Origin of the sequence: Goekera deserti (genome assembly GCF_010685995.1) — a bacterium.
In the GTDB taxonomy this organism is placed as follows: Bacteria; Actinomycetota; Actinomycetes; order Mycobacteriales; family Geodermatophilaceae; genus Goekera; species Goekera deserti.
In genome coordinates this window covers 1-57,671 of record NZ_JAAGWK010000037.1, presented here as the reverse complement: position 1 = coordinate 57,671, position 57,671 = coordinate 1, and the positions used below count along the sequence as shown (strand labels likewise).

Here is a 57,671-nt window from a genome sequence, read left to right as displayed (position 1 = left end):
GACGACCGCGCTGCGCAGCTCGGGCTCGGTGCCGGTCAGGTCGCGCAGGAAGTAGCCGGTCACGGCCGGGTCGTCCACCCACGGCCCCAGCGCCGGGTGCGCCGCCCACCACGCCCGGACGGCGTCCCGGTCGGGGAAGGTGCGGCCGATCCGGTTCAGTGTCGGGCCCAGGCTGGCGGCGAGCACCGCGTCCAGGTCGGCGCCCGGCGGCGTCGGGAAGGCCAGCCCGCCGTCGACCAGCACCAGACCGTGCAGCAGGTCCCGGCCCGGGCCGGCTGCGGTCATCGTGGCCACGAAGCCGCCCATCGAGTGACCGACCAGCACGGTGGCCTGCGCCCCGGCGTCCCGGACGGCGCCGAAGTGCCGCAGCAGCGCGGTCACGTCGTCGGCGTGCGCCTCGATGCCGTAGGGCCCGGGCAGGTCCGCGCTCAGCCCACGGCCGCGCAGGTCGGGTGCGACCACCTCGAAGTCCCCGGCCAGCGCCCGGGCCACCGGCTCCCAGACCATCGCGTTCCCGGTGATCCCGTGCACCAGGACGGCGATCGGCGCGCCCGGTGCGTCGGCCGCCCAGTACAGCGCGGCCAGTTCCCCGCCGTGCACCGGCACCCGGATCTCCTCGGGGGTGCGGTCGGGGGCGTCGTCCGGGCGGTCGGGGCTCGTCACCCGCCCAGCCTGCCCGACCCGGCCCCGCCCGGCACCCGGGGCGGGCGGTTCCACGTGGAACCGCCCGCGCTCGGGCGAGCTCGACGGCGCAGGCGGGCCTGGCGCCGGGTCGGGCATGCCCCGGCGACGCCGGTACGACCGGAGCGCGGGGATGTGGTCAGTCGCCGGGCGCCTGCTGCACCCACGCGGTGGTCTCGCCGGGCAGCAGGTCGCCCTCGACCGGCGAGCTGGCGATGACCAGCCGGCCCGGCGGCAGCGGCACCGGGGTGTCGCCGAAGTTGGTCACCGAGGTCCAGCCGCCCGGCCGGGTGAACCGGACGACGTCGGCGGGGCCGTCGTCGTCCCAGGTCAGCGTCTCGGTGCCCTGCAGCCGGCGACGCTGCGCCAGCGCCTGCCGGTAGAAGGCCAGCGTGGAGTCGTCCCGGGCGGCCTGCACGTCGGTGGCGAACTCGGCGAACCAGGCGGGCTGGGGCAGGTGCGCGCCGGCGCTGCCGAAGCCGAACGACGGGCCGGTCGACGTCCACGGCAGCGGCACCCGGCAGCCGTCCCGGCCCTTCTCGGTGTGCTGCGAGCGGGCCCACACCGGGTCCTGCAGCGCGTCGACCGGCAGGTCGGCCACCTCGGGCAGGCCCAGCTCCTCGCCCTGGTAGAGGTACATCGAGCCGGGCAGTGCCAGTGCCAGCAGGGTGACCGCTCGGGCCCGGCGCAGGCCGCGCTCGGCGTCCGCGGCGGGCTCCCGGCCGTCCGACAGCAGCCAGGCCTTGAGGTCGGTGCCGGTGGGCAGCGCGTAGCGCGAGGCGTGCCGGACCACGTCGTGGTTGGAGAACACCCAGGTCGAGGAGGTGCCCGACTCCCCCGCCAGGTCCAGGTTGGCCTGGATCAGGGTGCGGAACCGGGCGCCGTCCCAGCCGGCCTCGAGCAGGTCGAAGTTGAAGGCCTGGCCCAGGCCCTCGGGCGAGGCGTACCGCGCGCGCCGGTGTGCCGGCACCCACGCCTCGGCGACGGCGGTGCGCGGCGGGTCGTAGGAGTCGAACACCTCACGCCACTCGCGGTACACGTCGTGCACCTCGTCGCGGTCCTCCCAGCGGTGCTGGCCCTCGGCGTGCGTGCCCGACTCCAGCTCGGCCTGGGTGGGCAGCGGGTGGCTCATGTCCTTGGTCAGCGCGTGCGCCACGTCGATCCGGAAGCCGTCGACCCCGCGGTCGGACCAGAAGCGCAGCGTGCGCCGGAAGTCGGCCCGGACCTCCTCGTTGGCCCAGTTCAGGTCGGGCTGCTCGGGGGTGAACAGGTGCAGGTACCACTCGCCGCCGCCGACCGGCTCCCACGCCGAGCCGCCGAAGATCGCCGTCCAGTCGCTGGGTGGGCGCTCCCCGTCGGGGCCCTCGCCGCGCATGAACACGTACCGGTCGCGTGCGGGTGACCCGGGTGCGGCGGTGAGCGCCTCGGTGAACCAGGCGTGCCGGTTGGACGTGTGGTTGGGCACGATGTCGACCACGACGCGGATGCCGGCGGCGTGCAGCGTGGCCACCATCTCGTCGAACTGCTCCAGCGTGCCGATCTTCGGGTCGACGTCCCGGTAGTCGTCGACGTCGTAGCCGCCGTCGGCGAGGGCCGAGGGGTAGAACGGGCTCAGCCAGACGGCGTCCACGCCCAGGTCGCGCAGGTGGCCCACCCGGCTGGTGATGCCGGGCAGGTCGCCGATGCCGTCGCCGTTGGAGTCGGCGAAGCTGCGCGGGTAGATCTGGTAGACGACGGCCTGCCGCCACCACGACGCGTCCGGGTGCGCCGCCGGTGCCTCGTCGACCTGCTGCGGGCCGGTCCGCTCCGGGTCGAGCAGGGGCGGGTCGATCGGTCCGTGGTCGCTCAGCTGGGTCACGCCGCTCCTGTCGTGTCCGGCGGCGCGCGGGTGCGCCGGCGGGGGGTGGGCAGGCTCCGAATCTAGTCGGGCGGGGTGTGGCCCGGCGCCCGGGCCGAGATGCGTCACGTGACGGAGGTGCTGGACGACGGGTGCCGCATCGCCGCGCCGGACCGCACTGCGATGCGCCCTCCAGCGGGGACCGGACCGGCTGGGCAGGGTCGAGAGCGAGCCCGGCGAGGTCAGCGGAGTCGGCCGGTCCGGGCGGGTCAGCCGGTTCGGCAAGGTCGGCCGGTTCGGCGGGGTCAGCCCGCGCGACCGGGCGCGCCGGTGCGCACGGTGCCGGCCAGTCGCAGCCCGGCGACGGCGACCGCCACGCCGACGGCGGTGCCCAGCGTGTTGAGCAGGACGTCGTCGACGTCGGCGCTGCGGCCGGTGACGTACTGCGACAGCTCGATGGCCACCGACAGCCCTCCCCCGGCGGCGACCACGGTGCCGGGCCGGCAGCGGGTGCCCAGCACGCCGAGCAGCCCGATCGGCACGAAGACCAGCACGTTGCCGGCCAGGTTGCCCAGCGCCAGGGACCCGTTGCTGCTGGCCAGCTGGGCGGCGATCGTTGTACCGGGCACCAGGTTGTAGGAGCCGGCGCCCCAGGCGGAGCCGGCCACCAGGGTCATCACCAGGACGGTCGCCACCGCCCCGGCCAGCAGCACCCGCACGCAGGTGCGGGCCGCCCCGCGCCGGTCCCCCCGCCGCAGCGCCGGGACGCCGGCCAGCGCGGTGACCAGCACGACGACCGCGACGGCGCCCAGGACCAGCGGCACGTCCAGGTACCGGAGGATGTCCACCCCGGCAGCCTGGCACGCCGGCCGGGCCCGCGGCGGCATCGCGGCCCTGGTAGCTGCACGGGGTGCGGTCGAGGAGTTCCACTCGTGCCCGCGGCCGCCCGCCCCGCCGATGCTCGGGTCAGGACGGCCCACCCGGCGCCGCGACGAACCCGGAGGCTCCCGTGACCCCCAAGACGACCGCCTCGACCACCAGCGCCTTCTTCCTGCAGGCGGTGATCGCGTTCGCGGTGAGCAGCATCGGCCTGCTGGTGGGCGTGGCCTGGCTGCCGCTGGATCTGTGGCAGCGCTCGTTCCTCGGCATGGGGAAGGACCCCCCTGCCCCCCACGCTTCGCAGGCTCAGCGCGGGCCCCTGCAGCGGGGCCGTGATCACCTCGGCGTTCACCCTGGCCACGGTGATCCGCGACCAGCAGGAGGGCAGCTCGGTGATCAGCCGCATCGACGAGGCCCGGGTGCAGGAGATGCTGGCCGACTACGACCCCTTCACCCCCGCCAAGCTCTGACCCCCGCCCCCGGGGCCCTTCAGCAGGCGGGCTGGCGGAGGAGGTAGCGGCCGAAGTGCGGCACGGTGAAGGCGATCTGCCCGCGCTCGGCCGAGTACACCAGCCCCTTCTTGATCAGCGAGTCGCGCGCCGGGGACAGTGACGCCGGCTTGCGGCCCAGCGCGCCGGCGACGTCCGCCGTGCCGACCGCCGAGCCGGCGGCGCCGCCGAGCTCGGCCATGGCGTGCATGTACTCGCGCTCGGCGGGGGTGGCCCGGTCGTAGCGGGAGCCGAAGAAGCCCACGGCCAGCTCGGCCTCGGCGGCGGGGGCGGCCATGGCGACGTCGGCGGCCGTGATCGGTGAGGACGCCGCGACGTCCCAGGTGACCTTGCCGTAGGCCTGCACGAAGTACGGGTAGCCGTCGGCGGCGGCGTACAGCGCGTCCAGGGCGGCCGGCTCGAAGTCGACGTCCTCCCGGGCGGCGGGTGCCAGCAGGGCGCGGTCGGCGGCCTCGCGGTCCAGCCGGTCGATGCGCAGGTACCGGAACAGCCGCTCGGAGTAGCTCTTGGACGCCGACAGCACCGCCGGCAGGTGCGGCAGTCCGGCCCCGACGACGATCAGCGGCGCTCCCTGCTGGGACAGCTCGTGGCAGGCGGCGCATATCGCGGACACGTCGTCGGTCTGCACGTCCTGCATCTCGTCGATGAACAGCGCGATGCCGCTGCCGACGTCGGCGGCCACCCCGGCGGCGTCGCTGAGCAGCTCCACCAGGTCGATCTCCATGTCCCCGGAGTCGGCCCGCCCGACCGCGGCCGGCACGTCGATGCCGGGCTGCCAGCGGTCGCGCATCCTGGCGTCGGCCGACGGGCGGGCTCCGGGGGCAGGGCGGGGTGCCGAGCGCAGGGCGAAGGCCTTGACGACGCCGAGCACCGACTCCATCGTCTCGACGTCCCGGTGCCGGGGGCCGAGTTCGCGCAGCGCCATGTGCAGGGCGGCCGACACGGGCCGGCGCAGCGACTGGTCGGGCCGGGCCTCGAGTTTGCCGGTGCCCCAGCCGCGCGAGATCGCCGCCGACCGGAGCTGGTTGAGCAGCACGGTCTTGCCCACCCCGCGCAGCCCGGTGAGCACCAGCGAGCGCTCGGGGCGGCCGTGTGCGATCCGCTCGAGCACCACGTCGAAGGCGGACAGCTCGCTGTCCCGGCCGGCCAGCTCGGGTGGGCGCTGGCCGGCGCCGGGGGCGTAGGGGTTCCGGACGGGGTCCATGTCGAGCACCGTATGCCCTCGTCTAGGGCTCGGGCTAGATGTCCGTAGAAGCCACTGTCCGGGTCCGGGTGCGCCGCCGGGCCAGCACCAGCGCGGCCACCGCGGCGCCCAGCAGCACGGCCGACACCGCGACGACGCCGCCGGTGCCACCCGCCACCGGGCCGCCGCCCACGCTGGCGCCGAGGGCGACCTGCAGCACGGTGCCGGGCACCAGGCCGATCGCGGTGCCGAGCAGGTAGCTGCGCAGCGGGGTGCCGGAGAGCCCGGCGGCGTAGTTGACCAGGGTGAACGGGGTGACCGGCACCAGCCGGCCGAGGGCCACGGCCAGCACGCCGTGGGCGGCGATCGCCGCGTCCGCCCGGGCCAGCCGGGGCCCGGCGAGGCGGGTGACCGCGTCCCGCCCCAGCGCGCGGGCCAGCAGGAAGCCGGCGAGCGCTCCGAGCATGCCGCTGACCAGGGCGATCACCAGACCGCCGCCGAAGCCGGCGAGCACCCCGGCGAGAAGCGACAGGGCGCTGCGCGGCACCGGCGCCAGGGTGACCAGCGCGGCGGCCAGGGTGAGCCCCACCCAGCCGAGCGGTCCGGCGCCGGCGAGCCACCCGCGCAGCTCGGACACCGCGGGGAGGTCGACCGACAGGGCGAGGGCGACACCGGCCAGGACGACCACCACCAGTGCCACCGCCCGGCGTCGGGTGCCCGGCGGCACCCGGCGGCCGGTCGCGGTCCCGGTCGCGACGTCCATCGGTCCAGTCTGCGGCACCGGCGGCGGGATCCGGGGAGGGGGCGGGAGGGACGACGCCGCGCCGCGGACCCGGGGGGACGGGGCGCGGCGCGGCTGGTCGGGCGGGGTGGGTGCGGGGGCTGCCCGGCACCGTGCGGTCACCAGCGGAACTGGCTGACCAGGCCCTGCAGCTCGCCGGACATCCGGGCCATGTCGTCGGCGGCCTGGGCCGTGTGGGTGGCGCCGGCGGTGGTCTCGGCGGCGGCCGCGGCGACCCCGCTGACGTTGCCGGCGATCTGGGCTGCGCTCTGCGCGGCGTCGGCCACGCTGCGGGCCATCTCGTTGGTCGTCGCCGTCTGCTCCTCGACTGCCGAGGCGATCGTGGTCTGCCGGTCGCTGATCTGCGCCACGATGTCCGAGATCGCCTGGATGGCGGTGCCGGCGGCGACGGTGTCGCCCTGGATGGCCGCGATCCGCCGGGTGATGTCCTCGGTGGCCCGGGCTGTCTCCTGCGCCAGCTCCTTGACCTCGTTGGCCACGACGGCGAAGCCCTTGCCGGCGTCCCCGGCCCGGGCGGCCTCGATGGTGGCGTTGAGGGCCAGCAGGTTGGTCTGCTCGGCGATCGAGGTGATCGCCTTGACCACGGTGCCGATCTCCTCCGAGGAGGCGCCGAGCTGGGCCACGGTGGCGGTGGTGCTGGCTGCCGTGGTCACCGCACGGTCGGCCACCTCGCTGGCCTGCGCGGCGTTCTGGGCGATCTCCCTGATGGAGGCACTCATCTCCTCGGTGCCGGCGGCGACCGTGGACACCGCGCTGGCGACCAGCTCGGTGGACGACGACACGGCGCCCACCTGGGCGGAGGACTCGGCGGCGTTGACGGACAGCTTGGTCGAGGTGGCCATCAGGGCGCCCGAGGCGGTGGAGAGGGTGGTCGCGTTGTCGCTGATCTGGCGCATCGCGGAGCCGAGCGACCCGATCGCCCGGTTCAGCGCGCGGGCCATGTCGCCCACCTCGTCCCGGGTGTCGACGTCCAGCGTGCGGTCCAGACGGCCCTCGGCCAGGCCGGTGAGCACCTCGACGCTGCGCACGAGCGGCCGGGTGATGGACCGGGTGAGGACCGTGCCCAGCGCGACGACGAGCAGGACCCCGACGGCGAGCGCGACCCAGACCGTGGTCCGGGTGCCGGTGGCCGCCTCCGTCGACGAGGCCGAGCGCACGACCAGCAGCCCGGACTCCTCGGCTCGCGCATCCGCCAGCAGCGTGCCGATCTGCTCACCGACCGCCTCACCGGCGTTGGTGAGCACGATCGCCTGGGCCGCCGCGAAACCGGCCGTGCGCCGCGTGTCGATGGTGGACTGCATCTCGGTGAACTTGGTGACCACCAGCGGCCGGAGATCGGCGAACCGCTCCTGCTGCTCCGGGTTGTCCGCCGTCAGGGCGGCCGCCGCGTCGATGTGCGCGTCCACGGTGGACGCGGCGTCGGTGTAGGACCCGAGGTAGCTGTCGTCACCGGTGACGAGGAAGCCGCGCTGGCTGCTCTCGGCGTTCTCCAGGTCCTGGGAGATCATGTCCACGGCGTCCATCACCTCGTAGGTGTGGGTGACGGCGGCCGCGTTGCCGTCCAGCGTGGCCACGTTGCCGAGGGTGAGCCAGGACGTGATGGCCAGCGGCAGCAGCGCCGCCGTGAACCCGATGCCGAGCTTCTGTGCGGTGCGCAGGTCGGCCAGTCGGCGGCGCGGACGCCGGTCCGTGACTGCCCGGACGTGTCGGTCGGTGTCCATCGTGGTTCCCCCTGGCTCGCGGTGACAGCACGCCGTCACGGACCCCGTACGTCGAGGCCACAGCTGTCTACGGCAGGGACCCGCTCGTCTGCACCCGACGTGCCGGTTCGGTATCGGAACCGCACAGGAACACTGCCGACCGTCCTCCGGCGGTCACCGAGTCGACGCGGCCACTCTTGTCGACAGTTCTCTACCGTCGTGTTCTCTCGACGCGAGACGCGGCTAGAGAGCCGTAGCCGTCGTGGCAGGCACGCGCGGCGCTAGCGTGCACCCGTGTCCACGATCGTGAAGTTCGCCCTGCGGGTCGCCGTGCTGGCCGTGATCATCTACGCGGTCACCGAGCTGGTCACCGGCATCACCGTCGTCGGCAACCCGGACGGCATCCTCGGCGAGGCCGGCAGCTACCTGTGGGTGGCGTTGCTGTTCGCGGTGGTCAACTCGGTCGTCGGGCCGGTGCTGCGGCTGCTCTCGCTGCCGTTCGTGCTGCTCACCCTGGGCCTGTTCCTGCTGGTGATCAACGCCGCGCTGCTCGGGATCACCGCCGCGCTGTCCGACCGGCTGCAGGTCGACGGTTTCGTGCCCGCGGTGCTCGGCGGGCTGCTCATCGCCCTGTTCAGCTGGATCGCCGAGCTGCTGCTGCCGCTGAAGGTGCGCGCCGACTGAGGAAGGACCCCCTCGCCCCCCAGCACTCGCAGGCTCGCGGCGGGCCCCTGCGAGGGGGCCGTTCCAGGCGGTCACGATGGCGAGCCGGGGTCCCAGCGGCCCTGACCGGCGGGACGCGCCGAGGGGGCGCTCGTGATGACGGGCGCGCGCCCGGGCCACTACCGTGGGCCGACATGGTCAGCCCTGGGTCGCCCTCCGGTTCGACGAGCACCCGGGCGCCCGCCCTGCCCCCGGACCCCGACGACGACGGTCCGGCGCACGACGCCACGGACGGCCTGTCGGCCTCCCTCGTGCCCCCGGACCTGGCCAGCCTGCAGGCGGCCCAGGACGAGAAGCGGCACCTGCTCGACCAGGCCGCCGAGGCGGTCGTCGGGCAGCTCGACGGCGCCGCCCTGCCCGCCGGTGTCGCGGCCGCCGAGGTACCGGCGCTCATGCACCGCTTCTACGGCGGGGAGCCCGCCGCCGAGGTCGTCGACCACGAGCCCGCCGAGCTCGCCCGGCTCGCCCTGGACCACCTGGCCCTGGCCGCCGTCCGGCCGCAGGGCAGCGCCCTGGTCGACGTCTCCCGGGCCGGCAGCCGGCCGGTGGTGCGCGTGGTCACCGACGACATGCCGTTCCTGGTCGACTCGGTCACCGCCGAGATCGTCCGCCAGGGCATCACGCTGGACCACGTCGTCCACCCGGTGGTCGTGGTGCGCCGCGACCTCGCCGGCCGGCTGTTGGCCTTCTGCGACAGCGGCGACCCCGCCACCTGCGGCAGCGACGCGCTGGCCGAGTCGTGGATGGTCGTCGTGCTCGACGCCCCGCTCGACGAGGAGGCGGCCACCGACCTGGTCGCCGGCCTGCGCACCGTGCTCGGCGACGTCCGCGGCGTGCACGAGGACGGCGCCAAGCTGCGCGCCCGGGCCGCCGAGCTCGCCGACCGGCTGGAGGCCCTGCCCCCCGGCGAGGACGCCGACGCGGCCGCGGGCGCGCGCGAGGGTGCGGCGTTGCTGCGCTGGCTCACCGAGGGCAACTTCGTCTTCCTGGGCGCCCGCGACGTCGACGTGACCACCGCCGCCGACGGCGCCACCACCGTCACCGCGGTGCCCGGCTCCGGGCTCGGCGTGCTGCGCAGCGACGACGACGGCCAGCGCGTGGTCCCACCGTCCACGGCCGCCGCCGAGCACGGCCCGCTGCTGGTCACCAAGGGCGACGCCCGGGCCACCGTGCACCGGCCGGCCTGGCTCGACGTCGTCGCGGTGCGGCTGCCCACGCCCGAGGGCGCCGTGCGCCAGCACCGGCTGGTCGGGCTGTTCCCCGCCGCGGGCCTCACCGGCAGCGTGCGGGAGGTGCCGGTGCTCCGGCGCACCGTCGCCGCCGTGCTGGACCGCTCCGGGGTGCCCGCGGACAGCCACTCGGGCAAGGAGCTGCTCGACGTCCTGGAGAGCTACCCCAGCGACGAGCTGCTGCAGGTCGACGCCGACGAGCTGCTGCCGGTGTCGCTGGCCGTGCTGCACCTGCGCGAACGCCGGCAGACCCGGCTGTTCCTGCGCCGCGACCCGTTCGGCCGGTTCTTCTCCGCCCTGGTCTACCTGCCCCGCGACCGGTACACCACCGACGTCCGGCTGGCCATGCAGCAGCTGCTGCTCGAGCGCCTGGGCGGCACCAGCATCGAGTACACGGCCCGGTCCACCGAGTCGGTGCTCACCCGGCTGCACTTCGTCGTCCGGGTGCCGGTCGACCGTCGCGGCGGGACGACGCTGCCCGACGTCGACGTCCCGGCGCTGGAGGCCGCGCTGGCCGCCGCCGCCCGCAGCTGGACCGACGACCTCGCCGACGCCCTCGCCGCCCGGCACGGGGCGGAGGCCGAACGGCGGCTGGCCCGGGTCGCCGACGCCTTCCCGGCCGCCTACCAGGAGGACTTCCCGGCCACCACCGCCGTGGAGGACCTCGCCCGCCTCGACGCGCTCGCGCCGGGTGAGATCGCGCTGAAGCTGCAGGCCCCGGGAACGGCCGAGCCCGGCGAGCGCCGGCTCACCGTCTACCGGGTGGGCGAGCGGCTGCTGCTGTCCGACGTGCTGCCGGTGCTCCAGCACATGGGCGTGGACGTCGTCGACGAGCGGCCCTACGAGATCGACCGGATCGGTGCCCCGCTGGCCTGGGTGTACGACTTCGGGCTCACCGCCACCTCCACCGGCATCGACCCGCCGGCCGCGCACACCCTGGCCACCCGGTTCACCGAGGCCGTCGCCGCCGTCTGGCGCGGCGACGCCGAGGACGACGGGCTGGGCGCGCTGGTGCTCGCCGCCGGCCTGGACTGGCGGCAGGTCGCCGTGGTGCGCGGCTACGTGCAGTGGCTGCGCCAGGGCGGGCTGCCCTTCGGCCAGAGCTACGTCGAGGAGTCCCTCGCCGCCCACCCGCAGGTGGTGGCCGCGCTGCTGGAGCTGTTCCGGGTGCGCTTCGACCCCGACCTGCTCGGTGACCGGGCACGCCGGGAGACCCGGCTGGCCGACGTGCTGCGCGAGCGCATCGCCGCCGTGGACTCCCTGGACCAGGACCGGGTGCTGTCCGCGCTGTTCGCCGCGGTCTGCGCCACCCAGCGCACGTCGGCCTACACCACCGGGGCCTTCGCCGGGGGCGCGCCGCTGGTGCTCAAGCTCGACCCGCACGCCGTCCCGGACCTGCCCGAGCCCCGCCCCGCCCGGGAGATCTGGGTCAGCTCGCCCCGGGTGATGGGCGTGCACCTGCGCTTCGGTGCCGTCGCCCGCGGCGGGCTGCGCTGGAGCGACCGCCGGGAGGACCTGCGCACCGAGGTGCTCGGCCTGGTCAAGGCCCAGACGGTGAAGAACACCGTCATCGTGCCGACCGGCGCCAAGGGCGGCTTCGTGCCGCTGCGGCCCACCCCCGAGGGCGCCACCCGGGACGAGGTGCTGGCCGAGGGCCAGGCCTGCTACCGCATCTTCATCAACGCGCTGCTCTCGCTCACCGACGACCTGCGCGACGGCGAGGTCGTGCCGCCCGAGCGGGTCGTGCGGCACGACGGCGACGACACCTACCTGGTGGTCGCGGCGGACAAGGGCACCGCGACCTTCTCCGACCTGGCCAACTCGGTGGCGCTGGAGCGCGCTTTCTGGCTCGGCGACGCCTTCGCCTCCGGCGGCTCGGTCGGCTACGACCACAAGGCCATGGGCATCACCGCCCGTGGCGCCTGGGAGTCGGTGACCCGGCACTTCCGCGAGCTGGGCGTGGACACCCAGAGCCAGGAGGTCACCGTCGTCGGCGTCGGCGACATGTCCGGGGACGTGTTCGGCAACGGGATGCTGCTGTCCGAGCACCTGCGCCTGGTGGCCGCCTTCGACCACCGGCACGTCTTCGTCGACCCCGACCCGCACGCCGCGACGTCCTTCGCCGAGCGCCGGCGGCTGTTCGAGCTGCCCCGCTCCTCCTGGGCCGACTACGACAGCTCGCTGATCTCCGCCGGCGGCGGCGTGTGGCCGCGCACCGCCAAGTCGGTGCCGATCAGCGAGCCCGCCCGCCGCGCCCTGGGCCTGGACGACGGCGTCGACCACCTGACCCCGGGCGAGCTGGTGCGCGCGGTGCTGCTGGCGCCGGTCGACCTGCTGTTCAACGGCGGCATCGGCACCTACGTGAAGTCCTCGGCGCAGAGCCACCTCGACGTCGGCGACAAGGCCAACGACGCCGTGCGGGTCGACGGCGAGCAGCTGCGGGTGCGGGTCGTCGGCGAGGGCGGCAACCTGGGGCTCACCCAGCGCGGCCGGGTCGAGTACGCGCTGGCCGGCGGCCGGGTGAACACCGACGCCATCGACAACTCCGCCGGCGTGGACACCTCCGACCACGAGGTCAACATCAAGATCGCCCTGGACCGGGTCGTCCGGGCCGGGCAGCTGGACGCCGAGGGCCGGGTCGCCCTGCTGGCCGAGATGAGCGACGACGTCGCCGCCGGGGTGCTGGCGGACAACTACGACCAGAACGCCGCGCTGGCCGCCGAGTGCTCCGCCGCCCGCGGGCTGCTCGACGCCCACCAGCGGTTCATCCGGGCCCTGGAGCTCTCCGGCCGGCTCGACCGCGCGGTGGAGGACCTGCCCGACGACCGGGCGATCGGCGAGCGCCGGCGGGACGGCTCCGCGCTCACCGGCCCGGAGCTGTCGGTGCTGCTGGCCTACGCCAAGCTCGAGGTGGCCGACGCGGTGCTGCACTCCACGCTGCCCGACGACCCGGCGCTGGGGCCGCTGCTCACCTCCTACTTCCCGGCCCCGCTGCGCCGGCGCTTCCCCGACGCGGTCGCCGCCCACCCGCTGCGCCGGGAGATCATCGCCACTTCGATCACCAACCGTGCGGTGAACGTGGCCGGTGTGACCGGCCTGTTCCGGCTCGCCGAGGAGACCGGTGCGCCGCTGGTCACCGTGGTGCGCGCGCACGCGGTGGCCCGCGCCGTGTTCGACATCGACCGCATGTGGGACTCCGCCCGCGCCCTGGACAACCGGGTGCCGGCCGCCGTCCAGGTGCAGCTGCGCACCGAGGCGACCCGGCTGGCCGAGCGGGCCGCCCGCTGGCTGCTGCGGGTGCCGGAGCTGTCCGCGGAGCCCGCGCCGTCGCTGACCGGCGTGACCGGCCGTTTCGCCGGTCCGGTCGCCGAGGTGCGGGCGGGTCTGCCCGACTGGCTGCTCGGCCCGGACGCCACCGCCCACGCCGCCCGCGAGGCCGAGTTCCGGGCCGCCGGGGTGCCCGCCGACCTCGCCGCGGAAGCGGCCACCGCGCCGGTGCTGCCGGTCGCCCTGGACCTGGCGGTGGTCGCCGAGCGGACCGGGGCGCCGCTGGCCCAGGCCGGTCAGGTGATGCACCGGCTCGGCGAGCACCTGCAGCTGGTGCCGCTGCGCGAGCTGGTGATCGGCCTGCCCCGCGACCGCCGGTGGCCCTCGATGGCCCGGGCGTCGCTGCGCGACGACCTCGCCGCGGAGCAGGCCGCGCTCACCGCCGACGTGCTGGCGCTGCGCGACGGGGACGACGACGGGCCGGTCGCGCTGGTGGACGGCTGGGTGCAGCGCTGGGACACCACGCAGCGCCGCGCCGCCGCGCAGCTGGCCGAGCTGTCCAACGGCGACCGGCACGAGCTGGCCGAGCTCGTCGTCGCCGTCCGGACCCTGCGGGGGCTGCGCCGGCGCACCTGAGCCCCCCGGTCCCCGCTCGGTCACCAGGTGGCAGAGTCGGGGCCGATCGGGGGGTCACCGCAGGTGAGAGGGGCCGGTGCGTGGACGACGAGCGCGAGCACGACCCGGACTCGCCCGAGGGCCGGGGAGCATCGGCGGCGGTGCTGCCCGCCGGGCCGCCGGACACCGGCCGCCGCGGGTTGGACCGTCGGCGGGTGCTCGGCGCCGCCGTGGAGTACATCGACCAGCACGGCCTCGGGGCCCTGACGATGCGCCGGCTCGGCGCGCACCTGGGCGTCGAGGCGATGGCGCTGTACCGGTACGTGCCGGGCCGGGAGAACCTGCTCGACGGCGTCGTCGAGACGGTGATCGACGAGCTGTACGGCGACCCGGACGTGCACATGCAGGCCCAGCACGGCTGGCAGGACTTCCTGCAGCGACTGGCCCACGGGGTGCGTCGCATCGCGTTGGCCCACCCCGAGGTGTTCCCGCTGATCGCCACCCGGCCACCGGCGGCGCCGTGGTTGCGCCCGCCGCTGCGCAGCCTGCGCTGGCTGGAGACCTTCCTGGACGCGCTGCTCGCCGCCGGGTTCTCCGACGAGGCGGCGGTGGCCGCCTACCGGGCGTACTCCAGCTTCCTGCTCGGCCACCTGCTGCTCGAGGTGTCGCACCGCGGCGTCAAGATCAGCCCGGAGGACGAGCCGGAGGGCGGGGCGGCGGACGCGACCGCCGACCTCGAGCAGCACCCGACGATCGACCGGCTGGAGCCGCTGCTCTCCCGGGACGAGTCCGCCGCGGAGTTCGAGGAGTCGCTGGAGACCCTGATCGAGCGTCTCGGGCGGGTGCTGGAGGAGTCCTCCGCCCGCTCGGCCCGCCGCTCCACCTCCTGACCCGCCCACCGCGGCGCCGGACGGCCCAGGCGCCGCACCGGGCACCGCACTCGGGACCGCCGGGTGTCGCCGGCGACCCATGCGGGTACCACCACTGCAGCGGTGCCTCCAGCACGGCCGCGCGCCCCGACCCGAGGGGCGCTCTCGGCGCAGCACCGTGTTTACAACGTAAAGCACCTGGGCAGTCAAGAGCCGCGGCGCACGAGACCCCCGGGGCCCTGCAGCCGCCCACAGTCCAGTGCCACCCCAGCACCACACCGAGAACGGGAGAACTCCATGCTCAGCGAGACCCAGCTCGACCAGGTGATCGGCAGCACCGCCTACGACCGCGACGGCGACAAGATCGGCAAGGTCGGCCAGCTCTACCTGGACGACCAGACCGGCCAGCCGTCCTGGATCACCGTGCACACCGGCCTGTTCGGCACCAAGGAGACCTTCGTGCCGGCCGGCGAGGCCACCTTCTCCGGTGGCGACCTGCGGCTCCCGGTCGAGAAGGGCCAGGTCAAGGGCGCCCCGAAGGTCGACGTCGACGGTCACCTCGACCCGCAGGAGGAGGAGGAGCTGTACCGCTACTACGGCTTCTCCGGCAACACCACCACGGACACGAACACGACGACGACGGGCACCGCGGGGCAGGGCCTCACCGGCCAGACCACCGGCCAGGTCACCGGGACCGACACGAACCACCACGGCACCGTCGGCCACGACACCTCCGGCCCCATCACGGACGACGCGATGACGCGGTCGGAGGAGCAGCTGCACGTCGGCACCCAGCGGGTGGAGACCGGCCGCGCCCGGCTGCGCAAGCACATCGTCAGCGAGAACGTGACGCAGACCGTCCCGGTCCGCCGCGAGGAGGTGCGGATCGAGCGCGAGCCGATCACCGAGGCCAACCGCGGCGCGGCCTACGACGGCCCGGCCATCTCCGAGGAGGAGCACGAGGTCACGCTGCACGCCGAGCGCCCCGTGGTCGCCAAGGAGACCGTGCCGGTCGAGCGCGTGCGACTGGACACCGAGACGGTGACGTCGACCGAGACGGTCACCGACACGGTCCGCAAGGAGCAGATCGAGGCCGACACCGACGCGGACGTCCGCACGCGTCGCTGACCCACCCCGCCTCCCGGGCCCGCTGACGGCACAGCGCCAGCAGCGGGCCCGGCAGTCCGGCCAGTTCCAGCAACCCCCACAGGGTCCCCGCCCTCCTCCGCTGCCGCACCGGCAGCGCTGTGCAGGCGCCTCCGGGACCGCCGCCGGACCACCGCAGTGGCGCCCGGACCCACCCGCACCGACCTCCAGGAGCACCCGATGAACCAGCCCGACCACACCACCGGTGCCGCCCAGCGCGCCACCAGCTTCAGCGACAACGTCGCCGGCAATGCCGGTGCGCACCCGACCAAGGGAGCGGCGCGCGACGCCGTCGACGCCCAGCACGCCCGCTTCGGTGGCATCAAGTGGGGAGCCGCCTTCTTCGGCTGGCTGTCGGCCAACGGCCTGGCCGTCATCCTGCTCGCGTTGCTCTCCGCGGCCGGGGTCGCCTTCGGCCTGAGCCAGGGCGTCAGCACCGACGCCGCGGCCGACGCCGCCACCGGGGGTGCCGCGGACACCATCGGCATCGCCGGCGGCATCGCACTGCTGGTCGTGCTGTTCCTGGCCTACCTCGCCGGTGGCTACGTCGCCGGCCGCATGGCCCGCTTCGACGGCATGAAGCAGGGCATCGCGGTCTGGGTGATCGGTCTGCTCGTGACCATCGCCCTGGGCGTCCTGGTCGCCGTGGCCGGCTCGCAGTACGACGTGCTCTCCCAGCTCAACCTGCCCAGCCTGCCCTTCAGCGGCAGCACGATGACCACCGCGGGCATCGTCGCCCTGGTGGCCACGCTGATCGTCACGCTGATCGGCGCGATCCTGGGTGGCAAACTCGGCGAGCGCTACCACCGCAAGGTGGACCGCGCAGGCTTCACCGCCTGACCCCGCACTCCCCCGCGACCCCGGTCACCGTCAGGTGACCGGGGTCCCGTGCTGTCCTGGGGTGGGACTGCGAGCCGGCATCGTGCGGTGTTCTGCAGCTCTCCCAGCGCGCCGCCGCGCACCGTGGCGCGGCCGGCACACCCGCGCGGGCGCCGGTGCGCCCCGCCTCGACCGTGCCGACACTCGTGGACGAAGCGGCCGCCCGTCGGCACATGTGGACGAACCGGCCCTCTCCGCCGACCGGACACCCTTCTGCGGAGGCTTGTGCTCTGCTCGCGTACAGCGAGCAGAGCACAACTGTGCTCCAGGTCCTGGTCGGGGCGGTGGCGCGGGGACAGGTCAGCCCGTCACCGGGCCCTGATCACCGGACCCTGATCACCGGGCCCTGATCACCGGGCGTCAGGAGTGACGCAAGCGTCGGCTGAGCGGGTGGCGGTCCGAGGTCGGGTGCTGACGAGCGGAGAAGAGCCGACCAGTCTCTGTCTCCGTCTCACCCATGCGCTAGAGAAGCCTAGACAGCGGTCGAGAACGCCGGGCGACGCAAGCCGAAGCCGGTGGCCTGCTCGAAGGCGTGCCCCACCTCCAGCACCCGGCGGTCCGCGCGCGGGGCGCCGACGACCTGCAGCCCCACCGGCAGACCGTCCGGCGAGAAGCCCCCGGGCACCGACAGCGCCGGGCAGCCGGTGGCCGAGACCAACGTGCACGAGCGCATCCAGGCGACGTAGTCGGCCAGCTCCACCCCGTCCACCTCGGTGGGGTACTCCGTCTCCACCGGGAACGGCAGCACCTGCGTGGTGGGCGCCAGCAGCACGTCGTAGCGGTCGAAGAACGCGACCACCCGCTCGTACAACCGGGTGTGCGCGACCTCGGCCCGGGCCAGGTCGGCGCCGGTGAGCGCTGCCCCGACCGCGGCGTTCCAGCGGATCGTCTGTTTCACCTGGTCCGGGTGCCGGCGCACCAGGTCACCGAAGCTCGCGTCGAACAGCCAGGCCCGGAGGGTCCCGAACACCTCGTCGGCGCCGGTCAGGTCGGGGCAGTCCTCCTCCACCGTGGCGCCCAGCTCGCCGAACACGCCCAGCGACGCCTCCAACGTGCTGAGCACGGCCGGGTCGACCGGGACCCGGCCGCCCAGCGTGGGCGCCCAGGCGACCCGCAGCCCGGTCAGCTCCGTGGGCAGCGGCGCGGCCAGCCCCGGCTCCGCCGCCAGCGAGATCGGCACCCGCGGGTCCGGCCCGGCCAGCACCGACAGGCCCAGGGCGACGTCGGCGACCGTGCGGCCCATCGGGCCCTGCACCGACAGCTGCGACCAGGCCGTCGCCGTCGGGTGGCTGGGCACCCGACCCGGCGTGGGCCGCAGGCCGACCACGTTGCAGAACGCCGCCGGGTTGCGCAGCGAGCCGCCCATGTCGCTGCCCTCGGCGACCGGGACCAGCCCGGCGGCCAGCGCCGCGGCCGCGCCACCCGACGAGCCGCCGGCGGAGAAGCCGTGCCGGTACGGGTTGTGGGTGGCCCCGAAGAGCGTGTTGAAGGTGTGCGACCCGGCCGCGAACTCCGGCACGTTGGTCTTGCCGACCCGGACCGCACCGGCGGCCCGCAACCGGGCGACCACCAGCTCGTCGCGGGCCGGCACCGTGTCCCGGTGCAGCGGCGAGCCCCAGGTGGTGCGCATGCCCCCGGTCTGGTGGGTGTCCTTGTGGGCCACCGGCAGCCCGTGCAGCGGACCCAGCGGGGCGCCGGAGGCCAGCTGCGCGTCGGCGGCGTCCGCGGCCGCGCGGGCGCCCTCCGAGTCGAGCGTGACGATCGCGTTGACCAGCGGGTCGAGCCGCTCGATCCGGGCCAGGTGCGCCTCCAGCAGCTCGCGGGCGCTCACCTCCCGGGCGCGCACCATCGCCGCCAGCTCGGTGGCCGGGCGGGTGCAGAGGTCCTCGTCGCTCACCCCGCGGACGCTAGTGCAGCACCGCGCGGGCGGCCCGGGTCAGGATGCAGCGTGCCCACCACCGTGCGACCCGCCACCGCCGACGACGTCCCCGCCCTCACCGAGGTGTACGCGCACCACGTGCTGACCGGCACCGCCACCTTCGACGTCGACCCACCCGACGAGGCCGCCCGCCGCGAATGGCTCGCAGGGCACGCCGGCGGCCCGCACCGCGTCGTGGTGGCCGAGGTCGACGGGCGGGTGCAGGGGTTCGCGGCCAGCAGCCGGTTCCGCCCGCGCGCCGCCTACGACACCTCGGTGGAGACCAGCGTCTACCTGCGGGCGGGCGCCGTCGGGCAGGGGCTGGGCTCGGCGCTCTACGCAGGCCTGTTCGACGCGCTGGCCGATCAGGGCCTGCACCGGGCCTACGCCGCCGTGGCGCTGCCCAACCCGGCATCCGAGGCGCTGCACCGGCGGTTCGGGTTCGCGGTCGTCGGCACGCTGGGTGAGGTGGGCTTCAAGTTCGGTCGCTTCCACGACGTCCGCTGGTTCGAGAAGCCGCTCGCCCCCTGAGGGACGGCGTGACGCAGGTCGCCACATGCGCGGCGAGCAATGTGGACGTGACCGGGGTAGCCAGGAGGGGACGGCGTGTGCGTCCTGTGGACCGCGCCGGCCCCGCACCCGATCCGAGGAGCCCAGCACCGTGCCCACCACCGTGAACGCCCGCTCCACCGCCGGCCCCCGCGTGCCCTTCCAGCGCACCACGATCGAGCGCCGCGACCTGCGCCCGGAGGACGTGCGGATCGACATCGCCTACGCCGGCATCTGCCACTCCGACATCCACACCGCGCGCGGTGAGTGGGGTGCCACGAACTACCCGCTGGTGCCCGGCCACGAGATCGCCGGCACCGTCGCCGAGGTCGGCAGCGCGGTGACGAAGTACGCCGTCGGCGACCGGGTCGGCGTCGGCTGCTTCGTGGACTCCTGCCGCGAGTGCGAGAACTGCCTGGCCGGTGAGGAGCAGTACTGCCTCCAGGGCGAGACCGGCACCTACGGCGGCGTGCAGGACGGCAAGCCCACCGACGGCGGCTACTCCCAGCAGATCGTCGTCGCCCAGGACTACGTGCTCGGCATCCCCGAGGGCATCGGCCTGGACGTCGCCGCCCCGCTGCTGTGCGCCGGCATCACCCTGTACAGCCCGCTGAAGCACTGGGGCGCCGGCCCCGGCACCAAGGTCGCCGTCGTGGGCCTCGGCGGCCTCGGCCACATGGGCGTCAAGATCGCGCACGCGCTCGGCGCCGAGGTGACCGTGCTGTCGCAGAGCCTCAAGAAGCAGGAGGACGGCCTGCGCCTGGGCGCCGACCACTTCTTCGCCACCAGCGACCCGGAGACCTTCCAGCAGCTGCGCGGGCGCTTCGACCTGATCGTCAACACCGTGTCGGCGACCCTCGACCTGGACGCCTACCTCGGCATGCTCCGGGTCAACGGCACCCTCGTCGAGGTCGGCGCCCCCGAGCAGCCGATGACCGAGGCCGCCTTCTCGCTGATCCAGAACCGGCGCAGCCTGGCCGGCTCGAAGATCGGTGGCATCCGGGAGACCCAGGAGATGCTGGACTTCTGCGCCGAGCACGGCCTGGGCGCCGAGATCGAGGTCATCTCCGCCGACCAGATCGACGAGGCCTACGAGCGGATCGTGGCCTCCGACGTGCGCTACCGCTTCGTCATCGACGCCAGCACCGTCTGACCCGGTCCCTGCCGCTGCTCCTGCGGTGTCCCTGCCGCTCCTGCGGTGGTGCAGCACCGCAGGAGCACGCGCGACACCGCGCGAGCCCTCGTGCGCCACGGTTCGAGCACCGGTGCTCCGGCCCCGCCAGCGCCGGGGCGCATGCTGCCGGGGCACCGCGCGCACGGACGTCGTGGCCGGATCAGCGCACGACGGCGTCGGCAGGCACCACCAGGGTGAGCTCCTCGGGCGCGTGGTGTTCCACGTGCAACCCGGCCCGGCGCAGCAGCGCCCGCAGCCGCACGACGGAGTCCGGCTCGGCGGTGGTGAGCGCGAGCAGTCGGGCGATCCGGCCCTTGTGCGCCTTGTTGAAGTGGCTGACCACCGAGCGGGTGCCGTCCGGGCGCTCGCTGAGCACCTGCACGGTCACCGCGCCCGGCACCGGCGCCAGGTCCGCGTAGCCGCCGGAGCGCAGGTCCACCACCAGCTCGCCCGCGCCGGCCAGCACCGGGGTCAGCACTGGCTTCCACAGTGCCCGCAGCGTGGGCAGCCCGGGCAGCTGGGAGCCGGCGGACAGCCGGTAGGCCGGTACCCGGTCACCCCCGCGCAGCAGGCCGAACAGCGCCGAGCCCACCGCCAGCCGGGCGTCGGCCCGCCGGCGCTGGCCCCGGGTGAACGACCGGACGTCGAGGGCGTCGTAGAGCACGCCGGTGTAACGGTCCAGCGCCGGCAGCGTGGGCGCGCTGCGGACGGCGGCGTTGCGGGCGATCTCGTCGTCCTGGGTGCGGCCGAGACCCAGCGCCGCCCGGGACGCCGGCACGTCGGCGGCCAGGGCCTCCACCGCGGCCACGAGCCGCTCGCGCACCGGGTTCAGCTCCGGGGAGCTGAGACCGGGCAGGTCGAGCGGGGCGCCGTCGCCGCCGGGGTGTTTGGTCTCCGACGGGGGCAGCAGCACGAGCACGACGAGCCAGCCTAGGGGGCGCTCGCCTCGCGGGCGTCCACGGGCAGGGCGCGATGGGCCCGCCAGGCGGCGAGCGCGTCGGCCCGGGCGCCGTCCGGGTGCTGCAGGTGCCAGGCGCGGACGAACCGGTTCAGCTCGAACTGCTCGCCGATCTCGCCGCGGGGCCGGGCCCGGGTGGTGTGCCAGTGCTCGAGCGCGTCGCCGAGCGTGCGCCCGGCGCCGCCGGCGACGAACTCCCGCATCGGCCCGTCGAAGCGGAACGCGGGCCCGACCTGGGCGGTGAACCACGCCCGCAGCTGCTGCGTGCACCGCTGGCCGGCCGGCAGCACGGTCGCCTCGGTGAGCGGCTCGGGCAGCCGGGCCGCGCCGACCCCCCGCCGGGGCGCCGGGGCGACCGGCCGGCCGTCGAGCGCGGCGGCCAGCCGGTCGGTCAGCTCCTGCTTGCCCCCGCCGCCCGGGACGCCGAGGGTGCGGGCGAGGGGGGCGAGCTCCGCACGCAGCCAGTACCAACGGCGCAACTCCGCCCCGGACAGCGCGGGCGTCAGCGGCGGTCGGGACTCGGGCACGCCCGGATCATCGCACCGCCGGGCGCCGCGGCGGCTCAGTCGCGCGAGCGGTCCACCAGGACGACGTCGTAGGACGCCGCCTCCGGCGAGGCGACGCCGAAGCGGGCGTTGACCGCGAACAGCCGGCCGGCGGCCTGGGTGACCGTCGTCGGGACGTCGAAGTCCGGGTCGGTGAGCGTGTCGACCACCTGGCCCGAGGGTGCGCCGGGCGCCAGGTGCAGTCGGATCCGGACGATCTCGTTGAGCCGGTTGCGCACCGCGTACAGCGTCGAGCCCTGCAGCAGCAGGCCGTCGCCGTTGCTCAGCGAGGCACCGCCCAGGTCGACGGTGGTGGCGACGCCCGTCTCCGGGTCGACGGCGAACAGCAGCCCGGTGTTGCTCTGCACGACCAGCAGCACCTGCCCGCCCCGGGCGTCCTCGATGCCGTTGGCGTTGATCACCCCCGGGGTGAAGGCGATGTCGCCGGTCAGCGGCAGCTTCTGTGCCTGATCCGGCAGCACCCCGCCCGGGGTCGGCACCACGATCAGCTGGGCGACGTTCGAGTCGGTGACGTAGACGGCGTCGGGGGTGACGGTGAGGTCGTTGAGGAAGCCGGTGCCGCCCGGCGTCCAGCTGCCCAGCAGCGTGCCGCTGGCGGCGTCGTAGACCGTGATCTCGCCGCTGTTCCCGCCGGCGACCCAGAGCCGGCCGGTGGCCGGGTCGTACTCGGTGCCGATGGCGGCCTCGCCGGTGGCACCGGGCACCAGCACCGCGCCCTCACCGGTGCGCAGGTCGCCGCGGTAGATCGCGCCGGTGGTGCGGGAGCCGACGTAGAAGGTGGTGCCGGGGCCGGAGGTGATGCCCTCGGGCTGGAAGCCGGCGGGCAGCGGCACGGTCTCGGGCAGCCGGGTGCCGGCCGACGCGGGGGTGGCGAGCAGCACCGACGTCAGGGCGACCGACGCGACGGTGGCGAGCAGGGCGGTGGCGGGACGACGCACGGGAGTACCTCCGGGGCTGGGGGCGGACAGGTCGATCGTGCGTCATCCGATCGTGGGCCGCCCGTCAGCGTCCGTGCCGGGGTCAGGTCCAGTACAGCAGCTGGGCCTCGGGCAGCCGCTCGGCGATCGCGCCGGCGAACCAGCTGCGCAGCTCGCCCATCACCGGCTTCGGGTACACGTGCTTGACCGCGCCGAACTTGCCGCGCTTCTGCACGCGCAGGTCCTCGTCCATCTCCAGCCGGGTGCGCGGGTACCAGTCGGTCAGCGTCGCCTTGCTGTTCGGGGTGAACCGGTGGGTGATGCACTCGACGGTGAGGTCGGCGCCGTCGGGCAGCACCGCGCCGACGGCGTCCAGCAGCTCGCCGTAGCCGGCCCGCCAGTCCTCGACCGGCATGATCGGGGCGATCGTCAGGCCCACCGGGTAGCCGGCCCGGGCCACCGTGCCCAGGGCGGCCAGCCGGGCGGGCACCGACGCGGTGGCGCCCTCGAAGCGGCGGGCGACCAGTGCGGCGTTGACCGAGAAGCGCAGCCGGGTGCGGCCGTGGTGCGGCAGGTCGAGCAGGCCGGCGACGTCGTCGAACTTGGTGGTGGCCCGCAGCTGCACCGGGCCCGACCAGTCGTGCGTGCCGACGTGGGTGATCGCCCGGGCCAGCCCGCCGGTGACGTGCTCGATGGCCAGCGGGTCGGTGTAGCAGGACGCCTCGAACGTGGTGCCCTCCCCGCCGCGCTCCACGGTGCCGCTGGTGACGCCGCCGCGGCCGACGTAGCCGTCCAGCGAGGCCAGGACGTCGTCCAGGTCGGCGAACACGCGGGTGATCGGCGGGCCGGTCAGCGACCCGGCGAGGTAGCAGTACTGGCAGTGCGCCGGGCAGCCCTCGGCCAGGTCGAAGCGCCAGTCCGCCGACGGCGGGATCGGCTGCAGCCGCCGCTTCGACGGCGCGCCCACCACGACGGCGAGGGTCTGCTTGGCGGCCATGAACGCGGCCCGGTCGCCGTCCCCGCGCAGGTTGGGCAGCCGGTCGCCGGACAGCAGCTCGACGTCGCGCACCCCGGCGGACTCGAGGCGTTCCAGGATGCGGCGGCCGTGCGGCAGCGCGGCGGCCGAGCGGGTGACGAGCACGCGGGACGGCGTCCAGAGGCGGGGGCGGGCGGGGGCGGTGGGCGCTGCGGAGGTCATCACCGAGGACAACACGCCGCCCGGAGCGGGCCCTCCCGCACACCGTGCGTGCCGGGTCACACGACGGAAACGTGCGTCACCGATGCTCCACGCAACGGTTCCCGGTGCGGAGGTGGCTCGACCATGACGATGACGTTTGACCCGGAGCAGGTCGAGCCGGCCGGCGCGGCCGAGGAGAGGTCGAAGCTCCAGCAGCACTTCGGCCGGGTGGACATCTTCTTCTTCCTCGTCTGCACCCTGGTCGGGATCGACGGGCTGGGCACCCTGGCCACGGTCGGCGGCGAGGGCTTCAGCTGGCTGCTGATCTGCCTGCTGCTGTTCGCGGTGCCGTCGTCGATGCTGCTGGCCGAGCTGGGTGCTGCGTACCCCGCCGAGGGCGGGCCGTACGTGTGGGTGCGGATGGCCTTCGGCCACCTCGCCGGGGCGGTGAACAACTTCTTCTACTGGGTCACCAACCCGGTGTGGATGGGCGGCACGCTGGTCGGCACCGCGCTGGGCGGGCTGGTGGTCTTCTACAACGGCGGCGAGGACTTCTCCACGCCGTTCACCTACGTGTTCGCCGGGGTGTTCATCTGGGCCGGGACGCTGTTCGCGATCCTGTCCTTCCGGGTCGGCAAGTGGGTGGCCACCATCGGGGCGCTGGCCCGGTTCCTGCTGCTCGGCGTGTTCAGCGTGCTGGTGGTCGCCTACGGGGCCGAGAACGGCTTCGACGGGCCCAGCCTCGCCGAGTACGGACCGAGCTTCAGCGGGTTCGTGGCGCTGGTGCCCCTGGTGCTGTTCAGCCTGGTCGGCTTCGAGCTGCCCAGCGCGGCCGGCGAGGAGATGACGGACGCCGCGAAGGACGTCCCGGCCGGCATCCGGAAGTCCGTCGTCGCCACCGGGCTGCTGTACGGCATCCCGCTGCTCGGCATCCTGCTGGTGCTGCCCACGGATCAGGCCAGCGGGCTGTCCGGGTTCCCCGAGGCGATCCGGCAGTCGCTCACCGTCTTCGGCGGCGAGGTGACCACCGCCCCCGACGGCACGGTGACCGCCACCCTCAGCGGCTTCGGCACCGGCGTCGGGTACCTGCTCGGCGCCCTGGTCGCGCTGGTCGCCTTCACGTCCGGGCTCACCTGGATCATGGGCTCGGACCGCACGCTGGCCGTCTCCTGCTACGACGGCGCCGGCCCGCGCTACCTGGGGGCGTTCTCCGCCCGCTTCGGCACCCCGCTGCGGGTCAACGTGCTCTCCGGCGTGCTGGCCAGCGTGGTGTTCGTGGCCGCCACCGAGATCACCGACGGTGACCTGGGCAAGTTCTTCGGCGTCGTGCTGGCGCTGGCCATCTCCACCACGCTGATCTCCTACCTGGGCATCTTCCCGGCGGCCTGGAAGCTGCGCCGCGCCGACCCCGACCGGCCGCGCCCCTACCGCGCGCCCGCCCTGGGGCTGCTCACCGTGGTCTCCTCGGCCTGGATCGCCTTCGCCACCGTGCAGCTGCTCTTCCCCGGCCTGGGCGACGAGTGGTTCGGCGAGGACTACCGGCTCGACGGCTGGGCGCAGGACGAGAAGTGGCTCTACCTGCTCACCGAGCTGGTGCCGCTGGCCGTCTTCGTCGGCATCGCCACCGCGTTCTGGACCGCCGGACGGCGGCACGTCGCCCGGTCGCGCCCGGTCGAGCCGGCCGAGCGGTCGACGACCTGAGCGAGGCTCACTCCCCCAGCTCGACGACCACCGGCGCGTGGTCGCTGGCGCCCTTGCCCTTGCGCTCCTGCCGGTCGATCAGCGCACCGCTGACCCGGCGGGTGAGCGCAGGGGAGCCGAGCACGAAGTCGATCCGCATGCCCTCCCGCCGCGGGAAGCGCAGCTGGGTGTAGTCCCAGTACGTGTAGACGCCGGGGCCGGGCGCGTGCGGGCGCACCACGTCGGTGTAGCCGGCCTCCACCACCGCCCGGAAGGCGGCCCGCTCGGGCGGGGACACGTGGGTGGAGTGGCTGAACACCGACATGTCCCACACGTCGTCGTCCTGCGGGGCGATGTTCCAGTCCCCCACCAGCGCGACCTGGGCCTCGGCGTCCTGCGCGAGCCACTCCCCCGCGGTCACCCGCAGGGCCTCCAGCCAGGCCAGCTTGTAGTCCAGGTGCGGGTCGCCGAGCTGGCGCCCGTTGGGCACGTACAGGCTCCACACCCGCACCCCGCCGCAGGTCGCGCCGATGGCGCGGGCCTCCACGGCGGGCTCCACGCCCTCCTTGGCCGACCAGGTCGGCTGGCCGGGGAACCCCACCTGGACGTCGTCCAGGCCCACCCGGGAGAGCAGCGCGACGCCGTTCCACTGGTTCAGCCCCACGTGCGCCACCTGGTACCCGAGCGCGGTGAACCGTTCCTCCGGGAACTGGTCGTCCTTGCACTTGGTCTCCTGCAGCGCCAGGACGTCGACGTCCTGGCGCTCCAGCCAGGCGGCGACCCGGTCGACCCGGCTGCGGATGCTGTTGACGTTCCAGGTGGCGAGGCGCACGGGAACCCACCCTAGGCGGGCCAGCCTTGATCAGCTGAGCTGATCAACGCTGGCCGCAGGCACCAACGTTGGTGAGCTCGGCGGGACTGTGATCAGCTGAGCTGATCAACGCTGGGCTCAGGCCTGGGCGAGGGGGCGGATTCTCTCGTCGGAGCGGGCCTGCATGCGGGCGCGCATCCGCTCCCGGCTCTCCACGAACTTGGTGGCCTGGGCGTCCAGGCCGTCCATGAACGCCGCGAGCTCGTCGCGGGCGGCCTCGCCCTCGGGGCCGAGGTCGGTGCGCTCGAAGACGTTCCACGCCCGCAGGACGGGCGAGACGACGTCGTCGTGGTGCAGTCGCAGGTCGTAGATCCCGGCCTTGGCGATGATCACCGAGTTCTTCCGGAAGCCGGCCATGGTGGCGCCGGGCATCTCGAAGCCGACGACCTCCTTGGTCACGGCCTTCATGGTGTCGTCCGGCGCGATGTCGAAGGCCGCCGCGACCAGGTTCCGGTAGAAGACCATGTGCAGGTTCTCGTCCTTGGCGATCCGGGCGAGCAGCTTGTCCGCGATCGGGTCGCCGGTGGCCTTGCCGGTGTTCCGGTGGCTCACCCGGGTGGCCAGCTCCTGGAAGGACACGTAGGCGACGGCCTCCAGTGCGGTCTTGTCCCCGGAGTCGTAACCCGAGGTCATGTAGTCCATCCGGGCACGCTCGAGCTCCACGGGGTCGACGCCGCGGGTGACGACGAGGTAGTCGCGCAGCGCGATGCCGTGCCGGTTCTCCTCGGCGGTCCAGCGGCCGACCCAGGTGCCCCAGGCGCCGTCGGTGCCGAAGTTGGTGGCGATCTCCCGGTGGTAGCTGGGCAGGTTGTCCTCGGTCAGCAGGTTCGTGATGAGCGCGGCCTTCGCCGTCTCGTCCAGCCGGGACTGCTCCGGCGCCCAGTCCTCACCGCCGAGGAAGGCGAAGTCGCGCCCCTGCGACCACGGGACGTAGTCGTGCGGGTGCCACTCCTGGGCCATGGAGATGTGCCGGTCCAGGTTCTTCTCGACGACCGGCTCGAGCTCCCGGAGCAGGTCTGTCTGCGAGGGATCGGACACGGTACCTCCTGGTGAGCGGGACCTTCCTGCAGGCCACGGTACGGCGCAGCAGGTGGTTGGGTGCCAACGAGGTCAGTACCCGCGGCCGGTCACCCCATGCCTGCGGTGACCGCCGGATCACCGCCTGCTGCCGCCGCGTCGGTACGCGCCCGCCCGGCGCGTGGCGTGCACCTCGATCGGGGTCCGTGGTCCTCGGCGAGTCGGCCTCGGCGCGCCGACGGTGCGACCATGGTCGGGATGACCAGGACCAGGACGGCGTCGTGGGCGTGACCCGCGACGAGCAGACGCCGGCACCCGACCGGCCGCCGGCCGGTGCCGGCCCCGCCGAGGGCAGCACCGGCGTCGGCGGCCGGCACGTGGCACCGTCGTTCGGCCGGGCCGTCGGCCTGACCGTGCTCGGTGCCGTCGTCCCGGGGGTCGCGTTCCTGGCCGCCGGGCGACGCCGGCTCGGGCTGGTCACCCTCACGGTCTTCCTGCTGGTCGTCGCCGGCGCCGTCTGGCTGGCCACGGCCGGGCGCCGCACCGCGGTGCGCGCCTCGGTCGACCCCACGCAGCTGACCTGGCTGGTGGCCGCGATCGTCGCCGCCGCGACGCTGTGGGTCATCGTCGTGCTCGCCGGCTACCGGATGCTGCTGCCGCGCCGCGCGCGCGGCTGGCAGCACGCGGTCGGCACCTTGGTGGTGCTGCTGCTCGTGGGCGCCGTGGTGGCGCCGTCGGTGGCCGGGGTGCGCCTGGCCAACACCCAGCGCGGGCTGATCGACTCCGTGTTCGCCGACGACCGGCAGAGCGCGACCATCGTGCCGCCGCCGGACGCGGCCGACCCCTTCGGGGACAAGGAGCGGGTCAACGTCCTGCTGCTGGGCGGGGACGGCGGCGCCGGGCGCGAGGGCGTGCGCACCGACACGGTGATCGTGGCCAGCATCGAGACCGCGACCGGCCGGACGACGCTGTTCAGCCTGCCGCGCAACCTGGAGAACCTGCCCTTCCCGGCGAGCAGCCCGCTCGCCGCGCTGTACCCCCGGGGGTTCGTCGGCGCCTCGGAGAGCGAGGGCCTGCTGAACGCCGTCTACCGCAACGGCCCGGCGACGTACCCCGACGCCCTGGGGCCCAGCAGCGACCCCGGCGCCGACTGGCTCAAGCTCGGGGTCGGCGAGGCGCTGGGGCTGCCGATCGACTACTTCGTGCTGGTCAACCTGGACGGCTTCAGCCAGCTGGTGGACGCCCTGGGCGGCATCACGGTGAACGTCAACTACTACGTACCGGTCGGCGGTGAACCGACGCGCGGCATCCTGCCCGACTCCTACATCGCCCCCGGCCCGGACCAGACGATGAGCGGCCCGCGGGCGCTCGACTTCGCCCGCGGGCGCTTCGGGCTCTCGGACTACCAGCGGATGGACCGCCAGCGCTGCGTGCTGGACGCCATCGTCGCCGCCGCGGACCCGGTGACGCTGCTCAGCCAGTACCAGCGGCTGGCCGCCACCACGGCCCAGATCGTCAGCACCGACATCCCGCAGGCGGTGCTCTCGGACTTCGTCGACCTGGCCTTCCTGGTCAAGGACGCCGGCATCCGCAGCGTCGTGTTCGATGACACGGTGATCGACCCGGCCTACCCGGACTACCCGCGGATCCGCTCGCTGGTGCAGCAGGCCCTCGGCGCCGACACGGCTGCTCCCACCGGCCCGGGCGGCACGACCGCACCCACCACCGCACCGACGACGACGGCGCCGACACCGGCAGCCGTGCCGACGACCCCGGCGCCCGCGCCGACCGGTGCCGTGGGCGACGACGTGTCGAACGTGTGCGCCTACGACCCGGTCGCCGCCCAGGCGGCCATCGCCGCGGGCCAGCCGCCGACCAGGGGCGGCTGACCCGGCCTGCCGCCGGTGCGCCGGACAGCTCGGTCCCCCCCCGGTCGGGTGGGGCGGTGCGGTCAGCGGTCAAGGCCCCCACCGGAGCCGCCGATCACGTCCCTGTGACCGGGACCCTGCTGCTCGCCTGCTGCATCACCCTGTCCTGGCTGCTGCTCGACGCGGCCGGACGCCGGCCGCGCCGCCGGGTGCGCACCCCGGAGCGGACCGCTGCCGTGGTGCCGGACAGGACGCGTGGACCCGTCGGCACCGGGACCGACCCGCTGGACGCCCCGCTCGAGGACCGGTGCCCCGACGTCGTCCCTGCGCTGCACGCCTTCGCCCACTCCGGTGCCCCGATGCGGCTGCGCTCCCGCCGGGTCCGCGGCCGCCGCCGCGGGTGCGTCCGGCCGCGCGGCCTGCGTCCCGCCGGCCCCCGGCCCCGCACGGCCCGCGTGCACTGACCGCCCTCGACCCGCACACCACCGCTCGACCCTGACCACCGCCCGGCCCTGACCGTCGGTCCTGGACTCCGTCGCGCACGGCGGCGAGGGACGGCCGTTGGTCAGCCCTCCGGCTGGTCCGCCGCCGGCTCGGCCCGGTGGGCGCACCACCCGGCCCACGCCGAGGCGACCATGTCCACGAGGTCCCGCTCGGCCCGCCATCCCAGCGCACTCTCCGCGCGCCGCACGTCGGCGACCACCCGGGCCGGGTCGCCGGGGCGCCGCGCGGTCACCACCGGCGGCAGCGTCGGCACCCCCGCCCCGGCGAGCACGGTGCCGATCACCGCACAGACCTCGGCGACGGTGGTCTCCTCCCCCCGCCCGAGGTTCAGCGTGAGCGCCCGCTGCCCGCCGTCGGCCAGCGCGGAGGCGGCGGCCACGTGCGCCGAGGCGATGTCGGCGACGTGCACGAAGTCCCGCACGCACGTCCCGTCCGCGGTGTCGTAGTCGCCGCCGAAGACCGCCGGCGGCTCGCCCGCGTCGACCCGGGCGAACACCTGGGTCACCAGGTTCGCGACGGCGGTGTCGGCGAGCACCGGGTCGGCGGCCCCGACCACGTTGAAGTAGCGGAGGTTGGCGTAGGCCATCCCGGTGGCCCGGGCGACGTCGCGCACCATCCACTCACCGACCAGCTTCGTCTCGCCGTAGGGGTTCACCGGCCGGCAGGGCAGGTCCTCGGTCACCCGGGCGACGTCGGGCTCGCCGTAGACGGCGGCGCTGGAGGAGAACACGAACGACCCGACGTCGGCGTCGGCGGCCGCGGCGAGCAGCCGGCGCAGGCCGCCGACGTTCTGCTCGTAGTAGTGCATCGGCCGGGCCACGGACTCGGCGACCTGCTTCTTGCCCGCCAGGTGCACGATCCCGCGGACCCCGTGCCGGGCGAGGACCTCCCGGACCGCCGACTCGTCGAGCAGTGACGCGCGCACGACGGTGGCGTCGTCCAGGCGCCGCTCCAGCCCGGTCGACAGGTCGTCGAGCACCACCACGTCCAGCCCGCGCGCCGTCATGGACCGCACCACGTGCGACCCGATGTACCCGGCTCCCCCGGTCACCAGCCACGTCATGGCGGGCAGGGTAGGCGGTACCCCGCACGGGGTAACCGAGACCGTGCGGTGGGGCCGACTGCCCCGGGAGCCCGCGTGTGCTGGCATCGTGTGGCCATGACAGCCTCGATGACCCGGCCTTCCCCTCCCGCGGCGGCCCCGTCGGTCCCGGCCCTGCACGTGAAGCCCGGCACGGAGTGGGCCGCCGTCCTGGGCAGGGCGGCCGACCTCGCGCCGGAAGCCTTCGGCACCGACCGCCTGCACAACCTGATCGACGGCAGCTGGCGGCCGATCGGCGACCCCGAGCCCCTCGTCAGCCCCGTGGACGGCACCCGGTTGACCGGTCTCCCCCGGCTGTCGGCGGGCGAGGCGCAGCACGCCGTGCTGGCCGCAGCGGCCGCGCACCGGGACTGGGCCCGGACACCGCTGGCCGAGCGCAAGGCCCGGGTGAGCGCCGCGGTCGACATGATGGTCGACGCCCGCGACGAGCTCGCGCTGCTGCTGTCCTGGGAGATCGGCAAGCCGTGGAAGCTGGCCTGCGCCGACGTCGACCGGGCCCTGGACGGCGTGCGCTGGTACGTCGAGGAGATCGACGACATGCTCGTCGGCCGGGAGCCGCTGGCCGGCCCGGTGAGCAACATCGCCAGCTGGAACTACCCCATGTCGGTGCTGGTGCACTCCGAGCTGGTGCAGCTGCTGGCCGGCAACGCCGTGCTGGCGAAGACGCCGTCCCAGGGCGGGGCGACCTGCCTGACCCTGGCGCACGCGCTGATGGTGCGGGCCGGGCTGCCGGTCACCCTGCTGTCCGGTGGCGGCGCGGAGCTGTCCAGCGTGCTCGTGCGCTCCCCCGAGATCGGCGCGCTGGCCTTCGTCGGCGGCCGCTCCAACGGCGGGAAGGTGGCGGCGAACCTGCTGGACACCGGCAAGCGGCACATGCTGGAGCAGGAGGGCCTCAACGCCTGGGGCATCTGGGACTTCTCCGACTGGGACGGGCTGGCCGCGCACCTGCGCAAGGGCTTCGAGTACGGCAAGCAGCGCTGCACCGCCTACCCGCGCTACGTCGTCCAGCGGGAGCTGGTCGACAGGTTCCTGGCCACCTACCTGCCGGTGGTGCAGTCCCTGCGCTTCGGGCACCCGCTCGCCGTGGAGTCCGACGGCGACGACCTGCCCACGCTGGACTTCGGGCCGGTGATCAGCGCCGCCAAGGCCGAGGAGCTGCACCGCCGGGTCGAGGACGCGATGCACCGCGGCGCGGTGCCGCTGTACCGCGGCGACCTCGCCCAGGGCCGGTTCATCACCGGGCAGGACACCTCCGCCTACGTCGCACCGGTCGCCCTGCTGGCTCCCGGGGGCGCGAGCGCGCTCATGCACACCGAGCCGTTCGGCCCGGTGGACACCATCGTGGTGGTCGACTCCGAGGCCGAGCTGCTGGCCCAGATGAACGCCTCCAACGGCGCCCTGGTCGCCAGCCTGGCCTGCGACGACGAGGACAAGGCCCGCCGGCTGGCCCGAGAGGTCCAGGCCTTCAAGGTCGGCATCAACAAGCCGCGCTCCCGGGGTGACCGGGCCGAGGCCTTCGGCGGGCGCGGGGCGTCCTGGCTGGGCTGCTTCGTCGGCGGCCCGCTGCTGGTGCAGGCGGTCACCCAGGGGCCGCCCGACGAGCTGCTCTACGGGAACTTCCCGGAGCACAGCCGCTACCCCGCGGCGCTGTGACCGGCGCGCCGTCGCCGTCGAAGGACGCCGCCCGCAGGCGGCAGGTGGGCCTGGCCCTGCTGGCCGTGGGGGCGGTGCTGCTGTTCTCCAGCGCCACCTGGTTCGGCAGCGGCCAGCCGGTGGTGGGCGTCGTCCAGGTGGTGGTGGCGCTGGTCGTGGCCGCGGCCGGCGGGGCTGCGCTGCGCCGCTCCCGCACCACCTGACGGCCCGGTGCCGACCCGGGGGCAGGAGGCCGGCCTCCTGCCCCCGGGGTGACGGTGTGCAGGGTCAGCCGGCGTAGGGGCGCTCGCGGGCGAGCTCCTCCTTGGCCACACCGCGGACGTGCACCGCGTCGGGGCCGTCGACGATGCGCAGCGTGCGGGCGTGGGCGTAGAAGCTGGCCAGCGGGGTGTCGTCGCTGACGCCGGCGCCGCCGTGCACCTGGATGGCCCGGTCGATGACGTCCAGGGCGACCTTGGGCGCGGCCACCTTGATCGCCGAGATCTCGGTGCGCGCGCCCTTCGCGCCGTACTTGTCGATCAGGTCGGCGGTCTTGAGCACCAGCAGCCGGGCCTGGTCGATCTCGATGCGGGACAGCGCGATGGCCTCCCGCACGGTGCCCTGCTCGGCCAGCGGCCGGCCGAAGGCGATCCGGGCCTTGGCCCGCTCGACCATGAGGGCCAGGGCGCGCTCGGCCATGCCGATGGCCCGCATGCAGTGGTGGATCCGCCCCGGACCCAACCGCGCCTGGGCGATCATGAACCCGTCGCCCTCGCCGGCGAGCATGTTGGTCGCCGGCACCCGCACGTCGGTGAAGCGCATCTCCGAGTGCCCGTGCTGGTCCTGGTAGCCGAACACCGGCAGGTGCCGCACGATCTCCAGACCCGGGGTGTCCCGCGGCACCAGGATCATGGACTGCTGGCGGTGCGGCGGCCCGTCCGGGTCGGTCTTGCCCATCACGATGAAGATCGCGCAGCGCTCGTCGGCGGCGCCGGAGGTCCACCACTTGCGGCCGTTGATCACGTAGTCGTCGCCGTCGCGGACGATCGAGGTCTGGATGTTGCGGGCGTCGGAGGAAGCGACGTCCGGCTCGGTCATGCCGAAGCCGGAGCGGATCTCCCCGGCCAGCAGGGGCTCCAGCCACCGCGACTTCTGGTCGTCGGTGCCGAAGAGCATCAGCGTCTCCATGTTGCCCGTGTCCGGTGCCCCGCAGTTGATCGCCTCCGGCGCGATGACCGGCGACCAGCCGGTGATCTCGGCGACCGAGGCGTACTCCAGGTTCGAGAGGCCCCCGAGCTCGTGGTGGAACAGGTTCCACAGGCCCCGGCTGCGGGCCTCCTTCTTCAGCTGCTCCATGATCGGCGGCAGGCCGTGGTCGTCGTGACCCCGGTCGGCGCGCCACGCGTCGTAGACGGGCTCGGCGGGGAAGACGTGCTCGCGCATGAAGTCCCACATGCGCCCGCAGACGTCCTCGGCCCGGGCGGAGGGTGCGAAGTCCATGTGCGCAACGTAACCCCCGTGAGGGGACGCGCGTCACACGACCCCGGAGACGACGCCGCCCCGCCGTCCGGTGCGGGGACCGGACGCGCGGGGCAGCGGCGTGCTCGCCGACCGGGCGGTCAGCGCTCCTTGTCGCTGAAGCTGACGTCCGGGCCGCGGGCGGTGCTCACGGTCTTCACCGGGCCGAGGGCCATGGCCAGGCCGACCAGCGCGGTGGCGATGTGCAGCACGTTGTCGGCGGTGTTGAGGTTCAGGAAGTCCCAGTCCTCACCGATCGCGATCAGGCCGTAGACGAACGCCGCGCCGTAGCCCACCGCGAGCAGCCAGCCGTAGGTGCGGGCACCGGCCAGGCTGCGGGACAGCGCGATACCCACCAGACCGATGAGGATGTGCACCACGTTGTGCATCGGGTTGATCATGAAGCCCAGCAGCGTGTCCATGTGCGTGGCGGACGCGCCGTTGTGGTTGCCGAAGAAGTCGCCGAAGCCGGTGATGAAGAAGCCGATGATGCCGATCAGCGTGTAGACCACGCCGAAGACGAGGGCCAGGATCTGCGGCCAGGGCATCGCGCGCTGTCCGGTCCCGGGGCCTGCTGCGTTCGCCATGGGGTCTCCTGTACTGGTGCTGCGGCGCCGAAGCTGAGCGCCGAACCGCCGGTACCCACGGGTTCAGCAGGGAAAACGCCGCCGGGCGTCGCAGGGGACCACCACCAGCCCACCAGGATCGACACGAACAGCCCGCCAAGATGGCCATCGTGGCGGGCTGTTCGTGCTGTACAGGGGGTCAGCGGGTGGTGGCCTTCGGTCGGCGGACGACGAACGGGCCGATCGCCAGCAGGTCCACCGGCGCGGACCCGAAGCACTCCAGGGCGTCGCGGGGGTCGTCGACCATCGGCCGGCCGGCGGTGTTCAGGCTGGTGTTGACCACGATCGGCAGGCCGGTGCGGCGCTCGAAGCACTCCAGCATCCGGGCGACCAGCGGCTCGTCGGCCCGGTCCACGGTCTGGATCCGCGCGGTGCCGTCGACGTGCGTGACCGTGGGGATGCGGTCGCGCCACTGCGGCGCCACGTCGTGCACGAAGAGCATGTACGGCGACGGGATCGGCCCCCGGCTGAAGACGTCCGCGGCGCGCTCGGCCAGCACCATCGGCGCGACCGGGCGGAACTGCTCGCGGCCCTTGACGTCGTTCATCCGCTCGAGGTTGGCCTCGTAGCCGGGGTGGGCGAGCAGCGAGCGGTGGCCCAGCGCGCGGGGGCCGTACTCGCTGCGGCCCTGGAACCAGGCGACGATCCCGTTGTCGGCCAGCACGGCAGCGACCGCATCGGCGACGTCCCGCGGGCGCTCGTAGTCGATCGCCGCGGTGATCAGGAACGCCTCGATCTCCTCGTCGGTCCAGCCGCGGCCGAGGTCGGCGCCGGGCATCGCGGTGGTGGTGTCGCCCAGCTGCTCGGCCAGGTGCAGCGCGCCGCCCAGCGCGGTGCCGGAGTCACCGGCGGCGGGCTGCACCCACACGTGCTCGAACGGCGTCTCCGCGGCGATCCGGGTGTTGGCCACGCAGTTGAGCGCCACGCCGCCGGCGAGGGTGAGCGCGCTGTCCCCGGTGCGCTCGTGCAGCCAGCGCGCCAGCTCGATCAGCACCTCCTCCACCCGCAGCTGCACGCTGGCGGCGAGGTCGGCGTGGTCCTGCGTCCAGGGCTCGTTCTTGCCCAGCCGCGGCGCGAACTCGCCGAAGTCGACCTTCTCGGTGCGGAACCCGCCGTCGCCGGTCGAGCGGACCGCCTGCTCCAGCTCGGCGGCGAACCGCGGCTTGCCGTAGGAGGCCATCGCCATGACCTTGAACTCGTCGGAGCTGCGCAGGAAGCCCAGGTGCTCGGTCAGGTCCTCGTAGAACAGGCCGAGGGAGTGCGGCAGCGACTGGGTGGCCAGCACCTCGAGCCGGCCGTCGGTGTAGCGCCCGGCCAGGTGGCTGATCGCCTCCCCGCGGCCGTCGGCCACCAGCACCGAGTTGGTGCGGTACGGCGATGCCAGACCGGCCGAGGCGGCGTGCGCCACGTGGTGCTGGACGAAGTGCACCCGGTCCTGCGCCAGCCCGGGCAGCGAGTGCGCCAGGAAGGAGGGCGCCTTCTCGGCGTACATCTTGCGCATGACGTCGCCGTCGTCGAAGAGGCCGGACTCCTCGGGCGTGCCCATCAGGGCCGGGTCGAAGGAGTAGGAGACCGCGTCGACGTCCTCCGGGCGCAGCCCGGCCTCGGCCAGGCACCAGGCCGCCGCCAGCTCGGGCAGCTCCCACGCGCTCCACGGCAGGGGCCGCTTGCCGTGCTTGCGCCGGCTGAAGCGCTCCTCCTCCGCCGCCGCGACGACCTCGCCGTCGACCACCAGGGCCGCCGCCGGGTCGTGGTAGAGGGCGTTGACGCCCAGGATCTTCACCGCTGCACCTCTCGCATGACGGCGACCTACCCCATGATCACCGGCTCACACGCGGGTGAGCAGGCCCCTCTCGGTGACCGCGGCCACCGAGAGCGTGCGGTAGCCCACGGTGTCGAACAGCACCACCAGCCGGTCGCCCTCGTCGCGCATCACCACGCCGGTGCCCCACTCGGCGTGCGTGACCGTGGCGTCGACCGGGAACTCGGTGGCCTCGTCCGGCGCGGGGGCGGCGCACGCGGTGCCGGCGCTGCAGGTGTCGCAGTTGCCGCAGGGACCATCGAGCTGCTCGCCGAAGTAGGTCAGCAGGAACTGGCGCCGGCAGCCGGTGGTGTCGGCATAGCCGCGCATCATCTCCACCCGGCTCTCGTCGACCTGCTGGTGCTGCTCGGCCAGCTGCCGGGCGGCCGCGGCGGCCTGGCCGGGGGCGGGTGCGCCTGGGGCGACCGATGCGGTGCCGTCGTCGGCCAGCTCGACCGCGCCCACCTGCTCCAGCAGGTTGAGGTCGCGGACCAGCGGTGACGCCGCCCGGCCGGTCTCCTCCCGCAGGTCGGCGACCGCCACGCCGTCCATCCCGGCGGCGTCCCCGGCGGCGACGAGCCCGCCGACCTGCTGCAGCTCGTGCTCCGACGGTGCCCCGGCGGCGAAGAACCGGCGCAGGCCGAGGTCCTCGGCCCGGTACACCAGCACCGCGACGGCGGGCTCGCCGTCCCGGCCGGCCCGGCCGATCTCCTGGTAGTAGCTGTCCACCGAGTCCGCGGGCTCGGCGTGCACCACGAAGCGCACGTTCGGCTTGTCGATGCCCATGCCGAACGCGGTGGTCGCGACGACGACGTCCAGCTCGCCCTGCATGAAGGCGTGCTGCACCTCCTCACGCTCGGCCTTCCGCAGGCCGGCGTGGTACGCCCGGGCCCGCAGCCCGCGCTCGGTGAGGGCCCCGGCGAGGTCGAGGGTGCCCTTGCGGGTGGCGCTGTACACGATGCCGGTGCCGCGCGCCGGCCGCTCGTCGCCCCGCCGGCCGACCTCGGCGCACACCCGGTCCAGCACCGCGGTCCGCTTGGCGGCGGGGTCGGCGTGCTGCTCGACCTCCAGCCGGATCTCCGGCCGGTCGAACCCGGCGACGACGACCGCGGGATCGCGCATGCCGAGGCGCTGCACGATCTCGGCCCGCACCGGTGGCGCGGCGGTCGCGGTCAGCGCGAGGACCGGGGGCGAGCCGAGCTGCTCGACGACGGTGCCCAGCCGCAGGTAGTCCGGGCGGAAGTCGTGGCCCCAGGCGGACACGCAGTGCGCCTCGTCCACCACGAACAGCGCCGGGCGGGCCGCGGCGACCGCCTCGGTCACCTCCGGCTTGGCCAGCTGCTCCGGGGCGAGCAGCACCACGCGCACCGACCCGTCCCGCAGCCCGTCCAGCACCGCACGCTGGTCGGCGGCCGACCGGCTGGAGTTGAGCAGCTCCGAGCGCCCCAGCGCCTCGGCGCCGGGCTGCCCGCCCAGCTCCCGCAGCCGGTCCAGCTGGTCGCGCTGCAGGGCGATCAACGGGGACACGACGACGACCGGCCCGTCCAGCAGCACGGCGGCGACCTGGTAGACCGCGGACTTGCCGGCGCCCGACGGGAGCACGGCCAGGGTGTCGCGGCCGCCGCAGACGGCCTGCATCGCGGCCTCCTGGCCCGGCCGGAACCCCGGGAAGCCGAGCACCTCCAGCGCCGTCCGCCGGATGCGCCGGGTGCGCACCGACGCCGAACCGCCGGCCGGGGAGCCCTCACCGGTGCGGCGCCGGCGCGGTGACCGGTCCCCGGTGCGGGACCGGGCGTGCGGGGCGGGGAACCTGCGTCGACGTGGCGGCACGGGGCCCGACTTCCCCGCGCCCGGTGATCGGCAAACCGTCCCCAGGTGGTGGGGGCAGGGGCGGCGGGACGGCGGGGAGGGGCGGCTGCCGATGTACCTTGCACGGGCATCCCGGTTCCGGAGCAGGGGCCGGTGTCGTCCCTGGCGGCGCGATCGCCGTCCTCGACCAGTCCGGGAGGTGCACGTGGGAGCTGGACGTCCAGCCGGCCGCGGCACGCCCGGTGGCCCGCCCGCCGACGCCGGGGTCTTCGCCGGCGGCGGCGAGTGCGGGCTGATCATGGCCGGGCACGACTGGGACTCCAGCCCCGTCGGGCCGGTCAGTGGCTGGCCCGCCAGCCTGCGGTTCGCGGTGCGCACGGTGCTGGCCTCGCGCTTCCCCATGGTGCTCACCTGGGGGTCGCACTTCACCCAGTTCTACAACGACGGGTACGCACCCTGCATCGGCGCGAAGCACCCGGCGATCGGGGAGGACATCCGGGTCACCCTGGCCGAGGGCTGGGACGCGCTCGGGCCGCCGATCGAGCACGCGATGACCACCCACGAGGCGTCCTGGCTGCCCCGGTTGCCGCTGCCCCTGGAGCGGGCCGGCTACCGGGAGGAGACGTACTTCACCGTCTCCCACGCGCCGGCCTTCGGCGACGACGGCGCGGTGGCCGGGATGCACGCGGTGCTCACCGAGGTGACCGGCGAGGTGCTGGGCGAGCGCCGCCAGCACCTGCTGCACGAGCTGTCGACGGCGGTGCGGCAGCTGGGCGACGAGCGGGAGACCGCGGCCCAGCTGTGCGCGGCGCTGGCCGCCGCCCCGATGGACGTGCCCTGCGCCGCGGTGTACCTCCGGGCCGGCGCCGGGCTGGAGCGGATCGCCGTCGTGGGCTGCGCCGACGACGCGTTCCCGGCCCACGCCGGCACCGGCGACGACGCCCTGCCCCGGGGGCTGGCCGAGCACGGCGTGACCGGGGGGCCGTGGGGGGACCCGGTGACCGAGGCGGTCGCGCTGCCGCTGGCCGCCGGACCCGACGGCCTGCCGATGGGCGTGCTGGTGGCCGGGGTGAACCCCAACCGTGCCCTGGACGGGGAGTACCGCGCCTTCCACGCGCTGCTGGCCGGCCAGTTCTCCAGCGCCCTGGTCGACGCGCGCGCCTTCGACGCGGAGCGGCGCCGCTCCGAGGCGCTGGCCGAGCTGGACCGGGCCAAGACGGCGTTCTTCGCCGACGTGAGCCACGAGCTGCGCACCCCGCTGACCCTGCTGCTGGGGCCGCTGGCCGACGTGCTGGACGACGGGGCGGCGCTGTCCGAGGGCAGCCGGCAGCAACTGGACATGGCGCTGCGCAACGGCCGGCGGCTGCAGCGGCTGGTCAACGACCTGCTCGACTTCGTCAGCATCGAGGCCGGCCGGGCCGGCGCCGTGCGCGTGCAGACCGACGTCCCGGGGTTCACCACCGAGCTGGTCGGTGTGCTGCGTGCCGCGGCCGAGCGGGCCGGGCTGCGGTTGACCGTGGACTGCCCGCCGCTGCCGCGGCCGGCCCACGTCGACCCGCGGATGTGGGAGAAGATCGTGCTCAACCTGGTCTCCAACGCGGTCAAGTACACCTTCGTCGGCGGCATCGACGTCGTGCTGCGGGCCGACGGCGACCAGTTCGTGCTCACCGTGGACGACACCGGCATCGGCATCGCCGAGCAGGACCTGCCGCACCTGTTCGAGCGCTTCTACCGCGGCGCGCAGAACTCCGCGCGCAGCCGGGAGGGCACCGGCATCGGGCTGGCGCTGGTGCGGGAGCTCGCCGAGCTGCACGGCGGCACCGTCACCGCCCGCAGCCGGGCCGGGGCGGGCAGCTCGTTCACCGTGCGGCTGCCGTTCGGCGCCCCGGACGCCCCGGGCGGGCCGGTGGTGGCCATGCCGTCGCCCGGCGCGCGCGGGGTGGTGGCGCCGTGGGTGGAGGAGGGCGCGCCGGCCGAGTGGCCGGCCACCCCGCCCGGAGCGCCGGTGGTGCTCGTCGTCGACGACAACGCCGACATGCGCACCTACCTGACGCGGGTGCTGTCGCCCGGCTGGTCGGTGCGCACCGCGGCCGACGGCCACGCCGCACTGGCCGCCGCCCGCCGGGAGGTGCCGGACCTGGTGCTGACCGACGTGATGATGCCGGGCATGGACGGCTTCGACCTGCTCCGCTGCCTGCGCGAGGAGCCGCTCACCCGCGGGGTGCCGGTGATCATGCTGACGGCGCGGGCCGGTCAGGAGGCCGCCGTCGAGGGGCTGGAGGCAGGCGCCGACGACTACCTGGCCAAGCCGTTCCAGGCCGCCGAGCTGACGGCCCGGATGCGGGTCGCCCTGGACCGGGCCCGCGGTGTCTCGCCCGAGGCCGGCCCGCCCACGCCGCTGGGGGAGCCGCTGCCCTTCGAGGACCTGCCCGGCGACAGCCGTCCGGCGCCCGCCCCGGTGGTGCCGGTCGTCTCGGTGCCCGCGCCCGTCGTGGTGCCGCAGCAGGAGCCGGCCCCGTCGGGGGACCGGGGGGCAGCGGTGGTCGCCGACTGGCAGTTCCCGGCCGAGCCGGCCTCGGTGCCGTCGCTGCGCCGCCGGCTGCGCACCCTGCTCGCCGGGCTGGAACTCGACGACGACGAGGCCTACGACCTGCTGGTGGCCACCTGCGAGGCGGCCACCAACGCCGTGGAGCACGCGCAGGACCCGAGCGAGCCGCGGATCGACGTCACCGTGCGGGTGCTGGGGGACCGGGTCGAGGTGGCCGTGCGCGACCACGGCCGGTGGCGGGAGCGGGTGCCGAGCATGGACCGGGGGCGCGGGTCGGTGCTGATGAGCGCCTTCGCCGACGTCAACGCGGTGCCCAGCCCCGAGGGCACCACCGTGGTCATCCGCACCCGGCCCAGCTGACCCCCGCCGGCTCCCTCTTCGTCCGCCGTGCCGGACGCAGCCACATCCGAGCTTTCTGTACAGAGAGCGGGGAGGTCGCGGGCCCGCGGATCCGACCGTCCCGCCGGTTGTCCTCCCGCATCCGCGGAACTAGCCTGCGCAGCGTGCCCGCTTCCTACCGCATCTCCGAGGCGGCCGCCCTGCTGGGCGTCAGTGACGACACCGTGCGCCGCTGGATCGACAGCGCCCGGCTGCCGGCCAGCCGGGAGGGCACCGGCCCGGCGCAGGTGCCCGGCGCCGACCTCGCCCGGGTCGCCACCGAGCTGCACGAGGCGCCGCAGCCCGGCGCCACCCGCTCGTCGTCGGCACGCAACCGGCTCACCGGCATCGTCACCGGCGTCGTGCGGGACACGGTGATGGCCCAGGTCGAGGTGCAGGCCGGGCCGTTCCGGATCGTGTCGCTGATGAGCCGCGAGGCCGCCGACGAGCTGGGGCTGGAGGTCGGCGTCCGGGCGGTGGCCACGGTCAAGGCCACCCAGGTGAGCATCGACGTCCCCTGATCGCTCGCAGCTGCGGAAGCTTGGATCTGGTACAACCGCATCCGCGGTGATCGGTCGACCGCCTCGCTGACGAACGGACCCCCATGCTGCTCCGCACCCGCCTCGCGCTGACGACCGCCGCCGTGCTCGCGCTGACCTCGTGCGGCGGCTCGTCCACGGGGTCGACGTCCGCCGGGTCGTCCTCCGCCGGGTCGAGCTCCGCCTCCGCCGGCGGCGACCTGAGCGGGACGCTGACCGTGTTCGCGGCGGCCTCGCTCACCGAGGTCTTCGGCGAGCTCGGTGACCAGCTGGAGGCCGAGAACCCGGACCTGACGGTGCAGTTCAACTTCGCCGGGAGCTCGGCGCTGGCCACCCAGCTCACCGAGGGCGCGCCGGCCGACGTGTTCGCCTCGGCGAACGAGCAGCAGATGACCGTGGTCACCGACGCGGCGCTGGCCGAGGGCACGCCGACCGTCTTCACCGAGAACGTCCTGGAGATCGCCGTGCCGCCGGGCAACCCGGGCGACGTGATCGGGCTGGCCGACTTCGCGGACCCGGACCTGACCCTGGCGGTCTGTGCGGCCGCCGTGCCGTGCGGTGCGGCGGCACAGGCGGTGTTCGCCGACGCCGGCATCACGCCGGTGCCGGACACCGAGGAGGAGGACGTGAAGGCCGCGCTCACCAAGGTGCAGCTGGGTGAGGTCGACGCCGCGCTGGTCTACGCCACCGACGTGCAGGCGGCCGGCGACGCGGTGGAGGGCATCGAGTTCCCGGAGGCCGAGCAGGAGGTCAACTCCTACCCCATCGCCGTCCTGGCCGCGGCCCCCAACGCGGACGCCGCGCAGGCGTTCGTCGACCTCGTGCGGTCCGACACCGGGCAGCAGGCGCTCGAGGCGGCCGGCTTCCGCAGTCCGTGACCACCGCCTCCCGGCGCCGGGTCCGGCGGCAGGGCCGCCGCGACGGCGGCGTCCCCGCACCGCTGCTGGTGCCGGCCGCGGTCGCCGTGGTGTTCCTGGTGCTGCCGCTGGTCGGGCTGGTCGTGCGGGCGCCGTGGAGCGACCTGGGTGCCCAGCTGACCGACCCGCGGGTCGGTGAGGCACTGCGGCTGTCCCTGGAGACCGCGACCCTGGCCACGCTGCTCTCCCTGGTGCTCGGCGTCCCGCTGGCCTGGGTGCTGGCCCGGTCCCGGGCGCGGGGCCGGGCGGTGCTGCGGGCGCTGGTGACCGTGCCGCTGGTGCTGCCCCCGGTGGTGGGCGGCGTCGCGCTGTTCCTGGTGCTGGGCCGGCGCGGGCTCGTGGGGCAGTACCTGGACCAGTGGTTCGGCTGGACCATCCCGTTCAGCACCACGGCCGTGGTGATCGCCGAGACGTTCGTGGCGATGCCGTTCCTGGTGATCAGCGTGGAGGGCGCGCTGCGCGCCGCGGACGCCCGCTTCGAGGACGCCGCCGCCACCCTCGGCGCCGACCGCTGGACGACGTTCCGGCGGGTCACCCTGCCGCTGATCGCCCCCGGGGTGGCCGCCGGCGCGGTGCTCTGCTGGGCGCGGGCGCTGGGCGAGTTCGGCGCCACGATCACCTTCGCCGGCAACTTCCCGGGCACCACGCAGACCATGCCGCTGGCGGTCTACCTCGCCCTGCAGTCCGACCCCCAGGCGGCGATCGTGCTGTCGCTGGTGCTGCTGGCGGTGTCGCTGGCCACCCTGCTGCTGCTCCGCGACCGCTGGCTCGGCCGCGCCGGCGCCGGCCCGTGAGCCTGGCGGCGCACGTGGTCGTGCAGCGGGGCGGGCTGCTGGTCGACGTGCGGCTGGCGGTCGCCGACGGCGAGGTGCTGGCGGTGCTCGGGCCCAACGGGGCGGGCAAGTCCAGCGTCCTGCGGGTGCTGGCCGGGCTGCTCGTGCCGGACGACGGCCGGGTCGTCGTCGACGGCGACACGGTTTGGGACGACGAGCGGGTGCACGTGCCCGCGCACCGGCGCGCGCTGGGCATGGTGTTCCAGGACCACCTGCTGTTCCCGCACCTGAGCGTGACCGAGAACGTCGCCTTCGGCCTGCGCACCCGGGGCGTCGCGCGCGGGCCGGCCCGCGCGGCGGCGGACGGGTGGCTGACCCGGGTGGGGCTGGACGGGATGGGCGGCCGGCGGCCGGGGGAGCTCTCCGGCGGGCAGGCGCAGCGGGCGGCACTGGCCCGCGCGCTGGTGGGGGAGCCCCGGCTGCTGCTGCTGGACGAGCCGCTGTCGGCGCTGGACGCGCGCACCCGGCTCACTGTGCGCGCCGAGCTGCGCCGGCACCTGGCCGAGTTCGCCGGCGCCACGGTGCTGGTCACGCACGACCCGGTGGACGCCCTCGCGCTGGCCGACCGGGTCGTCGTCGTCGAGGACGGGCGGGTGGTGCAGGAGGGCCGGCCTGCCGACGTCGCGCGCCGGCCGCGCACCGACTACGTCGCCCGGCTGGTCGGCATGACGCTGCTGGCCGGCACCGGGCGCGGCGACGTCGTGGACCTGGACGGCGGCGGCACGGTCGCGGTGGGGGAGGAGGCGACCGGGCCGGTGTTCGTCGCGGTGCGCCCGGAGTCGGTGGCGCTCTACCTGTCCCGTCCCGGGGGTGCGGACCCGGCGTCGGGGCGGAGCTGGGGCAGCCCGCGCAACGTGTGGCCCACCCGGCTGGTGACCGCCACGCCGCACGGTTCCACGGTGCGCTGCGACCTGGACGGCGAGGTGCCGCTCACCGCCGACGTCACCGTCACCGCGTTCGCCGAGCTGGGGCTCGCGCCCGGGGCGACCGTGTGGGCCTCGGTCAAGGCCAGCGAGGTCGCCGTCTACCCCCGCTGACCGGCACGAGGTGCGGGGGCCGTGACCGGGGCAGGGCACGAAGTGGTGCCCCCAGGAGTGGGCACATCTGCCCGTGGAGGGGCTGGGAGGAGGCTGCACCGGGATGGCAGGGTGGCGCCCGTGACCGAAGTGGAGCCCGTCGTCGCCGCCGTCGTCCTCGCTGCCGGGGGAGGGTCGCGCTACGGGATGCCCAAGGCGCTGGTCTCCTACGAGGGCAGCATGCTGGTCGAGCGGGCGGTGGTCACCGCGAGCGAGGCCTGCGACCCGGTGCTGGTGGTGCTCGGCGCGCAGGCCGTCGAGGTCTGGCGCAAGGCCGACCTGGTGGGTGCCGCGGTGCTGGTCAACAGCGACTGGGCGACCGGGATGGCCTCCAGCCTGCGCACCGGGCTGGAGGGCGTGCGCGGCTGGCCGTCCCGGGTGGACGCCGCCCTGGTGATGCTGGTGGACATGCCCGGCATGACGCCGGCGGCGCTGCGCCGGATGGCCGAGCACGCCGCGCCGGACGCGCTCGCGGTGGCCACCTACGACGGCGAGCGCGGGCACCCGGTGCTGATCGGCCGGGACCACTGGGCCGGGGTGGCGGAGTCGGCGACCGGCGACGAGGGCGCGCGGGCCTACCTGGCCGCCCACCCGGTGGTGGAGGTCGACTGCACCGGCCTGGCCGACCCGACCGACCTGGACGTGCCGCCGGCCTGAGCCGCACCGGACGCCGCGGGCAGCAGCCAGGCCAGCTCGTCGGCCGGCCCGGGGGTGGCGAACAGCGGGCCCTGGGCGTGCTGGCAGCCCAGCCGGCGCAGCGTGTCCGCCTGGGCGGGCCGCTGCACGCCGTCGGCGATCACCTTGAGCCCCAGGCTGCGGCCCAGCGCGAGCAGGGCGGCGAGGAAGCGCTGCGCGGCCGGGTCGCCGTCCAGGTCGTCGGCGAAGCGGCGGTGCACCTTCAGGGAGTCCAGGGTGATCTGCTGCAGGTGCAGCAGCGAGGAGTGGCCGCTGCCGAACTCGTCCAGGGCCAGCACCGTGCCCAGCTCGCGCAGCCGCCGGGTCACGGCCGAGGCGGCCGCGACGTCGCGCAGCAGCGACTCCTCGGTGATCTCCAGGACCAGCTGGCGGGCGTCGACGTCGTGCCGGGCCAGGCAGGCGGCCACCCGGTCGGGGAACTCGGGGTCGGTGAGCACCTCGGCCGGCACGTCGGTGCCGACCTGCACGTGCCGGTGGCCGAGCTCGGCGTTCCAGCGGGCCAGCTGGGTGCACACCTGCTCCAGCGCCTGGTCGGTGAGCGTCTCCAGCAGCCCGCTGCGCGCGGCGACCGGGAGGAACACCTCCGGGGGCACGTCCTCGCCCTCGTGCTGCCAGCGCACCCGCGCCTCGAAGAGGGTCACCTCGTCGCCGCGCAGCGAGATGATCGGCTCGTAGGCCAGCTCGACCGCGCCGGTCACCACCGCCACCCGCAGCGGCTCGCGCAGGGTCAGGTCGCGGCCGGCCGGCGCGTCCGGGGCGGACGTGGAGCGCACCAGCCGCGCGCCGCCGGCGCGCTGGGCGCTGCGCGCCGCGACGGCGGCCCGGGCCAGCAGCGTGCGCGCGTCCGCGGCGTCCGGGCCGAGCTCGGCGACGCCGGCGCTGGCCCGCACCGACACCTGGCCGGCTGCGAGGCCGAAGGGCGCCTGCATGCGGTTCAGCACCCGCTCGCCGAGGGCGGCCGGGTCGGCGCCGTCGTCGACGAGCAGGGCGAAGCCCTCGCCGCTCACCCGGGCCAGCGGGCGCCGGCCGGGCAGCACCCGGCCCAGCCGCGCGGCCACCGCGGTCAGCAGCTGGTCCCCGGCCGCGTGCCCGAGCAGCTCGGTGGCCTCGGCGAAGTCGTCCAGCTCGATCAGCAGCACCGACAGCGACGCCCCCTCCTCCACTTTCTGTACAGAAAGTGCTGCGCTTTCTGTACAGGGAGCGGGGAGGACGGCGCTTTCCGTACAGGGAGCGGGGAGGGCGGCGGCGGGGTGGGCGGCGAGGGTGCGGGTCAGCAGGTCCAGGAAGGCGGCCCGGTTCGGCAGCCCGGTGAGCGGGTCGTGGTCGGCCCGCCAGGTCGCCGCGGCGGCGCGCTCCTCGGCGGCGACCCGCAGCCGGTCGGCCTCCCGCACCCGCTCGGCCAGGTCGGCCAGCTGCGCGCGCAGCTCGTCGGGATCGTCCTGCGCCCGCTGGGCGCCGGCCGTGGGCCCCGCCGGGGCGGTCACGCGCTGTCCCGGGCGGGCAGGCCGTCGATCGGCAGCCGCAGCGTGAACGTGCTGCCCACGCCCACCTCGCTGGTCACGGTGACGGTGCCGCCGTGACCCTCCTGCACGACCGAGCGCACCAGCGGCAGGCCCTGGCCGCTGCCCCGTCCGACGTCCTTGGTGGTGAAGAAGGGGTCGAACATCCGGCGGCGCACGTCGTCGGGGATGCCGCCGCCGGTGTCGGTGACCGAGACGGTCACGCTGTCGCCGTCGACGGCGGTGGACACCCGGATCGAGCCGTACGCGCCGGTGTCCTCCACCGCGTCGGCGGCGTTGACCACCAGGTTGAGGAAGACCTGGTTCAGCTCGGCGACGTGGCAGCGCACCGGCGGCAGCGCACCGAGGTCCAGCTGCAGGTCCGCCACGCTGTGCACCTGGTGCCGGGTCACGGTCACCGTCGCGGTCAGCGCCTCGTTGAGGTCGGCGTACACCTGCTCGGCGTGGCCGGGGTGGCTGAAGGTCTTCATCGCCCGCACCACGGTGGCCACCCGCTCGATGCCGGCCAGGGTCTGCTCGACGGCGCCGGGGATCTCCGCGGCCAGGTCGTCGACGTCGATCTCGGCCTCCAGCCGGCGCACCGCCGCCACCCGCTCGTCCCAGTCCATCGGCTGCCCGGAGGTCAGCAGCGACCGGTAGGTGTCGATCAGGGTCAGCAGCTCGCCGTAGGAGTCGGCCAGGAAGCGGGCGTTGTCGCCGACGAACTGGATGGGGGAGTTGATCTCGTGCGCCAGCCCCGCCGAGAGCCGGCCGAGGGACTCCAGCTTCGACTCCCGCGAGCTCTGCTCGTCCCGCGCCCGGCGGTCGGTGACGTCGCGGGCGCTCAGGTCGACCTCGACCACGGTGCCGGCGGCGTCCCGGACCAGGGTGCGCAGCGCCTCCACCCACACCCAGTGCCCGTCGGCGTGCCGCAGCCGCAGCGCCAGCTCCACCGGCACGCCCGGGTCGGGCTCGCGGCGGTACAGCTCCTGGACGTCGTCGGGGTGCACCAGGCCGTGCACGTCCACGCCGAGCAGCTCCGCGGGCTCCACGCCGAGCACGTGCAGCGACGCCGGGGACACGTAGACCAGCCGGCCGTCGGGCTCGTGCTGGGTGACCAGGGCGCCGGTGGCCGCGGTCAGCAGCCGGTTCTCCTCCTGCAGCCGGGTCAGCACCTGCCGCTCGCCGGCGTCCCGCAGGACGGCGTACCGGGCGCTGCCGCCGGGCCAGCCGGCCGGGCCGAGGAGCACCTCCACCGGCAGCTGGCCGCCGTCGGCGTGCAGCGCCCGCAGCTCGCTCGGGGCGGGGTCGGCGCCCGCGCGGACCTCGCGCAGCCGGGCCCGCAGCTCGCCGCGGCACTGCGGGGCCACCACCAGCTCGGCGAGGTCGCGGCCGACGACGTCCGCGGCACGCCAGCCCAGCAGCGCGGTGGCGGCTGCGTTCCACTCGCGCACGGTGCCGTCCTCGTCCAGCCCGGCGTACCCGGCGCCGACGCCGTCCAGCAGCACCGCGACCGGGGACGGGGTCGGGGTCGGGACGACCGTGGTCACGCCCGGACGATGACCGGGGCGTGCACGCGGTCCTGGTCCAGGTGGTTCTCCAGCCGGGCGATCAGCGGCTCGGACACCACGGTGCCGCGGCCCACCAGCAGCACGCCGTCCACGGTCTCGATGTCGTCGAACACGACCATGCCCGGCTCCAGGTCGCGCAGGTCGATCTTGCGGGGTGCGGCACCGATCGCGTGCAGGTCCAGCGACCGGATCAGCGCGTCGAGCACCTCCGGGTCGTAGGCGCCCGGGTCGGCCCGCATCACGTCGACCGCCTCCCGGACCGAGCCGCGGCGGGTGGTCTCGGCGTCCAGGTCGGCGGCGGCGCGCAGCATCCGGGCACCCAGCGGGAGGTCCTCACCGCGCGGCTCGCCGGCCTCCCGGCCCGCACCGTCGAACCGGACGCGCTGCAGCCCGATCGACGCCGCGACCTCCTCCAGCCGGGGGATGGCCGCCACGAGGTCCCGGCTGACGGTGGCCACCCGGGCCTCCATCGCGCGGTCGGCGTCGGTGAGCCGCTCACCGGAGTTCAGCTTGTGCAGCAGCTCCGGCGGCAGGGTGACCGCACCCAGGTGGGCCAGCATCGCGGTGATCTCCACCGCCCACGGTTCGGCCAGGCCCATCGCGGCCGCGGTCTCGGTGACGGTGCGGGTGACCCGCGCGGCGCGGGCGAACGCGGCGGGCTGGGCCAGCGACAGCGTCGCGGTCAGCGCCTCCACGGTACGCCGCAGCGTGATCGCCAGCAGCTCCTTCTCCGCGGTGACCAGCCGGTTCATCTCCACCGCGCCGGCGATCTCGTCGGCCAGCACGATCGGGGAGCAGGGCTTGGTGAGGAACCGGTAGACCTGGCCGTCGTTCACCGCGGCGATCGCCGACTGGGTGTCCGCCTGGCCGGTGAGCAGGATCCGGACGACGTCCGGGTGCCGTTCCCGCACCCGGGCCAGGAACGTGGCTCCGTCCATCTGCGGCATGCGCATGTCGGACACGACCACCGACACCGGCTGGGACTCCAGCAGCTCCAGGGCGGCCGCGCCGCCGGTGGCGGTGTGCACGGCGAAGCGCTTGCGCAGCTGCCGGCGGAGCCCGTCCAGGATCGCCTCCTCGTCGTCGACGAGGAGGATCGACGGCTGGAAGCCGGGCTGGGTCGTCATCGGGGCGTGCTCCTCCAGGTCGCGCTCCGGTGGATCCGGTGGCACCCCGGTTCTCGGCGCCCGGCGCGGGCGAGTGCAGCCGAACCGGACGCGGGATGCCGAACCGGTACCCGCACCGGGGGTGGGCGCCCCGGCCGCGGCCACTTGTCGACCGCGGGTAGCTTCGCGGCCGTGAGCACCGGTACCGCGCCGCTGGCCAGGGTCGTCGACGAGCCGCTGTCGGTCGCCGAGCACGAGGACGCCGTGGCCGGGCCGGCAGCCGGTGCGGTCGTCTCCTTCGCCGGGGTGGTGCGCGACCACGACCACGGCCGCGCGGTGACCGAGCTGGAGTACGTCGGCCACCCCACCGCGCAGGACCTGATCACCGAGATCGCCGACGGGTTCGCCGCCCGGCCCGACGTGCACGCGGTCGCCGTCAGCCACCGGGTCGGTCTGCTGGGCATCGGTGACGTGGCGCTGGCCTGCGCGGTGAGTGCCGCGCACCGCGGCGCGGCGTTCACCGCCTGCGCCGAGCTGGTCGACGAGGTGAAGGCGCGGCTGCCGATCTGGAAGCGCCAGGTGTTCGCCGACGGCGAGGAGGAGTGGGTCGCCTGCCCCTGAGCGCGACGGAGTGCCGGCGGCGAGTGTTCCTGCGCGGTGGCACTCCACTGCGGGTGTCAGCGGGCGCCGGCGAGCCCGTCGTCGTCGGTGCGGCGCCGCTCGGCCGCGGCGGCCTCCTCGGCCGCCTCGCCCTCCAGCCGGTGGGCCTCGCCGTCCAGGGTGGCCGCGGCGTCGCCGTGCGACTGCCCGTAGAGCTCTTCGGCCCGGCCGGCCAGCTCCTCGACCTTGGCCTTCGCCCTGTCCCACGCACCGCTCACAGCAGCCTCCTCCTCGCGCCCGGGCCCGTTCATCGGTGCACCGAGTCCCTGATCTCGCCGACCAGCTCCTCGAGGATGTCCTCCAGGGCCACCACGCCGACGACCGTCCCAGCCTCCACCACGGCGGCGAGCTGGGCACCGCCGGCCTGCATGCGCTCCAGTGTGCTGCGCAGGTCGCCCTCGGCGGGCACCCGGGGCAGCGGCCGCACGATGTCGGCGACCTGCACGTCGGGCTCGCCGTCGGCGACCAGCACGTCCTTGAGGTGCACGTAGCCGCTCAGCTCGCCGTCAGGGCCGACCACCGGGAACCGGGAGAAGCCGGTGGCCGCCGACGCCCGCTCCACGGCCAGCGCGTCGTCGCCGGAGCCGACGACGGTCAGCTCGGCCCGCGGCACCAGCACGGTGCGCAGGTCGTGGTCCTCCAGGGCCAGCGCGCCGGTGAGCAGGTCGTGCTCGCCGGCGTCCAGCATGCCGCCGGCCCGGGACTCGTCCAGCAGCCCGGACACCTCGTCGCGGGTGAACGCGCTGGTCACCTCCGACCTCGGCCGGACGCCGAGCAGCCGCAGCACGCCGTTGGCCACGGCGTCGAGCGTGACGATGACCGGCTTGAGCGCGGTCACCACCATCGACAGGGCCGGGGCGAGCAGCAGCACGGCCCGGTCCGGCCCGGCCAGGGCGAGGTTCTTCGGGACCATCTCACCGATCACCACGTGCAGCGCGACGACGACGGTCAGCGCGAGGACGAAGGCGATCGGGTGCACCGCGCCCTCGGGCACCGCGAGCGCGTCGAACACCGGCTCGAGCAGGTGCGCGACGGCGGGCTCGCCGATGGCGCCGAGGCCCAGCGAGCACACCGTGATGCCCAGCTGGGCGCCGGCCATCATCAGCGACACCCGCTCCATCGCGGCCAGCGTGGTGCGCGCCCGGCGGGACCCGGCCTCGGCGAGCGGCTCGATCGCCGATCGGCGGGCGGAGATCAGGGCGAACTCGGCGCCCACGAAGAACGCGTTGGCCCCCAGCAGCACGACCGCCGCCACCACGCCGGCCCAGTCGCTCACGACCCCACCCCCACCGGGGCGTCGTCGGCGACGGCGGGGCCGAGCAGGGCGCCCACAAGGGCGCGCTCGACCCGGGTCCCGTCGACCCGCTCGACCCGCACCCAGACACCGTCGCGGTGGTCGTCGGCCTCCTCGACGTACTCGGCCGGCAGCTGCCGCTCGGCCTCGATCCGGTCACCGACCTCCGGGATGCGCCCCAGGTGGTGCAGCACGAGCCCGCCGATCGTGTCGTAGTGCCGGTCGGCCGGGACGGTGAGCCCCGTGACGGCGGCGATCTCGTCCGGGCGCAGCAGCCCCGAGACCGACCAGGTGCCGTCGCCCCGGTCGTGCACGTCGTCCTCGACGACCTCGTCGTGCTCGTCGGACAGCTCGCCGACCAGCTCCTCCACCAGGTCCTCGATGGTCACCACGCCGTCGGTGCCGCCGTACTCGTCGACCAGCACCGCCATCTGCAGCTGGCCGCGGCGCAGGTCGACCAGCAGGTCGTCCAGCTGCCGCGACGTGGGCACGAACAGGGCCGGCACCAGCACGTCGCGAACGAGGACGGCGGACCGCCTGTCCCGGGCGACGGCGAGGGCGTGTTTCACGTGGACCATGCCGACGACGTCGTCGACGCCGGCGGCGGTGACCACCGGGAACCGGGAGTGCCCGGAGTCGCGGGCGGCGGCGAGCACCGCGGCCACCGGGGCGTCGTCGGCCACGGTGGTCATCTGCACCCGGCGGGTGGCGACGTCGCTGGCGCGCAGCTCACCGAACACCAGCCCCCGCTCGAGCAGGACGGCCGTCTCGGCCGGCAGGGTGCCCTGGGTGCGCGAGCGGCGCACCAGCGAGGCCAGCTCCTCCGGGGAGCGGGCACTGGCCAGCTCCTCCTGCGGCTCCACGCCGAACACCCGGCGCAGCACCCGGTTGGCCAGGGAGTTCAGTACCCGGATCACCGCGCTGGTGCTGCGGGTGAACCCGCGCTGGAACCCGGAGACCGCCTTCGCGGTGCGCAGCGGCTCCGCGATGGCCAGGTTCTTGGGCACCAGCTCGCCGAACACCATGGTCAGGGCGGTGGCCAGCACCAGCGCCAGGGTGATCGACACCGTGCGCGAGGCGCCCTCCGACAGCCCGGCCGAGCCCAGCGGGCCGCGCAGCAGTGCGGCGATCGAGGGCTCGGCGACGAAGCCGATGGCCAGGTTGGTGACGGTGATGCCCAGCTGGGCACCGGAGAGCTGGGTGGACAGCGTGCGCATCGACGCCAGCACGCCGGGGGCGCCGCGCACGCCCGCGGCGGCCTCGCGCTCGACGGTGGCCCGGTCCACGGTGACCAGGGCGAACTCGAAGGCGACGAAGGCCGCGCAGGCGGCGATCAGCAGGACCCCGACGGCGACGAGCAGCCAGGCGGTCACGTGGGGGAGGCGGTGCGGGCGGAGGAGCGGCGGTCGGAGGGGCGATGGTGAGGCAGGGCGCTCACGGTGGGGGAGTTCAGCCTCCGGCGAAGGGGGGCAGGACGTCGACGACGGCCCCGGGTCCCAGCGTCAACGAGCGGTCCCGGGTCTGTGTTCCGTCCACGAGGAACGAGCACGCGGTGATCACCCGCTCGAGTCGCTCGCCGTGGGTGAGGACGATCGTGCCGACCAGCTCCTCGAGGGTGGTGGCCTGCAGGATCTCGCTGTCGACCCCGGCGGCTGCGCGCGCGCCCGCGAAGTAGCGGACGACGACCGACCCGGCGGGGGCGCTGACCATGCTCAGCCGCCGATGGCCGACATCGGCCGGCTCGGCTGCAGGAAGCTCGGGTCGTCGATGCCGTGGCCGGGCAGCTTGGACAGCGTGGCGATGCGCCAGCGGTCGGCGATCTCAGCGTCGGTGGCACCCGAGCGCAGCGCGGTGCGCAGGTCGGACTCCTCCCGGGCGAACAAGCAGTTGCGGATCTGCCCGTCGGCGGTGAGCCGGGTCCGGTCGCAGGCGCCGCAGAACGACCGGGTCACCGAGGCGATCACGCCGACCGTGGTGGGCCCGCCGTCGACGACCCAGCGCTCGGCCGGTGCGGCACCGCGGTCGGCGTCGTCCGGGACGAGGGTGTGCGCGGCGGTCAGCTGGGCCAGGATGTCCTCGGCGGTGACCATCTCGCCGCGGGTCCAGGCGTGGTGGGCGTCCAGTGGCATCTGCTCGATGAAGCGGAGCTCGTAGCCGTGTTCCAGGCAGTACTCCAGCAGCGGGACGGCGTCGTGCTCGTTGATCCCGCGCAGCAGGACGGCGTTGACCTTGACCGGGGTGAGCCCGGCTGCTTTCGCCGCGGCCATCCCGGCGAGCACGTCGGCCAGCCGGTCGCGGTGGGTGATCTGCCGGAAGCGTGCCCGGTCCAGGGTGTCCAGGCTGACGTTGATCCGGTCCAGCCCGGCCGCGGCCAGGGCCGGTGCCATCCGGGACAGCCCGATCGCATTGGTGGTCAGGCCCACCTCGGGCCGCGGGGACAGCGCGGTGACCGCGGCGACGATGCCCGGCAGCCCCGGGCGCAGCAGCGGCTCGCCCCCGGTGAACCGCACCTCGCGGATGCCGAGGTGCTCCACGCCGATGCGCACCAGCCGGACGACCTCGTCGTCGGTGAGCACCTCCACCTTGGGCAGCCAGTCCAGGCCCTCGGGGGGCATGCAGTAGCTGCAGCGCAGGTTGCAGCGGTCGGTCAGCGAGACGCGGAGGTCGGTGGCGACCCTGCCGTGCCGGTCGACCAGCCCACCGGTGCCCGGGGTGGCGATCGCCGCAGGGCGCACCCGGGGGTCGGGCAGCGGGCTCGGGGTCGTCACCCCCGCGAATGTACCGGCGGGGCCCCGCTGCGGACCGGTCGTCCGCGCATCCCGGAGTGGCTCTCCGCGGATGCGGAGACGGCTTCGCCCAGGGGTCGCAGGAGCGGTCCCGGCCTGCCGGGTGGACGACGCGCGAGCCCCGCTGTGACCACGCTGTTACCGTCAGGAGGCCACCCGAGAGCCCGGCGGACACCTCTCCGCACTCGCCTGTGGCCAGGAAGCGCGAGCCCGCCGTGTCGCCCCGCACCGTCTTCTCCCCGTACGCCCGGCTGTTCGCCGCACCCGGCCGGCTGCCCTTCTTCCTGGCCGGCTGGCTGGCCCGCGTGCCCATCTCCACCACCGGCCTCGGCGCCATCCTGCTGGTGGAGTCCGAGTCCGGCAGCTACGGCCTGGCCGGCCTGGTGGCCGGCACGATCGCCCTGGCCTTCTCCGTCGCCAGCCCGCAGTGGGCCCGGGCGATGGACAGCCGCGGTCAGGGCCGGGTGCTGCGCTGGGCCATGGCCGCCTACCTGGTGGTCGGCCTGGCGTTCGTGGCGGCCGTGCTGGCCGGCACCCCGCACTGGTCGTGGTTCGCCCTCGCCGCACTGGTCGGGGCGAGCGAGGCCAACGTGGGTTCCGCGGTGCGGGCCCGCTGGGCCCACGTGCTGCCCGACGCCGACCAGCGGCAGACCGCCTTCGCCTTCGAGTCCGTGGTCGACGAGTGCGTGTTCGTGATCGGCCCGCCGCTGGTCACGTTCCTGGCCGCGCTGGTCGCCCCGCCCGCCGGGTTCCTGACCGGCCTGGTGCTCGGCGTCGTGGGCGGCTGGCTGCTGGCCGGGCAGGAGTCCAGCCAGCCCCCGGTGCACGCCCCCGAGCCGGGCGTGCGCCGCTCGCGCACGGCCGCGCTCACCCCGGCGGTGGTGCTGGTCGCCGTCGTCCAGCTGGCCGTGGGGACGGTGTTCGGAGCCATGGACGTCGTCGTGGTCGGGTTCGCCGAGGAGGCCGGCTCGCCCACCACCGCCGGTGCGGCGCTCGCCGTCTACGCCGGCGGCAGCCTGGTGGCCGGCCTGGTCTACGGCGTCGCCCGGCTGCCGGGCAGCCTGCTCACCCGCTTCGTCGGCGCCGCGGTGCTCTTCGCCGTCGCCGCGCAGGCGCTGCTGCTGGTCAGCTCGCTCAGCCTGCTCATCCCGGTCGCGTTCCTGGCCGGGCTGACCATCGCGCCGGTGCTGGTGGCCGGCATCTCGCTGGTCGAGTCGCGCACCTCGCGGGCGTCGCTGAACGAGGCGATCGCGTGGGCGACGGTCGGGGTCACGCTGGGCCTGACGCTCGGCTCGGCCGTGGCCGGGCTGGCGGTGGACGCGTGGGGTGCGGAGACGGCTTTCGCCGTCCCGGCCGCGGGGGCCGCGCTCGCCGGTGTGCTCGCCCTGGGCGGCGGGCTGCTGCTGCACCGGCTGCCGGAGCCGGACCCGGCCGGCGGCCGGGACCCCGAGCGCGAGCAGGCCCGCTGACGTCAGGCCGGGTCGAGGTACGAGTCGGCCGACCCGGCCAGTGCCGTGCGGCCGCGTCCGGTGCGCTTGACGGAGTACAGCGCGGCGTCGGCCTGGCGCAGCGCGGCGTCCAGACCGAGGGGCACCGACCAGGGCGCCACCCCGGCGCTGACCCCGACCTCGGGCGGCGTGCGCTCCCGCAGCCGCGCCACGGTGCGCACGGCCTCCTCCAGCCCGCCCGGCAGCAGGACGACGAACTCGTCACCGCCGGTGCGGGCCAGCACGTCGTGCCGGCGCAGCTCGCCGGTCCACCCGCGGGCCACCTCGACGAGCAGGTCGTCCCCGGCCTGGTGGCCGTGCCGGTCGTTGACCTGCTTGAAGCCGTCCAGGTCGATCGCCACGACGCTCCAGCCGCTGCCGGAACGGGCGGCGTGCTCCGAGCTGCGGTCGGCCGCCTCCTCCAGGCCGCGGCGGTTGAGCAGGCCGGTCAGCTCGTCTCGCCCGGCCTGCGTGCGCAGCAGCTGGGCCAGCGAGGTGCAGATGACGGTGATCCCGGCGTACACCGGGGTGGTCACGGCGAGGGCGGTCAGCGCCCCGGACGTGCCGATCTCGGCGGTCAGGGCAGTGCTGCAGCTGGCGCCCAGGAGCAGTACGTGCAGCACCACCGACCGGGTGGGGAAGTACAGGCCGGCGAAGACGATCGGCCAGGTGAACAGGCTGGAGTACAGGACGGCGAGCAGTTCGCTGGTGGCGAACAGCACCAGGCCGGTCATGAAGGCGTTGCCGGTGAGCACCCCGGCGTGGGTCATCCACGGGCGCCAGCTGTCCGACCGGGTGCGCGCCAGGACGACGAAGTAACCGCCGCCGACCACGCTGGACAGCACCATCATCCCGACCGTCGGGGTCAGCTCACCGGTCAGCGACTGCAGCAGCAGGGCGATGTTGAACAACCCGACGCCGACGACGGCGAAGACGGCCACCCCCCAGGCGGGGTGCGTGGGCGGTGGGCCGGGCCGGCGGTCCCCCGGGACGCCGCGGGCGAACAGCAGGGCAGCCGGCGTCCGGGCCGGCTCGACGGCGCCGGCTGCGGCATGACGGGGTTCCACGGTCTGCTCATCGGCCGATGCACCCCCGGTGTTGAGGGCAGTCCCCCTCACGGGTGCCCGAGCGCTGGTCGCCTCCGACCGCGCGAGGCCCGATGCGGCGCACCCGCGGGCCGAACGCGTGTCGACATGCGGGTCTGCCCGGGCTGGTGGGGCGCCGGATCGGTGACGGTCCGGCCGCTGTCACCCACTCGGCTGATCTGAGTCGGCGTCGTGCCGATAGTCGAGCTGCCCGGTCGCCCGCCTCGGACGGCCGATCCTCGTCGTGCCCTCGACCCTCCGGAGCCAGCCATGGACCGTTCGACGACAGCAGGTTCCCCCGCCACGTCCACCCGCACGACGCCGTCCTGGTGGGGTGACCGTGGGGTGAAGACGAAGGTGCTCGCCGTCGGCGCGGTGGGTGCCGTGGTGGCCGGCGTCATCGGCGTGACCGGGCTGTCGGCGCTGGGCGGCTCGGCGGACCGGACGGCGGAGATGTTCGAGCGCGACGTGGTGGCGATCGGCCTGCTGGGCGAGGTGGCCAACTCCAGCCAGCAGCTGCGGATCGACGGTCGGGACGCGGTGCTGGCGCCTCCCGGCGCGCCCAGTCAGGCCGCGCTGGACGCCCAGCTGACGCACGCCGACGAGCTGCGCGCGCACCTGGCCGCGCTGCTCGAGCTGGACCTCACCGACGAGCAGCGCGCGCAGGTGCAGAGCATCTCGGACACGCTCGAGGAGATCATGGTGGTCTACACCACGGTGCTCGCGCCGCTGGCGGTCTCCAACCAGTACGACGTCTGGTACGCGACCAACGGCGCGCAGGTGCGCCCGCTGGTGCTGGAGATGGTGGAGACCGCCGAGGCGCTGCGGGATGGCGCTGCGGGGGATGCGGCGGCGAGCGCCGCGGCGGCTGCCGACTCCTACGCGGCGCAGCGCACCCAGACGCTGGTCGCCCTGGCGCTCGGTATCGCGGTGGCCATGGGCCTGGGCCTGTTCGTGGCGACGGGCATCGCGCGCAGCGCCTCCCGGGTGCGGGACACCGCCGTCGCGCTGGCCGCCGGTGACCTGACCGCGTCCTCCGGTCTGACCACCGACGACGAGCTGGGCCAGATGGGGCGTGCGCTGGACGAGGCGATGGGGTCGTTGCGCGCCGTCATGGGCTCGGTGGTGGCGTCGGCGGAGGCGGTGGCGGCGTCGTCGGAGGAGTTGAGTGCGTCGTCGGCGCAGATCTC

Annotated in this window: 49 protein-coding genes (1 of these 49 running past the window's edge); 22 read left to right on the top strand and 27 right to left on the bottom strand. The window is 74.9% G+C overall.

Features of this window, described 5'->3' with window-relative positions; translation table 11 throughout:
- The 3 genes from G1H19_RS21720 to G1H19_RS21710 all read right to left on the bottom strand — a co-directional run.
- On the bottom strand, positions 1–663 hold the 5' portion of the coding sequence (locus G1H19_RS21720; RefSeq protein WP_235928442.1) for an alpha/beta hydrolase. Its footprint begins 288 nt before the window's first position; 663 of the gene's 951 nt are visible here — the first part of the coding sequence; the start codon lies at positions 661–663; its stop codon lies off the left edge, out of view.
- 157 nt (positions 664–820) lie between these two features.
- Positions 821–2,539: a glycoside hydrolase family 13 protein gene (locus tag G1H19_RS21715; RefSeq protein ID WP_235928440.1), complete on the bottom strand. Its 1,719-nt coding sequence runs from the start codon at positions 2,537–2,539 to the stop codon at positions 821–823.
- Positions 2,540–2,823: 284 nt separating this feature from the next.
- Complete coding sequence (locus G1H19_RS21710; protein WP_162393645.1) at positions 2,824–3,366, bottom strand: VanZ family protein; 543 nt, start codon at positions 3,364–3,366, stop codon at positions 2,824–2,826.
- Positions 3,367–3,729: 363 nt separating this feature from the next.
- Here G1H19_RS21710 and G1H19_RS23695 point away from each other — a divergent pair, with 363 nt between their 5' ends.
- Complete coding sequence (locus tag G1H19_RS23695) at positions 3,730–3,867, top strand: hypothetical protein (protein WP_235910669.1); 138 nt, start codon at positions 3,730–3,732, stop codon at positions 3,865–3,867.
- Positions 3,868–3,886: 19 nt separating this feature from the next.
- Here G1H19_RS23695 and G1H19_RS24250 read toward each other — a convergent pair whose 3' ends face one another.
- The 3 genes from G1H19_RS24250 to G1H19_RS21690 all read right to left on the bottom strand — a co-directional run bounded on the left by G1H19_RS24250 (position 3,887) and on the right by G1H19_RS21690 (position 7,612).
- On the bottom strand, positions 3,887–5,110 hold the full coding sequence (locus G1H19_RS24250) for an ATP-binding protein (RefSeq protein ID WP_152732124.1): 1,224 nt from the start codon (positions 5,108–5,110) through the stop codon (positions 3,887–3,889).
- Between the two features lie 34 nt (positions 5,111–5,144).
- Positions 5,145–5,852 carry a TVP38/TMEM64 family protein gene (locus G1H19_RS21695; protein WP_152732123.1) on the bottom strand — a complete coding sequence of 236 codons (708 nt, stop codon included), beginning with the start codon at positions 5,850–5,852 and terminating at the stop codon, positions 5,145–5,147.
- 137 nt (positions 5,853–5,989) lie between these two features.
- On the bottom strand, positions 5,990–7,612 hold the full coding sequence (locus G1H19_RS21690) for a methyl-accepting chemotaxis protein (protein WP_152732122.1): 1,623 nt from the start codon (positions 7,610–7,612) through the stop codon (positions 5,990–5,992).
- Positions 7,613–7,885: 273 nt separating this feature from the next.
- Between G1H19_RS21690 and G1H19_RS21685 the strand changes: the two genes are divergently transcribed.
- The 5 genes from G1H19_RS21685 to G1H19_RS21665 all read left to right on the top strand — a co-directional run bounded on the left by G1H19_RS21685 (position 7,886) and on the right by G1H19_RS21665 (position 16,280).
- Positions 7,886–8,275, top strand: a complete 390-nt coding sequence (locus G1H19_RS21685; protein ID WP_235928438.1) for a phage holin family protein — start codon at positions 7,886–7,888, stop codon at positions 8,273–8,275.
- Between the two features lie 173 nt (positions 8,276–8,448).
- Positions 8,449–13,446 (top strand): NAD-glutamate dehydrogenase, encoded by a 4,998-nt coding sequence (locus G1H19_RS21680; protein ID WP_152732121.1) that lies wholly within the window; start codon positions 8,449–8,451, stop codon positions 13,444–13,446.
- An 80-nt stretch (positions 13,447–13,526) separates the two neighbouring features.
- On the top strand, positions 13,527–14,315 hold the full coding sequence (locus G1H19_RS21675) for a TetR/AcrR family transcriptional regulator C-terminal domain-containing protein (RefSeq protein WP_162393644.1): 789 nt from the start codon (positions 13,527–13,529) through the stop codon (positions 14,313–14,315).
- Between the two features lie 276 nt (positions 14,316–14,591).
- Positions 14,592–15,422: a DUF2382 domain-containing protein gene (locus tag G1H19_RS21670; RefSeq protein WP_152732120.1), complete on the top strand. Its 831-nt coding sequence runs from the start codon at positions 14,592–14,594 to the stop codon at positions 15,420–15,422.
- Between the two features lie 198 nt (positions 15,423–15,620).
- The gene (locus G1H19_RS21665; protein WP_152732119.1) at positions 15,621–16,280 is read left to right on the top strand and encodes a hypothetical protein; all 660 of its coding nucleotides are present in this window, start codon (positions 15,621–15,623) and stop codon (positions 16,278–16,280) included.
- Positions 16,281–16,791: 511 nt separating this feature from the next.
- Here G1H19_RS21665 and G1H19_RS21660 read toward each other — a convergent pair.
- The gene (locus G1H19_RS21660) at positions 16,792–18,216 is read right to left on the bottom strand and encodes an amidase (RefSeq protein ID WP_162393643.1); all 1,425 of its coding nucleotides are present in this window, start codon (positions 18,214–18,216) and stop codon (positions 16,792–16,794) included.
- Between the two features lie 51 nt (positions 18,217–18,267).
- Here G1H19_RS21660 and G1H19_RS21655 point away from each other — a divergent pair, with 51 nt between their 5' ends.
- Together G1H19_RS21655 and G1H19_RS21650 are read left to right on the top strand one after the other, a co-directional pair.
- A complete protein-coding gene (locus tag G1H19_RS21655; RefSeq protein ID WP_162393642.1) occupies positions 18,268–18,768 on the top strand; it encodes a GNAT family N-acetyltransferase in 501 nt (166 codons plus the stop codon).
- 130 nt (positions 18,769–18,898) lie between these two features.
- The gene (locus G1H19_RS21650; protein ID WP_322099377.1) at positions 18,899–19,939 is read left to right on the top strand and encodes an NAD(P)-dependent alcohol dehydrogenase; all 1,041 of its coding nucleotides are present in this window, start codon (positions 18,899–18,901) and stop codon (positions 19,937–19,939) included.
- Positions 19,940–20,120: 181 nt separating this feature from the next.
- Here G1H19_RS21650 and yaaA read toward each other — a convergent pair whose 3' ends face one another.
- The 4 genes from yaaA to G1H19_RS21630 form a co-directional block, all read right to left on the bottom strand.
- Positions 20,121–20,879 (bottom strand): peroxide stress protein YaaA, encoded by a 759-nt coding sequence (yaaA, locus tag G1H19_RS21645; RefSeq protein ID WP_162393641.1) that lies wholly within the window; start codon positions 20,877–20,879, stop codon positions 20,121–20,123.
- A gap of 11 nt (positions 20,880–20,890) precedes the next feature.
- Positions 20,891–21,445, bottom strand: a complete 555-nt coding sequence (locus G1H19_RS21640; RefSeq protein WP_162393640.1) for a DUF6434 domain-containing protein — start codon at positions 21,443–21,445, stop codon at positions 20,891–20,893.
- Positions 21,446–21,480: 35 nt separating this feature from the next.
- Positions 21,481–22,422, bottom strand: coding sequence for an NHL repeat-containing protein (locus G1H19_RS21635; protein ID WP_193616559.1), 942 nt, complete (start codon positions 22,420–22,422; stop codon positions 21,481–21,483).
- Positions 22,423–22,504: 82 nt separating this feature from the next.
- Positions 22,505–23,599 carry an SPL family radical SAM protein gene (locus G1H19_RS21630; RefSeq protein WP_152732117.1) on the bottom strand — a complete coding sequence of 365 codons (1,095 nt, stop codon included), beginning with the start codon at positions 23,597–23,599 and terminating at the stop codon, positions 22,505–22,507.
- Positions 23,600–23,722: 123 nt separating this feature from the next.
- On the opposite strand from G1H19_RS21630, the gene G1H19_RS21625 reads away from it, so the two are divergent.
- Entirely contained in the window at positions 23,723–25,279 is a 1,557-nt protein-coding gene (locus tag G1H19_RS21625; protein WP_152732116.1) for an APC family permease, read from the top strand.
- A gap of 7 nt (positions 25,280–25,286) precedes the next feature.
- On the opposite strand, the gene G1H19_RS21620 is transcribed toward G1H19_RS21625, so the two are convergent.
- Together G1H19_RS21620 and G1H19_RS21615 are read right to left on the bottom strand one after the other, a co-directional pair.
- Positions 25,287–26,090 carry an exodeoxyribonuclease III gene (locus tag G1H19_RS21620; RefSeq protein ID WP_162393639.1) on the bottom strand — a complete coding sequence of 268 codons (804 nt, stop codon included), beginning with the start codon at positions 26,088–26,090 and terminating at the stop codon, positions 25,287–25,289.
- A gap of 117 nt (positions 26,091–26,207) precedes the next feature.
- Entirely contained in the window at positions 26,208–27,167 is a 960-nt protein-coding gene (locus G1H19_RS21615; RefSeq protein WP_162393638.1) for an acyl-ACP desaturase, read from the bottom strand.
- Positions 27,168–27,427: 260 nt separating this feature from the next.
- On the opposite strand from G1H19_RS21615, the gene G1H19_RS21610 reads away from it, so the two are divergent.
- Together G1H19_RS21610 and G1H19_RS21605 are read left to right on the top strand one after the other, a co-directional pair.
- Positions 27,428–29,035, top strand: coding sequence for an LCP family protein (locus G1H19_RS21610; protein ID WP_235928436.1), 1,608 nt, complete (start codon positions 27,428–27,430; stop codon positions 29,033–29,035).
- A 104-nt stretch (positions 29,036–29,139) separates the two neighbouring features.
- A complete protein-coding gene (locus tag G1H19_RS21605) occupies positions 29,140–29,478 on the top strand; it encodes a hypothetical protein (protein WP_152732114.1) in 339 nt (112 codons plus the stop codon).
- Positions 29,479–29,579: 101 nt separating this feature from the next.
- Here G1H19_RS21605 and galE read toward each other — a convergent pair whose 3' ends face one another.
- Entirely contained in the window at positions 29,580–30,581 is a 1,002-nt protein-coding gene (gene galE, locus G1H19_RS21600) for a UDP-glucose 4-epimerase GalE (protein WP_152732113.1), read from the bottom strand.
- A 96-nt stretch (positions 30,582–30,677) separates the two neighbouring features.
- Between galE and G1H19_RS21595 the strand changes: the two genes are divergently transcribed.
- Together G1H19_RS21595 and G1H19_RS21590 are read left to right on the top strand one after the other, a co-directional pair.
- Entirely contained in the window at positions 30,678–32,273 is a 1,596-nt protein-coding gene (locus G1H19_RS21595; protein ID WP_152732112.1) for an aldehyde dehydrogenase family protein, read from the top strand.
- Positions 32,270–32,476: a hypothetical protein gene (locus tag G1H19_RS21590; protein ID WP_152732111.1), complete on the top strand. Its 207-nt coding sequence runs from the start codon at positions 32,270–32,272 to the stop codon at positions 32,474–32,476. Before G1H19_RS21595 ends, G1H19_RS21590 begins: the two co-directional genes overlap by 4 nt.
- 64 nt (positions 32,477–32,540) lie before the next feature.
- Here G1H19_RS21590 and G1H19_RS21585 read toward each other — a convergent pair whose 3' ends face one another.
- From G1H19_RS21585 to G1H19_RS21570, 4 genes are all read right to left on the bottom strand, one after another.
- Positions 32,541–33,752, bottom strand: coding sequence for an acyl-CoA dehydrogenase family protein (locus G1H19_RS21585; RefSeq protein ID WP_152732110.1), 1,212 nt, complete (start codon positions 33,750–33,752; stop codon positions 32,541–32,543).
- 119 nt (positions 33,753–33,871) lie between these two features.
- Positions 33,872–34,357, bottom strand: a complete 486-nt coding sequence (locus G1H19_RS21580) for a DUF4383 domain-containing protein (protein WP_152732109.1) — start codon at positions 34,355–34,357, stop codon at positions 33,872–33,874.
- 178 nt (positions 34,358–34,535) lie between these two features.
- Positions 34,536–36,179, bottom strand: a complete 1,644-nt coding sequence (locus tag G1H19_RS21575; protein ID WP_162393637.1) for a carbamoyltransferase family protein — start codon at positions 36,177–36,179, stop codon at positions 34,536–34,538.
- A 45-nt stretch (positions 36,180–36,224) separates the two neighbouring features.
- On the bottom strand, positions 36,225–38,027 hold the full coding sequence (locus tag G1H19_RS21570) for a RecQ family ATP-dependent DNA helicase (protein WP_328727736.1): 1,803 nt from the start codon (positions 38,025–38,027) through the stop codon (positions 36,225–36,227).
- 184 nt (positions 38,028–38,211) lie between these two features.
- Here G1H19_RS21570 and G1H19_RS21565 point away from each other — a divergent pair, with 184 nt between their 5' ends.
- The 6 genes from G1H19_RS21565 (at position 38,212) to G1H19_RS21540 (ending at position 44,954) form a co-directional block, all read left to right on the top strand.
- On the top strand, positions 38,212–40,914 hold the full coding sequence (locus G1H19_RS21565) for an ATP-binding protein (protein WP_174278135.1): 2,703 nt from the start codon (positions 38,212–38,214) through the stop codon (positions 40,912–40,914).
- 143 nt (positions 40,915–41,057) lie between these two features.
- Positions 41,058–41,453: a TOBE domain-containing protein gene (locus tag G1H19_RS21560; protein WP_162393636.1), complete on the top strand. Its 396-nt coding sequence runs from the start codon at positions 41,058–41,060 to the stop codon at positions 41,451–41,453.
- A gap of 83 nt (positions 41,454–41,536) precedes the next feature.
- On the top strand, positions 41,537–42,349 hold the full coding sequence (gene modA, locus G1H19_RS21555) for a molybdate ABC transporter substrate-binding protein (RefSeq protein ID WP_152732106.1): 813 nt from the start codon (positions 41,537–41,539) through the stop codon (positions 42,347–42,349).
- Entirely contained in the window at positions 42,346–43,182 is an 837-nt protein-coding gene (locus G1H19_RS21550; protein ID WP_162393635.1) for an ABC transporter permease, read from the top strand. Before modA ends, G1H19_RS21550 begins: the two co-directional genes overlap by 4 nt.
- Before the next feature lie 14 nt (positions 43,183–43,196).
- Complete coding sequence (locus tag G1H19_RS21545; protein WP_328593539.1) at positions 43,197–44,258, top strand: ABC transporter ATP-binding protein; 1,062 nt, start codon at positions 43,197–43,199, stop codon at positions 44,256–44,258.
- A gap of 120 nt (positions 44,259–44,378) precedes the next feature.
- A complete protein-coding gene (locus G1H19_RS21540; protein ID WP_162393633.1) occupies positions 44,379–44,954 on the top strand; it encodes a nucleotidyltransferase family protein in 576 nt (191 codons plus the stop codon).
- On the opposite strand, the gene G1H19_RS21535 is transcribed toward G1H19_RS21540, so the two are convergent.
- From G1H19_RS21535 to G1H19_RS21525, 3 genes are read right to left on the bottom strand one after another with little or no spacing between them, the layout of a single operon-like run.
- Positions 44,873–46,477, bottom strand: a complete 1,605-nt coding sequence (locus G1H19_RS21535; RefSeq protein WP_152732105.1) for a putative bifunctional diguanylate cyclase/phosphodiesterase — start codon at positions 46,475–46,477, stop codon at positions 44,873–44,875. The two genes, G1H19_RS21540 and G1H19_RS21535, sit on opposite strands and share 82 nt — an antisense overlap.
- Complete coding sequence (locus tag G1H19_RS21530) at positions 46,474–48,042, bottom strand: PAS domain S-box protein (RefSeq protein ID WP_152732104.1); 1,569 nt, start codon at positions 48,040–48,042, stop codon at positions 46,474–46,476. The genes G1H19_RS21535 and G1H19_RS21530 overlap by 4 nt, the downstream gene beginning before the upstream one ends.
- Complete coding sequence (locus G1H19_RS21525) at positions 48,039–49,190, bottom strand: HD domain-containing phosphohydrolase (RefSeq protein WP_152732103.1); 1,152 nt, start codon at positions 49,188–49,190, stop codon at positions 48,039–48,041. Before G1H19_RS21525 ends, G1H19_RS21530 begins: the two co-directional genes overlap by 4 nt.
- A 171-nt stretch (positions 49,191–49,361) precedes the next feature.
- On the opposite strand from G1H19_RS21525, the gene G1H19_RS21520 reads away from it, so the two are divergent.
- The gene (locus G1H19_RS21520) at positions 49,362–49,790 is read left to right on the top strand and encodes a molybdenum cofactor biosynthesis protein MoaE (protein ID WP_174278136.1); all 429 of its coding nucleotides are present in this window, start codon (positions 49,362–49,364) and stop codon (positions 49,788–49,790) included.
- A 56-nt stretch (positions 49,791–49,846) separates the two neighbouring features.
- Here G1H19_RS21520 and G1H19_RS21515 read toward each other — a convergent pair whose 3' ends face one another.
- The 5 genes from G1H19_RS21515 to moaA form a co-directional block, all read right to left on the bottom strand.
- Positions 49,847–50,047 carry a hypothetical protein gene (locus G1H19_RS21515; protein ID WP_235910737.1) on the bottom strand — a complete coding sequence of 67 codons (201 nt, stop codon included), beginning with the start codon at positions 50,045–50,047 and terminating at the stop codon, positions 49,847–49,849.
- A gap of 29 nt (positions 50,048–50,076) precedes the next feature.
- Positions 50,077–51,105, bottom strand: coding sequence for a hemolysin family protein (locus G1H19_RS21510; protein ID WP_162393632.1), 1,029 nt, complete (start codon positions 51,103–51,105; stop codon positions 50,077–50,079).
- Positions 51,102–52,496, bottom strand: coding sequence for a hemolysin family protein (locus tag G1H19_RS21505; protein ID WP_162393631.1), 1,395 nt, complete (start codon positions 52,494–52,496; stop codon positions 51,102–51,104). Before G1H19_RS21505 ends, G1H19_RS21510 begins: the two co-directional genes overlap by 4 nt.
- A 76-nt stretch (positions 52,497–52,572) precedes the next feature.
- Positions 52,573–52,833, bottom strand: a complete 261-nt coding sequence (locus G1H19_RS21500; protein WP_152732100.1) for a MoaD/ThiS family protein — start codon at positions 52,831–52,833, stop codon at positions 52,573–52,575.
- 2 nt (positions 52,834–52,835) lie between these two features.
- Positions 52,836–53,891: a GTP 3',8-cyclase MoaA gene (moaA, locus tag G1H19_RS21495; protein ID WP_202926030.1), complete on the bottom strand. Its 1,056-nt coding sequence runs from the start codon at positions 53,889–53,891 to the stop codon at positions 52,836–52,838.
- Between the two features lie 233 nt (positions 53,892–54,124).
- Between moaA and G1H19_RS21490 the strand changes: the two genes are divergently transcribed.
- The gene (locus G1H19_RS21490) at positions 54,125–55,378 is read left to right on the top strand and encodes an MFS transporter (protein WP_162393630.1); all 1,254 of its coding nucleotides are present in this window, start codon (positions 54,125–54,127) and stop codon (positions 55,376–55,378) included.
- Between the two features lie 2 nt (positions 55,379–55,380).
- Here G1H19_RS21490 and G1H19_RS21485 read toward each other — a convergent pair whose 3' ends face one another.
- Positions 55,381–56,463, bottom strand: coding sequence for a GGDEF domain-containing protein (locus G1H19_RS21485; RefSeq protein ID WP_152732098.1), 1,083 nt, complete (start codon positions 56,461–56,463; stop codon positions 55,381–55,383).
- 363 nt (positions 56,464–56,826) lie between these two features.
- On the opposite strand from G1H19_RS21485, the gene G1H19_RS21480 reads away from it, so the two are divergent.
- On the top strand, positions 56,827–57,671 hold an 845-nt coding region (locus G1H19_RS21480; RefSeq protein WP_163638871.1), incomplete at its 3' end, for an MCP four helix bundle domain-containing protein.

Bases quoted from the DNA above. Each gene is read 5' to 3' on its own strand.
- G1H19_RS21585 (WP_152732110.1), bottom strand. From the start codon at position 33,752: ATGGACTTCGCACCCTCCGCCCGGGCCGAGGACGTCTGCGGGCGCATG.
- modA (WP_152732106.1), top strand. From the start codon at position 41,537: ATGCTGCTCCGCACCCGCCTCGCGCTGACGACCGCCGCCGTGCTCGCG.
- galE (WP_152732113.1), bottom strand. From the start codon at position 30,581: ATGACGTGGCTGGTGACCGGGGGAGCCGGGTACATCGGGTCGCACGTG.
- G1H19_RS21500 (WP_152732100.1), bottom strand. From the start codon at position 52,833: ATGGTCAGCGCCCCCGCCGGGTCGGTCGTCGTCCGCTACTTCGCGGGC.
- G1H19_RS21630 (WP_152732117.1), bottom strand. From the start codon at position 23,599: ATGACCTCCGCAGCGCCCACCGCCCCCGCCCGCCCCCGCCTCTGGACG.
- G1H19_RS21595 (WP_152732112.1), top strand. From the start codon at position 30,678: ATGACAGCCTCGATGACCCGGCCTTCCCCTCCCGCGGCGGCCCCGTCG.
- G1H19_RS21680 (WP_152732121.1), top strand. From the start codon at position 8,449: ATGGTCAGCCCTGGGTCGCCCTCCGGTTCGACGAGCACCCGGGCGCCC.
- G1H19_RS21695 (WP_152732123.1), bottom strand. From the start codon at position 5,852: ATGGACGTCGCGACCGGGACCGCGACCGGCCGCCGGGTGCCGCCGGGC.
- G1H19_RS21625 (WP_152732116.1), top strand. From the start codon at position 23,723: ATGACGATGACGTTTGACCCGGAGCAGGTCGAGCCGGCCGGCGCGGCC.
- G1H19_RS21665 (WP_152732119.1), top strand. From the start codon at position 15,621: ATGAACCAGCCCGACCACACCACCGGTGCCGCCCAGCGCGCCACCAGC.
- G1H19_RS24250 (WP_152732124.1), bottom strand. From the start codon at position 5,110: ATGGACCCCGTCCGGAACCCCTACGCCCCCGGCGCCGGCCAGCGCCCA.
- G1H19_RS21525 (WP_152732103.1), bottom strand. From the start codon at position 49,190: ATGACGACCCAGCCCGGCTTCCAGCCGTCGATCCTCCTCGTCGACGAC.
- G1H19_RS21690 (WP_152732122.1), bottom strand. From the start codon at position 7,612: ATGGACACCGACCGACACGTCCGGGCAGTCACGGACCGGCGTCCGCGC.
- G1H19_RS21580 (WP_152732109.1), bottom strand. From the start codon at position 34,357: ATGGCGAACGCAGCAGGCCCCGGGACCGGACAGCGCGCGATGCCCTGG.
- G1H19_RS21670 (WP_152732120.1), top strand. From the start codon at position 14,592: ATGCTCAGCGAGACCCAGCTCGACCAGGTGATCGGCAGCACCGCCTAC.